Raw genomic sequence first — 57,484 nt, 5'->3', positions numbered from 1 at the left:
TACCTCAAGTCCAAAGACCCGGTTCGCTGAACAGGCGCCCCTGTACGCCTTCGATTCCCAAGTCGCGTAACACCAGCCACTCGCCGTCGGTTTCGACCCGCTCGGCAATCAGGGGCAGATCGATGCTGTTGGCTGCGCGCTGCATGGCCTCAATGAACAGTCGTTTGTCATTCTCAGTGTCGATGGCGCGGATATAGCTGCCATCCACCTTGAGGTAGCTGAGGCCAAGCTTGGCCAGGTTGCCGATCATGCTGAAACGCCCGCCGAAGTGCTGCAGCCCCAGGCTGAACCCGAGGCTGCGCAGGCGCACGGTTAGCGCCTCCAGGGTCACGGCATCGGGCAACTGATCTTCGTCCAGCTCCAGGGTCAGGCGCGCACCCAGATGCGCATGCTGCCGCAGCCGCTCATAGAGTTGCTGCAACGCCTGCGGATCACGAATGGTGCTGCCGGAGAGGCTCAGCGCAACACAACTGCTGTTGCTCCGCAGCTGCGCCAAGACCCAGTCGAGCATGGCCAGATCGAGACGAGTGGCCCAGCCGAAACGCTCCAGCCAGGGCAGAAAACGCCCCGCCGGTACCGGGTTGTTCTGCTCATCGAGCAAGCGCGCCAGCACCTTGAGGTGCAGCACCCGCGCCGGATCAACCGCACTGACCACCGGCTGCACGTACAGCTGGAAACGCCCTTGCTTAAGCGCTCGATCCAACAGGCCATGCCAGCTCTGCCGTTCATCGGCGGCAGGCCGCTGTGCGTCGTGTTCGCTACAGGCCCAGCTCTGCAGGTTCTGACTGCTGGCCTGAGCCAACGCCGCATCCAGCGCCGCGTAAAGCGCAGCGGGCCGATCGCCCGGGGCGAAGGCCGTCATGCCGATATGCGCGACCGGCAAGCAGTCGCTGGCAGCGGTCTGCTGCAAGCTGGCCAGGGCGCCGTCCAGACTCTCGGCCAATTGCTCCGCTTCACCACGCTCGAGGCCGGCGGCCAACACGGCAAACTCGCCGCCGCGGTTGCGCGCCAGCAGGTAGCGACCCTGGCTGATTTGTTGCAACTGCACGGCGATGGCCTTGAGCAACTGGTCGGTGCGCTGACCGCCCAGGCGCTGGTTGAGCCCGGCCAGGTCATTGACCCGCAGCAGCAGCATGAAGCCGCTACAGGCTTGCTCATCGACACCCAGGCGCGCCTGCAACTGCAGGTCGAAGTAGCGCCGGTTATCCAGGCCGGTGAGGCTGTCCTGATAGGCCTCGGCGCGCAGTTTCTCGCTGCGCGCCGCTTCCTCGGCGAACAGCGCCTTGAGCTTCTCCACCATCTGGTTCATGGCATTGACCACCCGACGAAACTCGGGAGTCTTGGGCAGCTCGGGCAGGCTGAGAAACTCTCGGCGGGCGATGGCATTCGACTGTTCGACCAGATAGTCCAGCGGACGCAACTGACGCTTGAGCAGCAATACCCCCAAGGCAATGCACAACAACCCGCTCAAGGCCAACCACAACAGGATACCGAGGGCGCTTTGCCAGAGTTTGCCGACGGCGAACAGCGGGTGACTCACCACCTGTACCCGCGCCGCTTGACGCCAGCCGTCGCTGACGATGGCATCGCCGCTGGCCGGCGCCAGATCAACCAGACGGGCGAACCATTGCGGTGCTTCCCCGCTGACCGGCACACCAGTGCGCTCAACCATCACCTGCCCACTCTCTGAGTCGAGCACCCTGATGCTCTCGAAGTAACCGCTGTCGAAAATCGAACTGACCATCAGCTCGACCATCGCCACATCCTGGATATGCGGGCTCAGCGACAGGCCCAGGGCGGTCGCCGCATCCTGGGCATGGGCCCGCAACTGGTTGACCTGCTGTTCGCGGGAACTCTCCACGCTGACCAGAAAACTGCCGGTGAAACTCACCAGCATCAGCGCGCAGATGGCGATAAACAACTGCTTGAACAGTGACATGAACGACTCCTTCCGGCCCGTGTCAGGGAAACCCCTCGGCCCGCATCTTTTTCAACAGATCCTGCCAGCGCGACAACCGCTTGCTGTCCCCGACTTGCTTGCCGCCTCCCTTGCCGGGCAGCCACAGCCCCTCGGCGTTGAAGGCATAGACCGGCACCAGGTCGGCGCGGCGATTGGCCGGCTCGATGGCGTCGATCAGGTTGTCCAGCACCAGCGGCATGGCCAGAGGATGTTGGTAATAGGTGAGCACCATGTGCGCCTGATTCAAACGCACCGCCTTGACGTAGGTGATGCGCAGCTTCTCACTCGGCACACCCAGCTGGCGCAGGCTGAAGTACTTGGCGAGGGCATAATCCTCGCAGTCGGCGGCCCCCTGAAACAGCGCCTCGACGGGAGTGGCCCAGTAATCTTTGACCTTCCATATCTGGATATCGTCGCGAAAGCGCAGACGCAGATTGAAGAAGCGGTTGACCGCTTGCAGCTGTTCCATTTCGCTGACGTCAGCCTGCTCCTGGAGCAATCGTTGCCAATCATCGATGCGGCCACGGCCCTGTCCAAGCGGCCCGTACAATTGCTCGGCACGCTTGCTGATCAGGTTGAAATCCCAGTCGGCCTGCAACCCAGCGGAAATTAGCAACACGGCCGCCAGCCAGGCCGCCAGCCATGGCCAGCGACGACACTCGCGCACAACTTCGATACGACCAGTCTGCAAACTGAGGATTCCACACGTCAGGCCTGCGCCATGTTGCGGGCGACGCAGACAAAACACAATTGCCAACTGCCATCATGCGGGGAAACGTACGAGAGAGCGGTTCTGGAACCGCCGCCGGCGCAACCGATGCACGCAACGTAACGGCCAGTTCAAGGATGTGGCGAGCCGGACAAAGCGCCAGGACTGGCGCAGCCCTGGCGATCGAAAGAAAGCGTGGATGGATAAAGTCAGCGCTGCGGGCGCAGCTGATGCACGCTCAACCAGCGTGCCGTGCCCAGAACATGATCGGGCACACGCCACGGACTGACCGTTGGCGTGCGCCGCTGCGGCCTGCTAGTTGCGGCGACTCTCCCAGCCGCGCCGATCATCGCTGCGCGGGCCTTGGCCACGCGGTTGCCGGTTCGACGAGCGCTGCTGCCGATCATGCTGATCAAGCCGCTTGCCGTTCCACCCCTGGCGCGGTTGCGCCGCGCGGTAGTCTTGGCCGCGCTGATCGCGACGGCCCGTATAGCGCTGATCGCGGCGCCCGTCATGGCGCTGTTCTGCGCGCCGGTCGTGGTTGTAATAACGCGTCTGCGGTGCCGGAAGGTAGCGGCGCTGGTCATGCCGAGGGGCGTCATAACGACGCTGGACGTGACGACGGTCGTCGTACCCGTAATGCCGCGGCGCGACATATACCGGGTAACGCTGCACCCGATAATCGCCACCCGAATAATAGTGGCGGTCATAACCCGAATAGCGATGGCCATAACCGTCGCCATAGACCGCGCAACCGGTTAAAAACAGCCCCAACAGCGCAATAAGCATAAATTTATAGGGCATGGAGACCTCCGCGAGCACAAGAAGAGGAAGGCCAGCGACTGCTGGCCTTCAGGGTACTCTCAAAAAGTTGGACAACGCCCCTGCGGGGAAAGTGCCGGATGGCCAGCGGCCGCCGGGAAAGCGCCGCGGAGCTCAGCCACCTGGGTGGCTGGCGCGCCTAGTCGAACAAGCAACCGCCAGAACACACCGTCGCCATGGCCAAGCAGAACCGACCGGTGACGCCATGGCAATTGCACGCTAGCATGGCGCCATCACTCATAAAGCAGAACCTTGCATGTCATCAGCTTCCTCGACGGCCAGCCAACGTCCTCTGGTTCTACTGCTGCTGGTGCTGCTCGGCTGCGGCTTTCTCGCCACCTCGCTGGCCAGCTACTACGCCGCACTCGAGTCGATCCGCGACAATATCGTCAACACCGAGTTGCCGCTGACCTCCGACAACGTCTACTCGGAAATCCAGAAAGACCTGGTTCGCCCCGTGCTGATCTCCTCGATGATGGCCCGCGACACCTTCGTCCGCGACTGGGTCATGGCCGGCGAACAGGACGTCGAACAGATGACCCGCTATCTGCGCGAGGTGCAAGAGCATTACGGCACCGTCACCAGCTTCTTCGTCTCCGACCAGAGCCATACCTACTACCAGGTCAAGGGCGTGCTCAAGCAGGTCGAGCCACAGGCGCCGCGTGACAGTTGGTACTTCCGGGTGCGCGACATGCAGGAGCCCTACGAAATCAATGTCGATGTCGACATGGCCAACCAGGATCGCCTGACGGTTTTCATCAATTACAAGGTGTTCGACTACGACCAGCGCTTTATCGGCGCCACCGGCGTCGGCCTGACCGTGGATGCGGTGGTTCAGCTGATCGATGACTACCAGGCGCGCTACGAGCGCAGCGTGTACTTCGTCGACCGCGACGGCCGCATCGTCCTCACCGGCGCCACGGGCGGGCCAATGGGCGCCCAGGTCGGCCAGTCGCTGCGCGACCTTGCCGGGTTGGAAGAACTCCAGGCGAAACTGCCACAGCCAAAAACGGGCAACTTCGAGTATCAGGAACATGGCAGCGGCCACTTTCTCAACGTGCGCTTCATTCCCGAACTGGACTGGTACCTGTTCGTCGACAAGCGCGAAACCGGTGCCCTGGCCGGCATTCGCCAGTCGCTATACCTGAACCTGCTGATCTGCCTGGTGGTTACCGCCATCGTGCTCACCCTGGTCAATATCGCCCTGCGCCGCTACCAGGCACGCATCGCCACCCTGGCCACCACCGACCAACTCACCGAACTGCCCAATCGCCGTGGCTTCGACCTGCTGGCCAACCAGGCGATCCAGGAAGCGCGGCGTAACCCCAGCCCTCTCTGCGCCCTGCTGCTCGACCTCGACAATTTCAAGGCTCTCAACGACAACCACGGCCATCTGGCCGGCGACGAAGTGCTGCGCGGTTTCGCCAACAAGCTGCGCGACAACCTGCGCCAGTCCGACATCATCTGCCGCTGGGGCGGTGAAGAATTTATCCTCCTGCTCAAGGACACCTCGCCCGAGCAAGCACGCCTGCTCGCCGAGAAAATCCGCCAGCAGACCGAGCACGGCAGTTTCAGCTACCAAGGCGCCAGCCTGCCCATCACCACCAGCATTGGCCTGGCCGAGCTACATGCGGACGACTCGCTCAGCGAGTTGCTCGCCCGCGCCGACCGCGCCCTCTACCGCGCCAAACAGGCCGGGCGTAACCGCACCTGCGAAGCCGGCGCATGAATACCAGCCAGTGTCCGCGCTGTGGTCAGCGCAACCAGTGCGTCCAAGCCGAGTCCGCGACACCGGTGAGCGACTGCTGGTGTTTCAGCGCAGGTATCGACCCCGCAGTGCTCGACAACTTGCCGCCCGAGCAGCGCAACCGCGCCTGCCTGTGCCCCCGCTGCGCCCAGGGGTTGGTGCCGAGTACAACGCCGCCAGCCGCCGACTAGCCATGCGCCTCGACCGTTTCCTCAGCAACCTGCCGCGCTTCAACCGCCAGGACGTGCGCCAACTGCTCGCCAGTGGCCGCGTGCGCGTGGATGGCCAGGTCAACCGCGACAGTCACGCCGAAGTCCGCGTCTTCAGCCGGGTCGAACTGGATGATCAGGTGCTGCAGGCCGGCAAGGCCGCACGCTACTTCATGCTGCACAAGCCGCTCGGCGTGGTCAGCGCCACCGAGCACCCCGAACACCGCACCGTACTCGACCTGCTCGACGAGACGGACAAGCACGAACTGCATCTGGCCGGACGCCTCGACCTCAACACCAGTGGCCTACTGCTGATCACCAACGACGGCCAGTGGTCGCGCCGGGTGACCGCCCCGCAAGGCAAACAGCCCAAGGTCTATCGGGTCGAGACCGAACAGCCGATCGACCCGGCCTGCATCGAGGTGTTCGCCCAGGGTCTGTACTTCCGCTTCGAGGATCTGCTTACCCAGCCCGCCGAGCTGCAGATCCTCGCCCCGCGCCAGGCCCGCCTGACCCTCTACGAAGGCCGCTACCATCAGGTCAAGCGCATGTTCGGCCACTTCCAGAACAAGGTCGTCGGCCTGCACCGCCTGAGCATGGGCGCAATCACCCTGGATGAACGCCTCTGCCCCGGCCAGTACCGCGCCCTGACGGCTGCCGAGATCGCCTGTTTCTGAGGCGACCGACGGCTATTTCGCTGCGAGTCACAATACTTAGCGCTAGCCGACAAACGGTAATGGACTAGCCAATTAAAGGCTTGCCACGACTAGGGGCCACTGCTTAAATCGAGCCGCAAGGTCTTCAAGTGACCGACGAGTCACCGAGGCTATCCAAGCGTTCTTTCGGTTGTCTGCGCACTGCGCGAAATGGGTTCCTGCCTGGTTACAAGACGCCCTCCAACACCTCGACAAAGGTTGGAGCGGATGCTCTATTTCAGCCCTAACTGATTGAAAATAAATAACTTATAAAAACACCCAGCCTGACATTCGCTTGTCATGTCCAGGCGCTTTCCTACTGTCCTACGTTGCTTGCCCAGTAGACGGCTACGCCGCCTGCCACGCCTAACTTGCGCCAGGAGGAAACAACATGAAGCCAGCTATCGCTGTCGTCGATGTTCACGGGGGCCACAAGGTACACACGGAGTTTTACCCAAGCCGCACCGCACGCAAGACCATCATCCTGGTCAACGGCTCGCTGGCCACCACCGCGGCCTTCGCCCAGACGCTCAAGTACCTGCACCCGCAGTTCAACGTGGTGCTCTACGATCAGCCCTACGCCGGCCAATCCAAACCGTACAACAGCCACACCCGGCCGATCGGCAAGGAAGACGAGGCGCACATCCTCCTCGACCTGATCGAGCACTTCCGTGCCGACTACCTGCAATCCTTCTCCTGGGGAGGCGTCGCCGCCATGCTGGCCCTGGCGCAACGCCCGGCCCGCATCGAAAAAGCGGTGATCGCCTCGTTCTCACCGCTGCTCAACGCGCCGATGCTCGACTACCTGGAAAAGGGCCTCAACTACCTGCACGCCGTGGACGGCAGCAACCTCGGCCACCTGGTCAACAACAGCATCGGCAAACACCTGCCGTCGCTGTTCAAGCGCTTCAACCATCGCCACATCGCCAGCCTGGACGAGCACGAGTACCGGCAGATGTTCGCCCACGTCAACCAGGTGGTGCACATGGAAAGCCACTGCCAGATGGAATGTCTGGCGGCGATCGAGATCCCGCTGCTGTTCGTCAATGGCGAGCGCGATGAATACACCTCGCCGGCAGACGTGCGCGTGTTCGCCGAGCACCTCAGCGACTGCACGTTTGCCATCATCGACAATGCCGGACACTTCCTCGACATGGAACACAAAGCCGCGTGGCAGCAAAGCCGGGAGGTGTTGCTGGGCTTCCTGCACCGCCAGCCGCAACGCCAAACCGGCTACCGGCCGCTGCTCGACATGCCGCACGCACTGGCCATCTGAGCCACACTCAAGTCCGTCCGCACCGAGCCGCAACAAAAAGCACTCGGCGCGGGCTTCATTTCAGCCGCGACTTCCGGTATAAAGGCACCCCCAAGCGGGCGTCGTATAATGGCATTACTCCAGCTTCCCAAGCTGATAACGAGGGTTCGATTCCCTTCGCCCGCTCCAGAACCCCATGATTAAAGCCCTGTTCTTACAGGGCTTTTTCGTTCTCAGCTGCCGCTTTTGTAGTGCGGCGCGCCCCTCTGCTCGAGGTCAGCTCTTCAATCGGTAACCGCTCTTGAAGATCCAGCCGACGGTGAGTACGCACAGCAGCAGGAAGCCGAGGATCATCCCCAGGCTGAGCACTACGTTGACGTCCGACACGCCGTAGAAGCTCCAGCGAAAGGCGCTGATCAGATACACCACCGGGTTGAACAGGGTGATGGTCTGCCACAGCGGCGGCAGCATGCTGATCGAGTAGAAGCTGCCGCCAAGGAAGGTCAGCGGCGTGACGATCAGCGCCGGCACCACTTGCAGCTTCTCCCAGCCGTCGGCCCAGACGCCGATGATGAAGCCGAACAGGCTGAAGGTCAGCGCGGTGAGCACCAGCAAGGCCAGCATCCACACCGGGTGGAGAATCTCGAAATCGACGAACAGCCGCGCGGTGACCAGGATCACCAGGCCGAGGATGATCGACTTGGTCGCCGCCGCGCCGACATAACCGATCAGGATCTCCAGGTAGGATACCGGTGCCGACAGCACCTCGTAGATGGTGCCGGAGTACTTGGGCATGTAGATGCCGAACGAGGCGTTGGAGATGCTCTCGGTGAGCAGCGCCAGCATGATCAGCCCCGGCACGATAAAGGCGCCGTAACTGACCCCGTGCACCTGGGTCATGCTCGAACCGATGGCCGAGCCGAACACCACGAAATACAGCGAGGTGCTGATCACCGGGGTGGCGATGCTCTGCAACAGGGTGCGCCAGGTGCGCGCCAGCTCGAACAGGTAGATGGCGCGGATTGCGTAGAAGTTCATGGGCGCGGCTCCCGATGCACCAGCGTGACGAAAATATCTTCCAGGGAACTCTGGCTCGACTGCAGATCCTTGAAGTCGATGCCGTGCTGAGCCAGATCCTTGAGCAGCTCGGCGATGCCGGTGTGCTCGCGCTGGGCATCGAAGGTGAACACCAGGGCGTGGCCCTCGTCCGCCAGTTCCAGGCGGTGGCCGTTGAGCTCCGCCGGCAGGCTGGCGAGCGGCTGCTGCAGCTGCAGGGTCAGTTGCTTCTTGCCGAGCTTGTGCATCAGCACCTGCTTGTCCTCGACCAGGATGATCCGGCCCTGGTTGATCACGCCGATGCGATCGGCCATTTCCTCGGCCTCCTCGATGTAGTGGGTGGTGAGGATGATGGTCACCCCGCGCGCGCGCAGGCCGCGCACCATGTTCCACATGTCGCGACGCAGTTCGACGTCGACCCCGGCGGTGGGTTCGTCGAGAAACAGAATCTGCGGTTCGTGGGACAGCGCCTTGGCAATCATCACCCGGCGCTTCATGCCGCCGGACAGCTCGAACAGCCGGGCGTTCTTCTTGTCCCACAGCGACAGGTCGCGCAGCAGGCGCTCCAGGTAAGCCGGATCGGGTTTCTTGCCGAACAGCCCACGGCTGAACTTGACCGTCGACCAGACGCTCTCGAAGGCGTCGTTGAACAGCTCCTGGGGCACCAGGCCGATCTGCGCACGCGCCGCACGGTAGTCATCGATGATGTCGTGGCCGCCGACCAGCACCTTGCCGCTGCCCGGGTTGACGATGCCGCAGATGATGCTGATCAGGGTGGTCTTGCCGGCGCCGTTGGGGCCGAGCAAGGCGAAGATCTCGCCCTGGCGGATGTCCAGGTCGATGCTTTGCAGCGCCGGGTGGCCGGAGGCGTAGGTCTTGCTCAGTTGCTGGATCGAGATCACCGGTTGCACGGGATGGCCTTGCCTGGAAAAGAGAAAGGCTGAGTGTATGTAGATTGGGGTGGGGGGAAGCAAGTGCCAAAGTCGCAATCCACAGCCCCCGGCACGAGCGCAGGGAAGACTGCCCCCGTTCCGGGACGCCTCAGGACAAGGCTATGTCCCGTTATGCGTTGAAGCCTGTGGGCGGCTAGGCGATGCCTTGGGCGCGGTAATTCGTAGGACGGGTTAGGCGCATGACCGCGGGCTATCTGCTGCGGCATGGTCAGTTGCGCCGCAACCCAAAAGCTGCGTGAAACACGTAATAGGGCCGGCCTAGGACAAGGGCATCTGCTCGGCGAGAAAATCGATCAGGCTGCGCACCGAAGGCAGCAGGCCGCGCCGCGAGGGGAACAACGCATGCACCACGCCGCTGCGCGGCGCCCACTGCGGCATGATGTCGAGCAGGCGGCCCGCCTGCAGATCGCGCTCGACCACCATGCACGGCAGCTGCACCAGGCCGACACCGAGCAGGGCCGCGCGGCGCAGGGTGGTCATGTCGTCGCTGATCAAGCGCGGTTGGTGGCGCACCTCGGCCGTGGCGCCATCCGGCCCCTCCAGGCACCAGCGGTGCTCGCGCGACGGCCCCCAGTCCAGGCTCGGCAGGCCGCTCAGATCGGCGGGCCGCAGCGGCAGTTCGCGGCCGCGGATAAAGTCCGGGCTGGCCACCAGGCGCTGCGGGCTGTCGGCCAGCACGCGCATCACCAGGTCGCTGCTTTCCAGCGGCGGGAAGCGCACCCGTAGCGCCAGGTCGAGGCCTTCGCCGAGCACATCCACATGCCTGTTGGTCGCCTCCAGCTGCACCTGCACCTTGGGGTATTCGACCATAAAACGGCTGACCAGCTCGCCGACCCGGTACTGCAACAGGGTGGTGGGGCAGCTCATGCGCACCAGCCCCTGGGGCTCTGAACGGCTGCGCTCGATCGCCTCGCGCGCGGCCTGCGCTTCGACCAGCATGGCCTGGCAATGGCGCTGGTACTCCTGGCCGATCTCGGTAACCGAGAAATGCCGTGGCGAACGCTGCAGCAGGCGCACCCCCAGGCGCTCCTCGAGCAGGGCGATGCGCCGGCTGAGCTTGGACTTGGGCATATTCAGCGCCCGCCCCGCCGGGGCAAACCCGCCGTATTCGACCACCTGGGCGAAGTAGTAGAGGTCGTTGAGATCGTCCATCAGCGTTCTCCAAATAGAACGCTGAGACTAAATTATCCGGCCTGGCGCGCCAAGCGTTGCACTCCTACAGTGGTTCCCATGCACTCAGGAGGCACCCCATGAAGAAGATTCTCGGTCTCTACAGCAACAATCGGCAACACTGGGTCGGCGACGGTTTTCCGGTGCGCTCGCTGTTTTCCTACGACAACCTGGGCCAGCACATCAGTCCTTTCCTGCTGCTCGACTATGCCGGCCCCCATGAGTTCGCCCCGACCGAGCAGCGTCGCGGCGTCGGCCAGCACCCGCATCGCGGCTTCGAGACGGTGACCATCGTCTACCAGGGCGAACTGGAGCACCGCGACTCCACCGGCAGCGGCGGCCTGATCGGCCCCGGCGACGTGCAGTGGATGACCGCCGCCGCGGGCATCCTGCACGAGGAGTTCCACTCGGCGGCCTTTAGCGCAACAGGCGGCACCCTGGAAATGGTGCAGCTCTGGGTCAACCTGCCGGCCCGCGACAAGTTGGCCGCGCCGGGTTACCAGACCCTGCTCAGCCAGGACATTCCGCTGCTGCCGCTGGCCGGCGACGCCGGCACCCTGCGCCTGATCGCCGGGCAGTTCGCCGGCCAGCAAGGGCCGGCACAGACCTTCACGCCAATAGACGTCTGGGATATCCGCCTGAATCCTGGCAAGCCGCTGCGCCTGCCAGTCGCCGAGGGCCGCAGCACGGCGCTGATCGTGCTGCGCGGCACAGTGCAGGTCAATGCCAGCCAGCAGGTGCGCGAGGCGCAGATGCTGCTGCTCGACCGCGCCGGCGACGAACTGCTGCTGGAGGCCGACAGCCAAGCGCTGGTGCTGCTGCTCAGCGGCGCGCCCATCGACGAGCCGATAGTCGGCTACGGCCCCTTCGTGATGAACAGCCAGGCGGAAATCGACCAGGCACTCGCGGATCTGCGCAGCGGCTCGTTCGGCCAGTTGCCGAGCTAAAGCGCCTGCCCCCGCACTCCCCCGCCGCGCGCCACCGGGCGCACGGCCTTTACCCAAGCAAGAGGACATCGCCATGAGCACTCCCTACAAGCGTCTCGACAAGGACCAAGCCGCGGTACTGCTGGTCGATCACCAGACCGGCCTGCTGTCGCTGGTGCGCGACATAGACCCGGACAAGTTCAAGAACAACGTGTTGGCCCTGGCCGACCTGGCCAAGTACTTCGAGCTGCCGACCATCCTCACCACCAGCTTCGAGAACGGCCCCAACGGCCCGCTGGTGCCCGAACTCAAGCAGCAGTTCCCGGACGCGCCCTATATCGCCCGCCCCGGCCAGATCAATGCCTGGGACAACGAGGACTTCGTCAAGGCGGTGAAAGCCACCGGGCGCAAGCAGCTGATCATCGCCGGGGTGGTCACCGAGGTCTGCGTGGCCTTCCCCGCGCTGTCGGCGCTGGAGGCCGGCTTCGAGGTGTTCGTGGTCACCGATGCCTCCGGCACCTTTAACGAGATCACCCGCCACTCGGCCTGGGATCGCATGTCGTCCTCCGGTGCCCAACTGATGACCTGGTTCGGCCTGGCCTGCGAGCTGCACCGCGACTGGCGCAACGATGTCGAGGGGCTCGGCGCGCTGTTCTCCAACCATATCCCCGACTACCGCAACCTGATCAACAGCTACAGCAGCCTCGGCACCGGCAAATAAGCCGCCCTCCGTCTCACCCCCTGACCCGCTGCCGGCCGAACGGCGCTTGAGGCCGGCGCGCGGCGCTAGCATGATGGCCAAGATGAAGCCGACTCCCGATTGCGCACAGGCCGACCCCGTGCTGGCGGCCTTCCACCCGGCGGTCGCGGCCTGGTTCCGCGGCCAGTTCGCCGCGCCCACCGCGGCCCAGCTCGGCGCCTGGCCGGCGATCCGCGCCGGGCGCTCGACCCTGGTCGCCGCGCCCACCGGCTCGGGCAAGACCCTCACCGCCTTTCTCGCCGCCATCGACGAACTGGTGCGCGAAGGCCTGGCCGCCGGCGGCCAGTTGGCCGAACGCTGCACTGTGGTCTACGTCTCGCCGCTCAAGGCGTTGTCCAACGACATCCGTATCAACCTGGAACAGCCGCTGGCCGGCATCCGCGCCGAACTGCAGCGCCAGGGCCTGGCCGATGTCGACATCCGCACGGCGGTGCGCACTGGCGACAGCAGCCCCGGCGAGCGCGCGGCGATGCGCAAGCGCCCGCCGCATATCCTGGTGACCACCCCGGAATCGCTCTACGTGCTGCTCGGCTCGGCCTCCGGGCGAGCCATGCTCAGCGGCTGTCGCAGCCTGATCGTCGACGAGATCCACGCCATCGCCGGCAGCAAGCGCGGCAGCCACCTGATGCTCAGCGTCGAACGTCTGGAAGCGCTGTGCCGCCGCCCGTTGCTGCGCATCGGCCTGTCCGCCACGCAGAAGCCGCTGGAGGCGGTGGCGCGCCTGCTGCTCGGCAGCCAGACGCCACTGCCGGCGCTCGATCCCGAGGTCGAGGTCGAGCAAGCCGAGCTGGCGCTATGCCCTGCAACCGAAGCCGATAGGCCCAGGCCGCTGCCCGCCGACTGCGCCATCGTCGATATCGGCTACCAGCGCACCCGCGACCTGGCCCTGGAGTTGCCGCCGCTGCCGCTCGAGGCGGTGATGAGCAACGAGGTGTGGGACAAGGTCTACGAGCGCCTGGCCGAGCTGGCCCGGCAACACCGCACCACCCTGGTATTCGTCAACACCCGGCGCCTGGCCGAACGCGCCTGCCGCCATCTGGGCGAACGCCTGGGCAATGGCGCGGTGGCCGCGCACCACGGCAGCCTGGCCAAGGAGCTGCGCCTGGACGCCGAGCAGCGTCTCAAGCGCGGCGAACTCAAGGTGCTGGTGGCCACCGCCTCGCTGGAGCTGGGCATCGACATCGGCGAGGTCGAGCTGGTCTGCCAGCTCGGCTCGCCGCGCAGCATCGCCGCCCTGCTGCAGCGGGTCGGCCGCTCCGGCCACAGCGTCGGCGGCACGCCCAAGGGCCGGCTGTTCCCGCAGTCGCGCGACGAGCTGATCGAATGCGCGGCGCTGCTCGACTGCGTGCGCCGTGGCGAGCTGGACGCCCTGCACATCCCCCAGGCGCCGCTGGACGTGCTGGCCCAGCAGATAGTCGCCGAGGTGGCCTGCCGCGAGTGGCGCGAGGACGAGCTGTTCCAGCTGCTGACCCGCGCCGCGCCCTACAGCGAACTGCCGCGTGCCGCCTTCGACGCCCTGCTGAAGATGCTCGCCGAGGGCTACAGCGGCCGCCGCGGCGTGCGCGCCGCCTATATCCATCGCGACGCGGTCAACCGTCGCCTGCGCGGCCGCCGCGCCGCGCGCCTGACCGCCATCACCAGCGGCGGCACCATCCCCGATACAGGCGATTACGCGGTGCTGCTGGAGCCGCAAAGCCTGAACGTCGGCAGCCTCAACGAGGACTTCGCCATCGAGAGCATGGCCGGCGACGTGTTCCAGCTGGGCAACCAGTCCTACCGCATCCTGCGCATCGAACCGGGCAAGGTGCGGGTCGAGGATGCCCAGGGCCAGGCGCCGACCATCCCCTTCTGGCTGGGCGAGGCGCCGGGGCGCAGCGACGAGCTGTCGGCCGGGGTGGCGCGGCTGCGCGAGCAGATCGAGCAGCAACTGGCGCATGGGGTGGAGGCGGCCACCGCCTGGTTGATGCAGGCCCTGGAGCTGAGCGAAGCGGCCGCCAGCCAGATAGTCGAGTACCTGGCCCGCGCCCGCGCCGCCCTCGGCGGCCTGCCGAACCAGCGGCGGCTGGTGATGGAACGCTTCTTCGACGAATCCGGCGGCATGCAGCTGATCATCCACTCGCCGTTCGGCAGCCGCCTCAACCGCGCCTGGGGCCTGGCCCTGCGCAAACGCTTCTGCCGCAGTTTCAACTTCGAGCTGCAGGCCGCCGCCACCGAGGACGCGCTGATCCTCTCGCTGGCCACCAGCCACAGCTTCCCGCTGGACGAGGTGTGGCGTTACCTGCACAGCAACAGCGCCGAGCACATCCTGATCCAGGCCGTGCTCGATGCGCCGCTGTTCGCCGTGCGCTGGCGCTGGAACGCCGGGGTGGCCCTGGCCCTGCCGCGCTTCGCCGGCGGACGCAAGGTGGCGCCGCAGCTGCAACGCATGCGCAGCGAAGACCTGCTGGCCACGGTGTTCCCCGACCAGGTCGCCTGCCTGGAGAACATCGTCGGCGAGCGGCAGATCCCCGACCACCCGCTGGTGGCCCAGACCCTCGACGACTGCCTGCACCAGGCCATGGACTGCGACGCCTGGCTGGCCCTGCTCAAACGCATGGAGGGCGGCGAGATCGAGCTGCTGGCCCGCGACCTGCCGGCGCCCTCGCCGCTGGCGGCGGAAATTCTCAGCGCCCGCCCCTATGCCTTCCTCGACGACGCGCCGCTGGAGGAGCGGCGTACCCAGGCGGTGCAGAACCGGCGCTGGCGCGAGCCGGCATCCAGAGACGAACTCGGCGCCCTCGACCCCGAGGCCATCGCCGCGGTGCGCCAGCAGGCCTGGCCCGAGGTGCGCGATGCCGACGAGATGCACGAGGCGCTGCTGAGCCTGGGCGCCATCCGCCAGGCCGAAGCCCAGGCCAATAGCGGCTGGCCGGCCTGGCTGGCGCAACTGGCCAAGGGCAAGCGCGCCAGTTGCCTGCAGCTAGATGGCGCGCCGACGCTGTGGCTGGCGGCCGAACGCCTCAGCCAGTGGCAGGCGCTGCAACCGAACGACAAATACCAACCGGCCATTCAGGCGCCGCAAGGCTACGAACAGATATGGACGGCGGAAGCCGCCCTGGTCGAGCTGCTGCGCGCGCGCCTGAGCGGCTTCGGCCCGCTGCCGCTGCCGCGCATCGCCGCCGATCTACAGCAGAGCGAGGCCGCCGTGCAGCTGGCCCTGCTCGCCCTGGAAAGCGAGGGCTATGTGCTGCGCGGCCGTTTCAGCCCAGGCGGAGAAGTGGAGGAATGGTGCGAACGCCACCTGCTGGCGCGCATCCACCGCTACACGGTGGGACGCCTGCGCCGCGAGATAGAACCGGTGGCGCGCGCCGACTTTATGCGTTTTCTGTTCGACTGGCAGCGCATCGCCCCGGCCAGCCGGGTACGCGGCGCCGAGGCCCTGGCCGGGGTGCTCGGCCAGCTGGAAGGCTTCCAGGCCGCGGCCGGCGCCTGGGAGAGCGAGATACTGCCGAGCCGGGTGGCCGATTACGGGATCAACTGGCTGGACGATCTGTGCCGCTGCGGGCGCCTGCTCTGGTGCCGCCTGGCCGGGCGCAGCCGCAGCGCCGGCGGGCCGTTGCGCAGCACGCCCATCGTGCTGCTGCCGCGCAAGAACCTGGGCCTGTGGCGCGCCTGCCTGGGCGAGGTGCCTGCGGCCGAACCTTCGCCGCGCGCCGCGCGTCTGCGCCAGGTGCTGGCCGACCAGGGCGCGCTGTTCTTCGACGAGTTGCAGGACGAGGCGCACCTGCTGCGCAGCGAACTGGAAGACTGCCTCGGCGAACTGGTCAGCCTCGGTCTGGCCCATGCCGACAGCTTCGCCGGCCTGCGCTCCTTGCTGCTGCCGGCGGCCAAGCGCAGCCAGCAACAACGCCGCGCCCACCGTGCCCTGGCCAATATGCAGGACGCCGGACGCTGGGCCTTGCTGCGCGGTCGTGGCGAAGAGCCCGCCGACAATCAGCTCAGCGCCGAGGCCCTGGAGCATGTGGCGCGCAGTCTGCTGCGCCGCTACGGCGTGGTCTGCTGGCGCCTGCTGGAACGCGAGGCCGACTGGCTGCCGTCCTGGCGCGAGCTGCTGCGGGTCTACCAGCGCCTGGAGGCGCGCGGCGAGATCCGCGGCGGGCGTTTTATCGCCGGGGTTTCCGGCGAACAGTTCGCCCTGGCGGAAGCCGTCGCGCTGCTGCGCGAGGTGCGCAAGCGCCCGCTCGACGGCAGCCTGGTCGGCCTGTCCGCCTGCGATCCGCTCAACCTGCTCGGCACCCTGCTGCCCGGCAACAAGGTGCCGGCGCTGGCCGGCAACCGCCTGCTGTATCGCAACGGCGTACCGGTGGCGACCTTGATCGCGGGTAAAACCACGCTGCTACAAGAGGTCGATGCCTTCACCGCGGGCGAATGGCACGCCGTGCTGATCCGCCAGACGGGCCTGCCCGCTCCCCTCAGCCACGGCCCGCAACACACTGGCTCGCCGCCCTAAGCCCACCGCCACGGCTCAGCTCTCCACTGCCTCGCGCCGCCCAATTAGCGCGGCCATCAGCCGCCTTCTTTCAGCGCCGGAATCCGCTATTCCACACACGGGTTCGGCGAATAAGTGCCCTCGCGCCAATCGCTTACTGGTTAGTTAATTAGACCAGTGGCCATATTTATATCAATTTACGGGTTGTCTCTGAGCGCGCAGGATTTACTCAGGCCCAAGTAAACAACAATGCAACAGGGTTTATATCGGCCGGTTGAATATGACCTTACCTGGACATTACTAATGAGTATTTCAGTCAGCTGCGTTACACACGGCAAGATTTTAGAAATAACCCTGAACCGGCCGCCGGTTAATGCCATTGATTTAAACACCAGTACCCAACTGTATAACGCGCTTAAAGACTTCCAGGACAACCCGCAACTAACAGTCGCTGTTTTAACCGCTGCCGGCGAACGCCTGTTTTGTGCCGGTTGGGATCTCAAGGAATACGCCGAAAGCGGCAGCGAGCTGGTCGACAGCGGCAACTACGACCTGGGCCCCGGGGGCCTCGGCGGCCTCAGCGAGTTCTGGGGTTTGCGCAAGCCGGTGATCGCCGCGGTCAATGGCAAGGCCATCGGCGGTGGCTTCGAAATGCTCCTGGCCGCCGACCTGATCATCGCTGCCGAACATGCACAATTCATTCTCCCGGAAATCCGCCTGGGTTTCCTCCCCGACGCCGGCGGTCTGCAGCGCCTGGCCAAGCGCCTGCCCTACAACCTGGCCGTCGAACTGATGCTCACCGGCCGCGCCATGGACGCCCGGGAAGCCCAGCGTTGGGGCCTGGTGTGCCAGGTGGTGCCTGCCGCCGAATTGCGCCAGTGCAGCCTGGAGCTGGCTCAGCGCATAGCCGAAGGCGCGCCGCTGGCTCAGCAGGCGATGAAAGAAGTCCTGGCCAGAACCCACTCGCTGAGTGTCGAGGATGCCTTCGCCTGCACACGCGGCGCCTGGCAGGGCAACGGCAGCCTGCCGGCCTACGAAAAGATGTTGCACTCCAACGATTACTTGGAAGGTTCGCGAGCATTCACGGAAAAACGTCAACCTGTATATAAAGGGTGTTAGTAGATGAGCAGTAACAACAATAACCAAGCCCACTTTCTCGATCGTCTGCTAAAACCCCAGACCATTGCCCTGGTGGGTGTTTCCGCCCGCCCCGGTGCGGTGGGCAATGAAATGCTGCGGGTATTGCGCCAGGGTGGCTTCAGCGGCCAGATATTCCTGGTAAACCCCAACTATCAGGAAATAGACGGCATTGCCTGTTTCCCCAGTCTGAGCGCTATTCCCGCCAGCATCGACATGGCGGTATTGAGTGTCGCCGGGCATCGCATGGAAGAGTTGTTGGATGAAGCCATTGACCTGCGGGTCGGCGGGGTCACCATCTTCGACTACTGCATGATCGAGGGCGAGAAGTCGGATCTGTTGCTCGACCGCCTGAAGAGCAAGGCCAAGCAGGCCGGCATGCCGATCTGCGGCGGCAACTGCATGGGCTACTACAACTTCGACAGCAACACCCATGTCAGCTTCCAGTCGCCCAGCGCACGCCAGCCGGGGCATATCGCGTTGATCGCCCACTCCGGCTCGATCTTCGTGCTGCCCACCGGCAACGACCCGCGCTTTCGTTTCAACCTGGTGGTGTCCGCCGGTCAGGAAATTTCCACCAGCCTCGACCAGTACATGGACTTCGCCCTGGAGCAGCCAACGACCCGCGTGCTGGCGGTGTTTATGGAGGCCATCCGCAACCCGCAGGGCTTCGTCGCCGTGCTGGAAAAAGCCAAGGCCAAGGGCATACCGGTGATAGTCACCAAGGTCGGTCGCACCGAAGTCAGCGCCCAACTGGCGGCCACCCATTCCGGCGCCATCGCCGGCAACAATACCGCCTATGAGGCGCTGTTCAAGAAATACGGGGTGATCTGCACCGAGACTTTGGACGACCTGATGACCACCGCCTTGGTGTTGTCCCAGGGGCATGCTCTGGGTGGGGGCGAGCTGGGCTATGTGTCCGACTCCGGCGGGCTGCGCGAACTGTTCGTGGATACCGCAGAAAACCATGGCGTGCCCTTTGCCCGGATCAATCAGGCGACCGTCGACCAGCTGCGCGAGCGCCTGCCCCATGGCCTGGAGCCGGTGAACCCGCTGGATGCCGCCGGTTCCTTCACTGCCGACTACGCGCAGGTGTTCCGCGACTGCCTGCGCTACATCATGAGCGACCCGGCGGTGGCCGTCGGCGTGTTCGAGTTCGAGGCCCGCGACAACTACATCTATATGCCGGCATTCATCGAGATCGCCAAGGAAGTGGCGAGCTACTGCGACAAGCCGTTCTTCGTCATCAACACCTTCTCCAGCGCGATGAACGCCGGCATCGCCAACGACCTGATGGACGCCAACGTGCCGCTGGTCAATGGCGTGGAAAACGCCGTGAAGGTGGTGCGCAACCTGCTCAAACAGCGCGATATGGCCCAATACCGCACGGTGCTCGAAGACAGTCCGGCGAACGACGCCCGCCTGCTGGGCAAATGGAAATCGCGCATCGCCAACGGCGTCCAGCTCAGCGAAACCGAGAGCCTCAACCTGCTCGCCGACTTCGGCATTCCGGTGGCCAGCCCCAGGGAAGTCGACAACCTGGCCGCCGCCCTGGCCGCCGCCGAAGCCATGGGCTACCCGGTGGTGCTAAAGACCGCCGAGCCGGGCATCCACCATAAATCCGATGTCGGCGGGGTCAAACTCAACCTGGCCGGCGCCAGCGATGTGCAGCAGGCCTACAACCAGCTGCGCGAGCAACTGGGCCCGCGGGTCACCATCGAACCCATGGTGGCGGCGGGCATCGAACTGGCCTTCGGCATGGTCAACGACCCGCAATTTGGCCCCATGGTGATGGTCGGCAGCGGCGGCATCTATATCGAGATTCTCAAGGATCGCTGTTTCTCGCTTGCGCCCTTCGACCAGCCGGAAGCGCTGCGCATGCTCGACAGCCTGAAAACCCGTCCGCTGCTCGATGGCGTGCGCGGCCAGCCGGCGGCCGACCTCGAGCAACTGTCCAGAACCCTGGCACAGTTCTCCCGCCTGGCCGCGGCCCTGGCCGATGTAATCGCCGAAATCGATATCAACCCGTTGATCGTCGGAGCCAATGGTTGCATCGCCGTGGACGCCCTGATCATCGCCCGCGAGACGGCTCAGCAGCCGCAGCTCACGCACAGCCAGCAGGCCTGCGAGGCGGCGCTATAAAGCGTCGAATCAAGCGCACCAGACGCTCGACAGCGCTGCCACCCAGCACCTGTCGAGCAGCACAGAAACAGGCTACACGGCAGCCATTAAGCAGGCCGCCGGGCCAGTTCAAATCGCGGTGCAACGGCCTACGCCGGCGCACCAACCAGGCAGGACGCATAACCCGCACTGAGCAGTACGCACAATAAAAACAATCGCATGCGAATGCAGAGAGGTTAGCTACATGAACACGCAAGTCTTACCAGAAAGATTGGCTATTGCCACGGCAGAGAATGGTTTCTTCAAAGGCTATAACCTCACCGTCACCCTTGGCTCGATGCTACTGATTACCGCCTTCGTACTCTGGGCCGCGCTGCTGCCCGAACAAGCCGGCACCGTGGTGGCCAGCATCCAGGGGCAGGTACTGGATACCTTTGGCAGCTATTACATCTACCTGATGGCGCTGTTCGCCGTGGTCTGCTTCCTGCTGGCCATTCCACCACGCATTGGCGGCATCCGCCTGGGCGGCGCTGACACCAAACCCGAGTTCTCCAGATTTTCCTGGATCTCGATGATGTACTGTGCCGTCATCGGGGTCGGGATGCTGACCTATGCCACCGGCGAGCCGATTTACCACTTCGCCGACAACCCAGAGATCATCAAGGGCATCGTGCAGGCCAAGATGCCGGAAACCCTCGATTCGGTGTATCGCTATTCCTTCCTGCACTGGGGTTTCTCGGCCTGGACTCTGTACGCCCTGATTGGCCTGGCCCTGGCCTACTTTAGCTACAACATGGGCTTGCCGCTGACCGTCCGTTCGGCCCTGTACCCGCTATTTGGCAAGACCCTGAATGGCCACCTCGGCCACCTGGTCGACATCGCAGCAGTGGTCTCCGCCCTCCTCGGCATCGCCGTAACCATCGGCTTCGGCATCAGCCAGCTCGCGTCTGGCGTGTACAACATCAGCGGCGCCGAATGGATCATGAACGCAGGCAAACCCACTGGCCTGGCGCTGGCGTTCTCGCTGGCGGTGGTGATGCTGTTGTCCACCGCTTCGGCCATCAGCGGCGTCGGTCGCGGGGTCAAGTGGCTGAGCAACCTCAACATGAGCCTAGGGTTCGTCCTGTTGGTGTTCTTCCTGGTGTTCGGCTCTACCCTGTTCGCTCTCAAGCTACTCGGCAGCAGCCTGGTCGACTACCTGATCACCTTTATTCCGCAGGCCTTCAATGTCGAAGAGAAAGGCACCGCCCTCGGCGACTGGCAAGCCGGCTGGACGATTTTCTACTGGGCCTGGTGGATCGCCTCCGCGCCGTTCGTGGGCATGTTCTTCGCGAGAATCTCCAAGGGCCGGACCATCCGCGAGTTCATCCTCGGCGCGGTTCTGCTTCCTTCCCTGGTCTGCTTTATCTGGCTCACCTTCGTCGGTGGGGCCGCCCTCGACCTGGAACTGAGCGGCGCCGCAAACGGGCAGATCCTGAACGCGGACATTTCCGCGCAGATATACCAGGTGCTGAATGTGATGCTCTCGGCGAGTGCCGCGAAAGCCATGTCGGCGCTGGTGGTGGCACTGCTGCTGATCTTCCTGGTGACCTCGGCGGATTCGGCGATCCTGGTGATCAACAACATCAACACCGGTGGTTCCACGGAAAAATCCAACAACAACCACACCATGATCTGGGGCGCTTTCCTCACCGCCATCATCGCCGTGCTGTTGGTGGCCGGTGGCATGGGGGCGCTCAAGGCGGCCATGATCATCGGCACCTTGCCCTTCTCGTTCATCCTGCTGCTGATGACGATCGCCCTGGTGAAATCCCTGATTGCCCCGCAAAAGCCGATCCTGGCATAACACCGTCAGAGTGGTGGGAACTGCGAGCAACGCTTGAGCGTTTGCGCGGCGTCCATTGAGGACGTCGCGTTTTTTTATTCGAACCACTGGGTGCCCCGGCACCACGAGGAAGAATATGCAAGAAGCCGTCATAGTCGCCGCCACCCGCACCACGCGCGCCCGATATCATCCCAAGGTGTAATGGTCGACGTCGGCTGCGCCCGCGGCCCTGGCAACAACTCCGGCACAGCAAGTGAGAGATGCCCATGCGATTCCTGACCGGCAACAGCCAAAAGCTCGAGGAAAGCGCCATATTCGGCAACGCGACCAAAGCCCTATGACAACGTTGAATGACACCTGATGAACTCAACCGCATCGACCGCGGTTGCCGCCTCAGCGGATCTTTACATGGGGATCCAGGCTGACCTGCTCCAGCAACCACTCCTTGAACTGGATGATTTCCTTTTTGATGCTGCGCTCCTTCGGGTAGACCATAAACCAGCTGCCCGGCTCGTCGATACTCAGGGCAAACGGCCGAACCAGGCGCCCATCCTCTAGATCCTGATGGGCAAATGCCTCTCTCGCCATCGCCAGGCCATCGCCCTTATAGACCCGGCCGAGCGCCTGCAGATAATTATCGACCACCGCCCCCTGGCTGCAGAGTTCCGGATCCAGTCCGGCCGCCGCTAACCACAAACGCCAATCTTCGGCGGCCAACTCGACATTGATCAAGTTATGCTGTTTTAAATCGGCGGGTGTTTGCAACTGATGCTTCTCCAGCAACTTTGGCGAGCACACCGGAAATATATCCATGTCGAATAAATATTCATAAGACCAGTGCGACCAAACTTGCTCGCCCATGATAATACCGATATCGGCATCATCCTTATCGAAGTCGACATCCACAAAGGAGATGGAAATTCTCACCCGGATATCCGGGTACTTGCTCTGAAACTCATTAAGGCGGGGCATCAACCAGGTGGTGCCGAAGGTCACATAGGTTTGAATCGTCAGGGTCTTCGATTCATGGCTGGCCTTGATATGGCTCACTGCCTCGCCAACGTTGTCGAAGCTGTCGCGCACCACCGGGTAGAGATAAAAACCGTCCTTGGTCAGGACAATGCTTCTGCCGGCCCGATGGAATAGCAACACCCCCAGATCATCCTCCAGCAATTTGACCTGATGGCTGATAGCCGAATGGGTCACACATAATTCATCCGCCGCGCGCCTGAAACTCTGGTTACGCGCCACCGATTCAAAAGCCCGCAGCGAATTCAATGACGGTAGTTTTCTTGACATGACCAGATCACTTAACTTCCGCGACTCGTAAAGTTGCAAAATTATATAACAACCACTCAATACTAGCTCATCCATCACATTGGCCGGCGCTGTACCCGGACGACGAATACCAACCAGCTATCCAGGCGCCTGACGTCCGGAGCGCCGAGAGGGCGCCGGCCGATCCCTCGCGCGCGTCTGCACCAGGTGCTGGCCAGCCAGGGCGAACTGGTCGGCCTCGGCTTGGTGCGTTCCCTACTGCTAACGGCGGCCAAGCGCAGCCAGCAACAAAGTCGTGCGCGCCAGGCCCTGGCAGGCCAGCGCAGCAAGCAGATAAGACATCGGCCAGAGGCGCATCGGCGCGGGCGCTCAGAACAGGCCGAGCTGGCCGCCGACCAGCGTGGCGAAATCGTCGCCGACGAACGGCAGGATGGCGTCCGCCACCGGCTGCAACTGACGGGTCAGGTAATGCTCGTAGTCGATGGCCGTACTCCGGGTTTCCAATGGCTCGGGGCCGGCGAGGGTGATCAGGTAGCTGATCCAGCCGCCGTTCTGGTACTGGCGCGGGCGGCCCTGCTGGTCGTTGTATTCGTCGGCCAGGCGCGCGGCGCGCACATGCGGCGGCACATTGCGCTGGTAATCGTCCAGCCGGCGGCGCAGGCGCTTGCGGTAGATCAGCAGCTCATCGAGCTGGCCGGCCAGGGTGCGGCGCACGTAGTCGCGCACATAGTCCTGGTAGGGTTGGCGGTTGAAGATCAGCAGGTACAGCTCGCGCTGGAACTGCCGGGCCAGCGGCGACCAGTCGCTGCGCACCGTTTCCAGGCCCTTGAAGACCATCTCGCGGCTGCCGTCCGCCGCCACGACCAGGCCGGCGTAGCGCTTCTTGCTGCCCTCCTCGGCGCCGCGGATGGTCGGCATCAGGAAGCGGCGGTAATGGGTCTCGAACTGCAGCTCCAGGGCGCTTTCCAGGTCGTATTCGCGGCGCAGCTGCTCGCGCCACCACTGGTTGACCTTCTGCACCAGGGCGCGGCCGATCTGCGCCGCCTCCTCCTCGCCATGGGCGCGCCTGAGCCAGACGAAGGTCGAGTCGGTGTCGCCGTAGATCACCGCATGGCCTTCGGCCTCGATCAGCTCGCGGGTCCGGCGCATGATCTGGTGGCCGCGCAGGGTGATCGAAGAGGCCAGGCGCGGGTCGAAGAAGCGGCAGCCGCTGGAGCCGAGCACCCCGTAGAAGGCGTTCATGATGATCTTCAGCGCCTGGGACAGCGGCGCGTTGCCCTCGCGCTTGGCCGCCTCGCGACCCTGCCAGACGCTCTCGACGATGGCCGGCAGGCAATGCCGGCTGCGCGAGAAGCGGGCGCCGCGAAAGCCCGGCACCGATGCGCTGTCCTCGGGGTGGCGCATGCCCTCGATCAACCCCAGCGGATCGATGAGGAAGGTGCGGATGATCGACGGGTACAGGCTCTTGTAGTCGAGCACCAGCACCGATTCGTACAGGCCGGGCTGCGAGTCCATGACGAAGCCGCCGGGGCTGGCCTCCGGCGGCCGCTCGCCGAGGTTCGGCGCGACGAAGCCCTGGCGGTGCATCAGCGGCATGTACAGGTGGGTAAAGGCCGCCACCGAGCCGCCGCTGCGGTCGGCGGGCAGGCCGGTGACGGTAGCGCGTTCGAGCAGGAAGGTGAGGATCTCGGTCTTGGCGAAGATCCGCGTGACCAGTTCGCAGTCCTTGAGGTTGTAGCGCGCCAGGGCGGGCTTGTCCTCGGCGAACATGCGGTCGATGGCGTCCATGCGCTGGTACGGCGTGGCGATGTCCTTGCCTTCGCCGAGCAGGGTCTGGGCGACGTTCTCCAGGCTGAACGAGGCGAAGCTCCAGGTCGCCGAGCGTAGCGCCTCGATGCCGTCGATGAGCAGGCGGCCGGCGGCCTCGGCGAAAAAGTGATTGTTGCGGCTGGCATGCTCGCGCCAGCCCAGCGCATCGCCGTCGCGGCCGAGCCGCAAGGGCACCTGCAGGCGCTGGGCATGCTCGTGCAGCACGCGCAGGTCGAACTGCACCAGGTTCCAGCCGATGATCGCATCGGGATCATGGGCGGCCAGCCACTGGTTGAGTTTCTCCAGCAGCTGCTGGCGGCTGGCGCAGTACTCCAGGGCGAAATCCAGCGGCCTGTCCGCACCGTTGGCCGGCCCGAGCATATACACCTGGCGTTGGCCGCAGCCTTCGAGGGCGATGGAGTACAGCTCGCCCTGGGCATTGGTTTCGATGTCCAGGGACGCCAGCTTCAGGCGCGGGCGATAGTCCGGCGCGGGCTTCAGCTGCGCCTCGAGCAGCAGGCCGCTGGCGGCCGGGGTGCCGGCGAAGCGCACCGGAGCGGTGATGAAGCGCTCCATCAGGTAGCGCTCCGGCGGGCGGATATCGGCCTCGTACACCTCGACCCCGGCCTTGCGCAGCAGCTTGTCGAGCTTCAGCAACTGACGATGCTGGCGGCAATACAGACCGAGCACCGGCCGATGGTGGAAATCGCACAGCGCCAGCGGGCGCAACTCGACGTCGCGTTCGCCGCGCAGCAGCGCCTCGGCCAGCGCGCGCTGCTCGGCAGGAATAAAGGCCACCGAAGGCTGGCACGGCAGGCGAATATGCCGCGGCCCGGCGTCGGTCGCCAGCCAGAACTCGACCTGGGTGCCGGCCGGCGTATCGCGCCAATGTCGGGTCAGGACGAAGCCCTGCTGTAAATCCACCGCGGCAACCTCAAGCCCTTGTTTCAATCTGCGATTCTACGTGGCATGGGCCGCGATTGCGCGAACCGAGCATAGGGCTGGGGTTCTCGACGAATGTGGCGGTGCGGCTGGGGGCGGGAGTTACCCTCATGATCGGCGGCAGTCGGCTCAGAACGGCCCGTCGCCCTGAAGGGCGCGCAACAGGAGCCCAGCGTCAGTCTCGCCACGGCTGCGTTGCCGCCAACACCAGCGACACCGTCGATACCGTTTATCACAGGGGCAAGGCCCTACGACTGCGCGAGCGCTATGCTCTTTGAACAGGCTGTCCCGTCACTGATATGCGCTCGCCAGCGCTTCAACCAACCGGCTACGGACGATAGCCTTAATTAGGCTGATGCTTCTGAACACCCGCTTCATCCTGCCCGAGGCAGTGCCGATGCCGTATTGCCGTCGCAAGGGAGCCAGAGGAGTCCTCATGGCACAGAGACGATCATGGCTGACACTGGGTTCGCTCTTGCTCGCGTGCCTGTTTGCGGCCCCAGTGGCCAACGTCTTGGCGTGGGATCTACAAGGTGTAAAAACCATCACCGCGATCACCCGCGACCAACAACGGATCACACTTGGCAGCGTGCGCTTTGAGCCGCGGGCTGATGGCTCCATTGCTTTCGCGGTCACGATGGAGCCTGCGCGCTTCACCGACCACTTCCTGTCCATGAAGGAATTCAAATGCCTCGATAGCCAGGACGAGGTCGTCTGCCATGTGCCATACCCGCACGCGCAACCGGGGATCGTTACCAGCAAAGACATGGCTTGGTTGGAGCACAACCTGCTGTTCTTATACCAACTGCCGACGGACTTTGGCGCCAAACTATGGAATGGCTTGTACTTCCAGTTGGAGCGCAGCGAACAAGGTCTGCGCGGAACAGCGCAAGCAATCGACCTCGACTATATCAGTGCGCCGCCAGACGACCCCGAGCAGCCCCCGTATCAACCGACACTGCGCGACGACATTGCGCCAGGAGTGCGCTGGATCGAATCCCTGACCATTGAGTAGGGCAAACAAGCGGAAGAAGGATCGGTTAACCGACTGCTGAACAACCACTGCGCTCGGCTAACAGGCCCATGAAGCCGTAGGGACGTATTTCATCAGATTCCGGCAGGCCTGTTTCATCATGCCCTAAGCTTTACACAAGGGTACTTGGACGTTGACCGATGAGGTTTGAACATGCATCCCTTGTTAACTGAACTTCACGCCTATCACCATGCTATTTCCGCCACTATCGTTCAGATCAACAACCTGCTCGACAAGTGCAAAAGTGCAACCGGCGACGCGGCTGACCGGCAAGAACTGTTCAAGCTACTGGCGTCGCTGCATGGCGCAGCCGAAGCGCGCCACCATCAAAATGAAGAACTTATTCGCCGCCAGCTATTGAACACCCGCGCCCCGGTGCATCACCGCGTGCTCGAGATAGAACGCGACCATCAGGGTTTCGCTCGCATTGCCGGCCAACTCAAGGCGCTTGAGGGTTCCAGTCATACGCCAATAGAAATAGCCCCGTTCGTCGAGGATTACCTGCACAAATACCACGACCATATGGACAGTGAAGAACATATCTTCTTCCCGATGGCGGATGAATGGCTAACCGATCGGCACTGGCAGGAAATCAAGCAGCAGTGGCAGAAGGAGGCGCCTTAACCGGCCGGTTAACGCAAGGCTCTGTACCCGTTAAGTGTTGTATCACCAGGCGCGAACTGCCTGCGATCCGTAGGAGGCCCGACCTCGGGGCGAGCTTTGGCTGTACCGCGAAACGATGGGGCAGGCAGCCCTGCGGGCTGCATTCGCCGCGGGGCGCGTGACCCACATGGATGTGGGAAATGCCGCTAGCCTGTCAGGAACAGGCGCGGCCCTCCGACAAGAGATCGCGCAGGCAACACATAATTGGGACATAGCCTAACGCAAGCCGCCCACCATCGCCGCCGCCACGCTGAGGACATCCTTGCCCAGTTGCATCGAGCGCTTGCCGTCCCAACCGGTGATCGGGTTGGCACTGTCGTCATGATCCTTGAAGGGCATTTCGATGGTGAAGGACAGGCAGTCGAACTCCATGCCGACCGCGTTGCAGGCCAGGGTGGTGTTGGCTTGACCGGGTTCGTCGCGCGGGTAGCCGAACGCGGTCTGGAACTCGGCACCGAGCGCCAGCAGACGGCTGCGGAATTCCTCCTCCAGTTTTTCCTGGCGCGCGCTGTAACCGGGGTTGCCTTCGCAGCCGGCGGTAAACACGTGGGGGATCTCCTCGTCGCCATGGATGTCGAGGAACAGGTCGACGCCGACGGCACGCATCTGCTGCTGAACGAACAACACCTCGGGGCTTTGCGCCTGGCTGGCCGATTGCCAGGCGCGGTTGAGATCCTGGCCGGCGGCGTTGGTGCGCAGGTGACCACGGAAGGCACCATCCGGATTCATGTTCGGCACCAGGTACAGATCGGCCTGTTGCAGCAGGGCATCCAGCTCGGCGTCGTCAGTTTTTTGCAGGCGTTCGATCACGCCTTCCATGAACCATTCGGCCATGTGTTCGCCGGGATGCTGCTGGGCGATGAGCCAGATCTTGCGCCGGGCCTGCGGGTTACGGCTGACGCGCAGTAACTGGATAGCCCGGCCCTCGAGGCTTTTACCCGTGGCGAACAATTCGGCGCCGGCCTTGTTCAGCGCCTGCTCGATCAACCAGTCATGGCGTGCGCGGCTGTAGGGTTGGAAATAGGCGAACCAGACCTGGGCTGCGCTCGGTTCGATGGCGAAGTTGAGCGCGCCCTCCTCAAAACGACTGGGCACGCGAAACCAGTTGCTATGGTCGTAGGAGGCAACGGCGTTGTAGCCGGCCCAGGCGTGGCGGTAGGCGGACTGGCCGGCATTGGTCAGGCTGAAGCCGTAGCGCTGGCCTGGGGTCAAGCCCTCGACCTTGAAGTGGAACCACTGGAAGTGATGGCTATTAAGATCCGGGCGCATGGCCAGCAGCACCTGCTGCGGATTGCTGGCGTCGAGCACCTCGATATTGCCGCTGTCGAAATTGGAGCTGATCTTCATGGATACCTCGAAGGCCTGATGGTGCGCCGCACCTGTGCCCGTAAGAATCGCAGGTCTGCCCCGCGCGGGAAACGCCAGAGGCGACAAACTGACAGGTATTCGCCGCTCGGCGAGCGTGGCGGATGGCGCGAGACTGTAGCGCGGCAAGGTCAGCGGCGCAGCCCGGCGGTGCAACTTGCGCGCGGCCATAAGGTCTTCTGTTACTCGGTGGCGCAGATGGGCACCCCACACAACGCCGACAGCCATCAAAAACCCGCACCCCGCTCACGCACAAAAGGAATGAGCATGACGCTTCAGCAATGGCTCAGCAGCAAGCGACTCGTTCTGGCATGTACCCTACTCCTGCTGGGCGGTTGCGCCGGCCAACAACCGAGCACGGGCCGCACACCGCAGGCGCAACCGCCGGCGGCCGGCGAGCACCCGATTGAGGAGACGGCGGCCACCCTGGCGAAGCTGCGCAGCCAAGCCAACCGCGGCGATCTCGACAGCCAGTTTCAACTGGGCAGTTTCTACTTCGTCGGCAAGCCGGAGAAAGATCTCAAGCAAGCCGAATACTGGTGGAAGCAGGCCGCCGACAAGGGCCACGCCATGGCCGCAGTCAGCCTGGCCTACCTGTATAGCGGCCGCGACAATCCGGCGTTCGCCAAGCACAAGGAGATGCTCAAGTACCTCAACCAGTCGGCCGCCGGCGGCAACCCGATGGCCCAGCACATCCTCGGCAATCTCTACCTCAGGGGCGCGCAAGGCGTGCCGCGCGATCCCGACCAGGCCCGCGCGCTGTTCCAAAGCGCCTGCAAACAGGACTATGCGGTCAGTTGCACGGCGTTGACGACATTGCCCTGAGCTCGTTTATCCCCCAACAACCTGCGCTCGGGCGCACACCCGCTTGGGCCGGAACGCAACCCTGCCGGTTCATGCCGGCTACGCAGCAAAGCGGCCTACCACCGCCTCACAGCGATCAGGGTTTGAGATCGAACAGCGCCTTGCCGCTTTCCATATCGAAGGGCGCGGAGAAGTGTTCGTGGATGATCAACCAGCGACCGTTGCGCTTCTGATAGCCCTGGCTCACGCGCATCCAGGAGGACTGCTCCTGGCCCTTGTCGTCGCTGCCGCCGCAGTGGCACAGGTAATAGCCCAGGGCCAGGTCGCCGCCAACCCGCAACGTCGGCTCATGGATTTCGAAGACGCCCGGCCCCGCGCACATCTCCATGCAGGCTTGCCAGTGGGCGCCATAAGCCTCGCGGCCCTTGAACTGCAGTTGGAGGATGGCGTCGTAGGCGACCACATCCGCCGCATAATGGCCGACGATGCGCGCGACATCCTTGGCCTGTACGGCCTGCACCCAGTCGTCGAGCAGGGCTTGAACGCTGCGTTGTTCATCTTGCAAATGGCTCGCGGTATGCATTTTTCAGTTCTCCTGTCTGCTCGTGTAACCGATGGGGCGTTCGCTGACCGGCCGGTTCAGGCGTATCTGTCAGCGTAGGCCGCCCGCTCGGCCAGGGCAACGGCCGAGCGGAAGCGCTCGATCAACCGGCCGACGTAAGCGATCAATTCTGGTTGCCCATACGAATCAAGGCTTGCGCGACAACTCAGCGAGCCCCTGGCGCCTGCCGGCAGAAAGGCCCCGTTTCAGATGGCAGAAAAACGCCTGGCCAGTTGCGGCGGCTCGAAGCTAACGCCGAGAACGTCGACAAAGGCGCGCATTTTCACCGAGGCCTCATCGCCCCTTGCCGCCCAGCAACGCGCCCAGTAAACCACGCACCAGTTGCCGGCCGATCTGGTTGGCGGCTTGGCGCACGGCGCTCTTCATCACCTGCCCGGCCAGACCGCCGAGCATCTCGCCGACGCCGCCGGCGGCACTCGTCTGGGCTTGCGCCTGCGCCGCCTCGACACTGGCTTGCGCGGCACGGGCGGTGAGCCGTTCGTAGGCCGACTCGCGGTCGATCGGTTTGTCGTAGCGCCCGGCCAACGGCGATTGACCAATCAACGCGGCCCGCTCGCTCTCGCTCAACGGGCCGATGCGCGACTGTGGCGGCGCGATGGCCACGCGCCGCACCATGGCCGGCGTGCCCTTCTCCTCCAGGGTGCCGACCAGGGCCTCGCCGATGCCCAGTTCGGTTAGGGTGGGCAGGGCATTGATCGCGGGGTTGGGGCGGAAACCATCCGCCACCGCGCGCAAGGATTTCTGCTCCTTGGCGGTGAAGGCGCGCAAGCCATGCTGAATGCGCAGACCAAGCTGGGCCAGTACCTCATCGGGCAAATCGCTGGGCGATTGGGTGACGAAGTACACCCCGACGCCTTTCGAGCGGATCAAGCGCACCACCTGCTCCAGGCGCTCCTGCAGGCCCTTCGGTGTGTCGGCGAACAGCAGGTGCGCCTCATCGAAGAACAGCGCCAGCAGCGGCTTGTCGGCATCGCCGCGCTCCGGCAACTGCTCGAACAACTCGGCCAGCAGCCACAGCAGGAAGGTCGCGTAGACCTTGGGCGCTTCATGCACCAGCCGGCTGGCGTCGAGCAGGTGAATCCGCCCGCGGCCGTCGCGATCCGGCTGCAGGATATCCTCCAGTTGCAGCGCCGGCTCGCCGAACAAGGCTTCGACGCCCTGCTGCTCGAGGCTCGCCAGGCGGCGCAAGAGGGCCTGGGCAGAGGCATTGGTGAACAGCGCACTGTCCTCGCCGAGCACATCCGGGTTGCTCTTCAGGTGCGCCAGCAGTGCTTTCAGGTCTTTCAGATCGAGCAATAGCAAGCCTTCGCGATCCGCCACCTTGAACGCCGCATAGAGGGCGGCCTGCTGGCTGTCGCTCAACTCCAGCAGCGCGCCGAGCAACAGCGGCCCCAGCTCGCTCAAGGTGGTGCGCAGCGGGTGACCGCTCTGCCCATGGATGTCCCACAGGGTCACCGGGTAGGCCGTCGGTCGGTGCTCGAGCCAGGGCATGCTGGCGATCCGCTCGGCCACCTTGCCCTGCGGCGCTCCGGCGGCGCCGAGGCCGCACAGGTCGCCCTTCACATCCGCGGCGAACACCGCCACCCCGGCGTCGCTGAACTCCTCCACCAGGCGCTGCAGGGTCACCGTCTTGCCCGTGCCGGTCGCCCCGGCCACCAGACCGTGGCGATTAGCCAGACGCATAAGCTGAGCGACAGGTTGACCGTCGCGATCGGCGCCGAGAACCAACGGGTTTACTACAGGCATTTATATGTCTCCTGAACTAAAGCTTTACTGCCGCTATGCCGACATAATTACTGACGCCGATCCGTTGGCGCTGCCTGTGCAATGCGCCAGCCAAGACTGGTTCCAGACAATACCGGACGCAAGAAGTCATGAATAATAATTTGAAATTCAGTCACAAGATCCTCCTGGCCGCCTCGCTGGTGGTAATTGCCGCGTTCTCATTGTTCACCCTGTACAACGACTACCTGCAACGCAATGCGATCCGCGCCGATCTGGAAAACTACCTGCAGGAAATGGGCAACGTCACCGCCAGCAACATCCAGAACTGGCTGTCGGGGCGCATCCTGCTAGTGGAAAGCGCCGCCCAGTCGCTCGCCCGAAACAGCGGCCCCGAGCAGGTCAGCAGCCTGCTGGAGCAGAAAGCCCTGACCTCGACCTTCGCCTTCAGTTACCTGGGCAGCGCGGACGGCGCCTTTACCATGCGCCCGAACGAGAAAATGCCGGACGACTACGACCCGCGCAGCCGCCCCTGGTACAAGGACGCCATGGCTGCCGGCGCCACCACCCTCACCGAACCCTACGTGGATGCCGCCACCGGCGCGCTGATCATCACCATCGCCACCCCGGCCAAACCTGCCGGCGTAGTCGGCGGCGATCTGAGCTTGAAGACCCTGGTCGACATCATCAACTCGCTGGACTTCGACGGCCTGGGCTACGCCTTTCTGGTCAGTGCCGACGGCAAGATCCTGGTGCACCCGGACAAGAGCCTGGTGATGAAAAGCCTTCGCGACGTCTTCCCCGAGCACACCCCGCGCATTGGCGCTGAGCTCAGCGAGGCCAACGCAAACGGCCAAACCCGTATCCTCACCTTCGCTCCGGTCAAGGGCCTGCCCTCGGTCAACTGGTACGTCGGCCTGTCCATCGACAAGGACAAGGCTTACGCGGTGCTCAGCGACTTCCGCGCCTCGGCCATAGTCGCCACGCTGATCGCGGTGGTGCTGATCATCCTCCTGCTGAGCATGCTGATCCGCCTGCTGATGCAACCCCTGACGATAATGGGCAAAGCCATGCAGGACATTGCCCAGGGCGATGGCGACCTGACCAAACGCCTGGAGATCCGCTCCAACGACGAGTTCGGCGCCCTGGCCAAAGCCTTCAACCAATTCGTCGAGCGGATTCACGGCTCGATCCGCGAAGTGTCCTCGGCGACCAGCCAAGTCAACGAAGTGGCCAAGCTGGTGGTCAACGCGTCCAACGCCTCGATGCTCAACTCCGACGAACAGGCCAGCCGCACCAATAGCGTGGCCGCCGCCATTAACCAGCTGGGCGCCGCCGCCCAGGAAATCGCGCGCAACGCCGCAGATGCCTCGACCCAGGCCTCGGACGCCCGTCAGCAGGCCGAAGATGGCCGCCTGGTGGTGGAGAAAACCATCCAGTCGATGAACGCACTGTCCAGCAAGATCAGCACCTCCTGCGCCAATATCGAAACGCTGAACGGCAATACGGTGAACATCGGCCAGATCCTCGAAGTGATCAAGAGCATCTCCCAGCAGACCAACCTGCTGGCGCTCAACGCGGCCATCGAGGCCGCCCGTGCCGGCGAGGCCGGGCGCGGATTCGCCGTGGTCGCGGACGAGGTGCGCAACCTGGCCCACCGCACCCAGGAATCGGCGCAGGAAATCGACAAAATGATCGAGGAGCTGCAGGTCGGCTCGCGCGAGTCGGTCACCACCATGACCGAAAGCCAGCGCTACAGCGAAGAAAGCGTGCAGATCGCCAACCAGGCCGGCGAACGCCTGGGCAGCGTGACCCTGCGCATCGGCGAGATCGACGGCATGAACCAATCGGTGGCTACCGCCACCGAAGAGCAGACCTCGGTAATCGAGTCGCTGAACATGGACATCATCGAGATCAACACCCTCAATCAGGAAGGTGTGGAAAACCTCCAGGCGACCCTGCGCGCCTGCGGCGACTTGGGGCAGCAGGCCTCGCGCCTCAAGCTGTTGGTCGACAGCTTCCGCATCTGACCCCGCAACCACCAAGGGGCGCTTGTTCAGCGCCCCTTATCTGTTTTTTGCTCTATTCCTTTTGCGCTGTTTCCGACTGTTCGCCGGCCTCCTCCTGCAGCTTTCGCCACAGCTCGGCGGCCTCGGCAAAGTCGCAACCACTGTGCGGGCTCAAGGCATCCGGATCGTAACGCCTGACACAACCCTCGCCCAGGGTCGGCAGCGGCTTCGAGGTGGCGCGCTCCTGGGGATCTCGCATAGTGGCAACCTCCATTGACGCCCGACACAGTGCTGGAATCGATCGCTATCGGCGCAAATTCGCCCCACGGCCGAACGCGGCCACTTGCTGCTCACGCCAGCGCCGACGGCAGCCTGCAGACCGTCCAGACCCTGCAAAGTCAAAGCGAGGCTCTGCCGCCCGACTCAGCCACGGCCCGAACCTCGCAGCCTCATTGCGAAAGAATCTTGCCCTGATCGTGCTGGGCGAATTCCTTGACCGCACGCAGCACATCGCTGCGGCTGATCTGGCCAATCAAACGGCCATCTTCGACCACCGGCATGCGCCGGCGGCGCCCGCGCAGAAAACGCTCGGAGACCTCGATGATGTCAGCCTCGGGCGAGATGGTTTCGACTTCAGTGGTCATATAGGCACAGACGTCGCCCCCCGCCGACTCGTAATACGCGCCGGAGAGAATCCCGCGCAGACAATCTCCCTCCGACAGCAAGCCGATCAGATGGCCTTGCGAGTCGATAACCGGAGCACCGGAAATCCGATGCTCCAACAGCCGATTGATGGCGGTGAACAGATCGGTTTCAGACCGAAAAGTTACCAGGTGGCGAGTCATGTAATCGCGCACCTTGATTGACTTGAGCATAAGCGAACTCCTTTATCGGGCCGTTTGAAAACTACTGCGCTCGTTCAAATCAGACTCGGACGACTCCTGTACAGCTCCGTGTCCCCGCCTGATTGTTACCTAACCGGGCCTCCCAACTGGGCGTCCCGGCTAACCTTTGCCCGACCCGGCAATCAGTCGAACACTACCGTCTTGTTATCGTGAACCAATACGCGATCCTCCAAGTGATAGCGTAGCCCACGCGACAGCACCATTTTCTCCACATCTTTACCCAGACGCACCATTTCCTCGATGCTGTCGCGGTGGCTGACGCGCACCACGTCCTGTTCAATGATCGGGCCGGCATCCAACTCCTCGGTAACATAATGCGAAGTGGCCCCGATTAACTTGACCCCGCGCAATGAAGCCTGGTGATACGGCTTGGCCCCCACGAACGACGGCAGGAAACTGTGGTGGATGTTGATCACCCGCTGGGCGAAGTCGCGACACAGTTGCGCCGGAAGAATTTGCATATAACGCGCCAGCACTATGACGTCGGCGGCATGCGCGTTGACCAGGCGCTCCACTTCATCGAAGGCCGACTGTTTATTCTGCGGCTCGACAGGCACATGAAAATAGGGAATGGCGTGCCACTCGACCATGCTGCGCAAATCGTCATGATTGGAAATCACGCACGCAATTTCACAGTCCAATTCATCGCTGTGCCAACGGTGCAGCAAATCAGCCAGGCAATGCGACTCGCGACTGGCCATCAACACCACGCGTTTTTTCTGTGCCGAATCAGTCACCCGCCACTCCATGGAAAACTCACGAGCGATGGGAGCAAAGGCTTGATGAAATCCCGGCAAATCAAACGGCAACGAATCGGCACGAATCTCATGGCGCATGAAGAACCAACCGCTGTGATTATCCGAGTGATGGCTCGCCTCGGTGATCCAACCGTTATAAGTGGCCAAAAAGTTACTGACCTTGGCCACGATACCAACGCGATCCGGGCAGGCAATGAGCAACCGAAAAGTACGCATGGAAAACTCCAGAGAAGTCGCAAAGTCGGTCATTCTAGCCACAGCGCGAGAAAACTGCAGTATTCCTGAATACCAGCCCGACCGAGCCATGCCACAGTACCGAAGCAATCCGACTCGACAGCCAGGGCGATAGGATTTGGTTGACGATAGTGGCCTTGCAAGAGCCGCATAGGGCGACGGACAAACACTGACTGGCTGGTTCATGGCGTTATCGCACCAGCAAATTTAAAACTTTATGTGATAAACCGTGGCAAATTCTTGCAAAGCGGTTTACTTGTCAAAAGTGCCTGACTATTATTGCTAACACTTAGCCATCACCTAATCAGATCAAGGTAAGCCACATGTCGCTGATCAACGAATACCGCGCCACCGAAGAAGCCATCAAAGAACTGCAAGAACGCCTGAAAAACCTGTCGCAAGACGACAAACTGAAAAAAGAACTGGAATTCGAAGGCAAACTGCGCACGCTGATGGGCGAATACCAGAAATCCCTGCGCGACATCATTGCCATGCTCGATCCGGACGCCAAAGCCGGCAAGGCGCCGCGCGCTGGCGTCAAGACCACCGGAGCCAAGCGTGCACGCAAAGTTAAGCAGTACAAGAACCCGAACACCGGCGAAGTGATCGAAACCAAAGGCGGCAACCACAAGACTCTGAAAGAGTGGAAAGCCAAGTGGGGCGGTGATGTTGTTGAAGGCTGGGCAACCCTGCTGGGCTAAGCGCTACTTTCAAGCCGCCACTTTCAGCGCATAAAAAACGCCAGCTTCGCTGGCGTTTTTTTATGGCGATGTCCCAATTATGTGTTGCAGGCGCGATCTCTTGTCGGAGCCGCGCCCCCGCGGCGAATGCAGCCCGCCGGGCTGCCTGCCCGTCGTTTCGCGGTGTTTCGCGGTATATAGCCAAAGCTCGCCCCGAGGTCGGGCCTCCTACGGATCGCAGGCAGTTCGCGCCTGGCGATACAACACCTAACGGGTACAGAGTCTTTTTTATGGCCATGCCTCAGTTACATGCGGCAAGGGGTAGGGCTTTTGCAGGCGCGGCGACCAGGCTCAATGCATAACCGGGACATAACCCTGTTCATGGCCCGGCAGCCTGGCGAGCATTAAAGGGCATAACGCAGGCGCAACTGCTGCGCATAGTCGCGCCATTCAGCCAGCACCGCCTGCTGCCCAGGCGTGGCTTGAGCGAATATTTCGTCGAGCGCCAGCGCAAAATCCGCCAAAGTATTAGGCGCGCCGCACTCGGGGCGGGTTAACCGCTGCTGACAGAACTTCAACCAGCGCTGCTGTTCTGCTGCATCCAGGCTGGCAGAAAAGTTGCGCGCACGATAACGAAATAATAATTCCGGTAAGCGTGCGTCAGCGAACGGCCAGACACCTTGAGCCAACTGCGCTGGTTCGGCGTTACGCACTTGCTCGCATAAACGCCGATCGCGGTCACCAATAAAACCGTCATATAGCTGTTGCTCTGGATCCTCGCTGGCGGCAAAACCTTCTTCGCCATATATCAGGGCGAGTTTGTCCCGCCATTGCGCTTGAGCGGCAACCAGTTGGTCGGCGTGCAGCAGAGGCTCGCTCATGTCCAACTGCAAACGCTGAATATCTTCGCCGCGCAGTACATTCAATGGCGCCACCACCGGGCAACGGTTGATATGCAGCAGCTTCAAGGGTACCGGCAACTCGCCCTCGCCCAATTGTTCGCGCCGGGTATATAAACGTCGGCGCAAGCACTCGCCATCTTCCTCGAGCAATGGCGCCGGGTCGGCGTGCAAGTCGCAGACGATAAGCGCATTGCGATTACGCGGATGCCAGGCCAGCGGCAGCACCAGCGCCAGATAATGTCGCGTACCGGCGAAGCGCCCGGAAATATGCACCAGGGGCTGTAACAAACGCACCTGATCGAGTACCCGTTGCTTGCTGCGCAATTGATAGAGGTAGTTGTACAGCTTGGGTTGTTTGCTGCGGATCAGGCGCGCCAGGGCGATGGTCGCGCGTACATCGGCCAGCGCGTCATGGGCCTGGCCATGCTCGATGCCATTGGCGGCGGTCAGACGCTCCAGCTTGAGGCTGACACGCCCCTCGTCCTGCGGCCAGACGATGCCGTCCGGGCGCAAGGCATAGGCCGCGCGCACCAGGTCGATCAGATCCCAACGGCTATTGCCGCCCTGCCATTCGCGGGCATAGGGGTCAAAAAAATTGCGATACAAGCTGTAGCGGGTGACCTCATCGTCAAAACGCAGACTGTTATAGCCCACGCTGCACGTACCCGGCTGCAGCATTTCGGCATGCACGCGAGCCATGAATTCGGCCTCGCCCAAGCCTTTGCCCGCCAACTGGCTGGGCGTGATGCCGGTGACCAGGCAGGCGGCCGGATGCGGCAAGATGTCGTCGCTGGGCTGACAGTAGATGTTCAGCGGCTCGCCGATTTCGTTGAGGTCTTCGTCGGTGCGAATCCCGGCGACTTGCAGCGGACGGTCGCGGCGCGGGTCGATGCCGGTGGTTTCATAGTCGTACCAGAACAGACTGGAGGTCACGGTGGCTTCCTATAGCAGTGGGCGACGCCAGTCTAGCATTGCCCGGACGGGCATCAGGCAGGTACGGAATGCGGCCTCAAGCGCAGTTTGTATGCGGATCGGTTGCTTCGCCGCCTGCCGCTGGCTAGGGTCTGTTACCGTTTCATCGCGACCGCGCCGGAGCCTGTTTTAGCGCGAGGCAAGGCACGAGGCGCGAAGTTTGGTTGTTCCAAATGAGCGTCGAGAAACGCAGCATCGCGCTAAAACAGGCCCGGCCCTGCGGGTTGCGCGGAAAATCTCGCCATGCGTTGTTGTAGGACTTGGCAAGGGAACAACCATTACCGGCGTCCTACGCCTAGCCTGGCGATATTTTTCGCGGCAACGCGGCTTGCGCTGAAACGGCAACAGACCCTAGCATCGGGGTTTATCCAGCGCAGACCGCCGATGCCGCCTTCCGCCACCCGACCTTCTCCGCGCGAGCCACGCTCACCCGGCCAGCCGCCAACCGCACTGCTGGACACCCGTTATCAGGTGGAAACCCCGGAAGGCATCGATCTGCTTCTGCGCCCTGCCGGCCTGGTGCCGCGCGCCCTGGCTTTCACCATCGACCTGCTGATTCGCGGCCTGCTGTTGCTGGTGATGTTCATCGCCCTCGGCCTGCTCGGCAAACTCGGCATGGGCCTGGCGACCATCCTGCTGTTTCTGCTGACCTGGTGGTACATGGTGCTGTTCGAGGTGTTCAACCAGGGCCGCTCCCCCGGCAAGCAGCTACTCGGCCTGCGCGTGGTGCACGATGACGGCACCCCGGTCGGCTGGGCCGCCTCGCTGACCCGCAACCTGCTGCGCTTCGTCGATATCCTGCCGTTCGCCTACACCCTGGGCATTCTCAGCTGCCTCAATCACCCGGCGTTCAAACGCCTCGGCGATATCGCCGCCGGCACCCTGGTGGTCTACCGCGATACCCTGCCCGCGCGACCGGATCTGCCGCAAGCCGAACCGCTGCCTGCGCCTTTCGCCCTCAACCTGGTCGAACAACGCGCCCTGCTGGGATTTGCCGAGCGCGGGCAAAGCCTGTCCAGCGAACGCCGCGTCGAGCTGGCGGCGATTCTGGCCGAGCCCCTGCAAGTACCGCACGAGCAGGCGCAACAGCGAATCCACGGCATCGCCCGCGGTCTGCTGGGGCCGACATGAAACAGAGCCTGTTCGAAAGCCGCCACCAAGCCGACTGGCAAGCCTTCACCGCGCTACTCGACGCGCTCGAACGCGGCAAGGCCGACAGCCAGCAGAGCAAGGGCTTTGCTGGCGCTTACCGACGCCTCTGCCAACAACTGGCCCTGGCCCAGGCGCGCGGTTACAGCAACCACCTGATCGAGCAGTTGCAGCACCTGGCATTACGCGGCCACCAGCAGTTCTATCGCCATCGCAGCCCGTTGGGCGCGCAACTGATCGGCTTCGTGCTCGGCGGCTTTCCCCGTCTGGTGCGGGCCGAATGGCGCTGCGTGCTGGCCGCCGGCCTGCTGTTTTTCGGCAGCCTGCTGAGCATGGGAGTGCTGGTCTATCTGTTCCCCGAGCTGATCTACAGCCTGGTCGATCCCGAGCAGGTCGCGAGCATGGAGCAGATGTACGACCCCGATGCCCGGCGCCTCGGGCGCTTCGGCGAGCGCCACTCAGGTGACGACTGGCTGATGTTCGGCTTCTACATCATGAACAACATCGGCATCGCCTTTCAGACCTTCGCCAGCGGCCTGCTGTTCGGTCTGGGCAGCCTGTTCTTCCTGCTGTTCAACGGCCTGATGATCGGCGCGGTGGCCGGCCACCTGACCCAGATCGGCTACGGCGCGACCTTCTGGTCGTTCGTCATCGGCCACGGCGCCTTCGAATTGACCGCCATCGCCCTGGCGGGCGGTGCCGGCCTCAAGCTCGGCTGGGCACTGCTCGCGCCCGGCCGCCTGCCACGCAGCGAAGCCTTGCGCCTGGCCGCCGGACGCAGCGTGCGCTTGGTCGGCGGGGTCATCCTGTTTCTGCTTGTGGCCGCCTTTATCGAGGCCTACTGGTCGTCGATGACCTTCGCCGAGCCGGCCGTCAAATATGCCGTAGGCGCAGGCCTCTGGCTGCTGGTGCTGAGCTATCTGCTGCTGGCCGGCCGAGGTGCCCATGCGCCTGACTGATGCCAGCGTGGCGATCCGCCCGCGCAGCCCCTGGGAAGCCCTGGATCTCGGCGTGCTCCTGGCGCGCCGGCATGCCGGTCTGCTGATGGCCAGCTGGGCCTTGGTCAGCCTGCCGCTGTTCGCCCTGCTCTGCCTGTTGCTGTGGGACTACCCCGGCTGGGCGATCTTCGCCTTCTGGTGGTTGAAACCGGCCTACGAGCGCCTGCCGCTGCATATCCTCGCGCGCGCCCTGTTCGGCGACACGCCCAGCCTCAAGCACGCGCTCAAAGCCCTGCCGGGCCTGCTCAAGCCGCAATTGCTGGCCAGCCTGACCTGGCGCCGCTTCAGCCCCACACGCAGCTTCGATCTGCCGGTCATGCAGCTGGAGGGTTTGTCCGGCCAGGCGCGCAGCCAGCGTCTGGTGGTGCTGGGCCAGCGCGATGCGGGCGCCGCGACCTGGCTGACCATGGTCGGCATGCACCTGGAAATGGCCCTGTGGCTGGGCCTGGCCAGCCTGTTCTACCTGCTGCTGCCGGCCCAGGTCGAACTGGACTGGAGCTGGCAGAGCCTGATCGATGCCGCGGCCGGCGACTGGCTGTGGCTGGAGCATCTGTCCAACCTGCTCTACGTCCTGGTGCTGATCGTCTGGGAACCGATCTACGTCGCCTGCGGCTTCACCCTCTACCTGAATCGGCGCACGGCCCTGGAAGGCTGGGATATCGAACTGGTATTCCGCCAACTGCGCCAGCGCCTGACCGGCGTGGCCTACGCCCTGCTGCTCGGCTGCGGCTTGTTGCTGCTGCAGGCACCCATACCGGCCATGGCCGCCGAGATCGGCAGTTGCCCGCTGCCGGTGGAGGATCCCATCGGCCCCCAAGCCGAACGCCTGCTCAAGCAGCCGCTGAACAGTCAGGCGGCGCAACACAGCATCGGCCAACTGCTCGACCAGCCACCCTTCGAACACCGCGAAACCGTCACCCGCTGGCGCTTCGGCGAACAAGAGCAAACCGCGGAGCTGGACGAAGACCAGATCAAGAGCCTGCTGGCACTGCTCGAGAAGTTCTTCAAGCTGGCCGAGTTCTGGAACAGCATCGACGCGCTCGCGCTGTTTTTCGAGGCCCTGCTCTGGGCAAGCCTGCTCGGCCTGGCGGCACTGCTGATCTGGCGCTATCGGCAATGGCTCGGCACCTTCGCCGGACGCCTGGGGCTGACGCAACGCAGTGCCACAGCACCGGCCAGCCAGCTGTTCGGCCTCGAGGTCGCCCCGCAAAGCTTGCCGGCGGATGTCGCCGGCACAGTCGAGCGGCTCTGGGCCGAGCAACCGCGCGCGGCTCTCGGCCTGCTCTATCGCGCCTTGCTCAGCCGCCTGCTGCACGACTACCGCCTGCCCCTGAACGGCGCCCACACCGAGAGCGAAGTGCTGCGCCTGGTGCTGCGCCTGGAGCAGAGCGAACTGAGCGACTTCAGCCAGACCCTGACCCTGCACTGGCAGAACCTCGCCTACGGCCACCGCCTGCCGCCGGATCATCTGCGCCAGGCGCTGTGCCAAGGCTGGCGGCAGCTGTTCGATGACGGAGTACGCCCATGAGCCGGCACCGCCAACTGCTCCTCGGCAGCGTGCTGGTGCTGGGCCTGGCTCTGCTCGGCCTCTACCTGTTGAGTCGCGCCCAACCCTATACGGAAACCGTCGAGCACGGCCCGGCACCCGAGGCGCAAGCCAATCCGTACCTGGCCGCCGAATACTTTCTGCGCCGGCAAGGCCTGCAGGTGCAGCGCACCGACAACCTGCAGATGCTGCCGACTTTGCCCAGTGCCGGGCAGACCCTGGTGCTGCTTGGCGATCGCCAGCGCATGAGCCCGCGCCAAGCCGAGCGCCTGCTGGCCTGGGCCGCCAAGGGGGGACACCTGGTGTTCGTCGCCGAACGCCTGTGGGATGAGGATGAGGGCAAAAGCGGCGACCTGCTGCTCGATAACCTGGGCCTGCAGCAATACCAGAGCGACGACCTCGACGAGCCCGAGGGCGAAAGCCAGGAGCCCGCAGCGGAGGCAGGCGACGCCACTGCCCAACCCTACCCCGAGCTGACCCAGCTCTACCTGGAAAACGAGCAAGCCCCGGCCTACTTCAGTTTCGACACCGGCTTCCATCTCTACGACGCGAAAAATCGCGCGCATGCCTGGGCCAACAGCGCAGCGGCGACCCACCTGATGCAGCTCTATCATGGCGACGGCCTGGTCAGCGTGCTGAGCGACAGCTGGATCTGGCAGAACGACAAGATCGCCGATTACGACAATGCCTGGCTGCTCTGGTACCTCAGTCAGGACAGCGCCGTGACCCTGCTCTACCGCGCCGATCGCGACAACCTGTTCAGCCTGCTGCTGCGCTATTTCCCCCAAGCCCTGCTGGCCTTGGCCCTGCTGCTCGGCCTCGGCCTGTGGCGCGTCGGCATGCGTCAGGGGCCGCTGCAAGCGCCGGCCAGCCCCAATCGCCGGCAATTGCACGAGCACCTGCGCGGCAGCGCCGATTTTCTCCTCCGTCGCGGCGGTCAGCACAGCCTGCTGCAAGGCTTGCAACAGGATATCCAGCGCCGCGCACGGCGCCGCCACCCCGGTTTCGAACGCCTCGGCGTGGCCGAACAATGGCAGGTGCTGGGGCGCCTGACCCGCTTGCCCAGCCGCGCCATCAGCCACGCCATGCGGCCGCTGCCCAAGCAGCGCCTGTCCGCCGTCGACTTCACCCGCCAGGTCGCCCACCTGCAAACACTCAGGAATGCCCTATGAGCGAACACCCGTCCGAACAGCTGAGCCCGCCCGCCGCAGCCACGGCCCAGGCGCCGAGCAACCCGGCGCAGCAACGCCAACGCGCCAGCCAACTGGCCCAGGCCCTGCGCCTGGAACTGCACAAGGCACTGATCGGCCAGAACGCGGTGGTCGACGATGTGCTCACCGCCTTGATCGCCGGCGGCCATGTGCTGATCGAGGGCGTCCCCGGCCTGGGCAAGACCCTGCTGGTGCGCGCCCTGGCGCGCTGCTTCGGCGGCGAGTTCGCGCGCATCCAGTTCACCCCGGACCTGATGCCCAGCGACGTCACCGGCCATGCGGTGTACGACCTGCAAAGCGAGCAATTCAAGCTGCGCAAGGGCCCGGTGTTCACCAACCTGCTGCTGGCCGACGAAATCAACCGGGCGCCGGCCAAGACCCAGGCGGCGCTGCTGGAGGTCATGCAGGAGCGCCAGGTCACCCTCGAAGGGCGCGCCCTGGCGGTGCCGCTGCCGTTCATGGTGCTGGCCACGCAGAACCCGATCGAGCAGGAAGGCACCTACCCGCTGCCCGAAGCCGAGCTGGATCGTTTCATGCTCAAGCTGCGCATGGACTACCCCGAGCAGGCCGAGGAACTGAGCATGGTGCGCCAGGTCACCCGCTCGACCCGCGCCGACATGCTCGACGTCAGCCCCTTGCGCGCCCTGCTGCAAGCCAAGGATCTGCTGGCCATGCAGAAGATCGCCAGCGACCTGCCGCTCGACGAGCAGGTGCTCGAGTATGCCGTGCGCCTGGCGCGCGCCACCCGCTCCTGGCCGGGGCTGATTCTCGGTGCCGGGCCACGCGCCTCGATCGCCCTGGTGCGTGGCGGCCGTGCCCGCGCCCTGCTGCGCGGCGGCGACTTCGTCCTGCCGGACGACATCAAGGGCTGCGCCCTGGCCGTGCTGCGCCACCGCGTGCGCCTGGCGCCGGAGCTGGATATCGAAGGGCTGGCGGTCGACCAGGTGCTGCAGCAGTTGCTCGATCAGGTGCCGGCGCCGCGCCTATGAGCCTAACCACCCAAGGAACTGGCGCATGAAGCCCGCGCGCACGCTGCTGGCGCTGCTCGGCGTCCTGCTCGGTCTGGCCATTGTGCTGGGCGCCTTGCAGGCTCTGGCGGTCGAGGTGCCGCAGAGCCTGCAGGCGCTCTGGTGGGGGCTGCTGTTGGCGCTACTTGGCGCGGCCGTCATCGACGCTATGCTGTTGCGTCGCCAGCCCTCGCCGCGCATCGAACGGCAACTGCCGGGCAACCTGCCGCTGGGCCGCTGGAGCGAGGTGCGCCTGACCCTGCACCACGACTATCAACGCCCGCTGCAGCTGGAAGTGTTCGACCACGTGGCCGACGGCATAGCCTTCGAGCACCTGCCACAACGCATCGAACTGCACCCGGGCGAGCAGACCCAATTCGCCTACCGCGTGCGGCCATTGGTACGCGGGCACTTCCACTTCGCCCAATGTGAAGTGGAAGTGCCCAGCCCGCTGCGCCTATGGTGCGCGCGCCGCTACCTGGCCTTACCCGGAGCAACCCGGGTCTATCCGGATTTCGCCCGCCTGTATGGTGCACAACTGCTGGCAGTCGACGATTGGCTCAGCCAGCTTGGCGTGCGCCAGCGCCCACGCCGCGGCCTGGGCCTGGAGTTTCACCAACTGCGCGAGTTTCGCGATGGCGACAGCCTGCGCCAGATCGACTGGAAAGCCACCGCGCGCAAACGCACGCCGATTGCCCGCGAGTACCAGGACGAGCGCGACCAGCAGATCGTCTTCCTGCTCGACTGCGGCCGCCGCATGCGCAGCCAGGACGGCGAACTGGCGCACTTCGACCACGCCCTCAATGCCTGCCTGCTGCTCAGCTACGTGGCCCTGCGCCAAGGCGATGCGGTGGGCCTGGCGACCTTCGCCGACGAACAGCAGCGTTTCCTCGCGCCGGTCAAAGGGGCGGCACAACTCAATGTGCTGCTCAACGCCGTTTACGACCTGCGCAGCACCCTGCAGCCGACCGACTTCGCCGCCGCGGCCGATGCCCTGCTCGCCCGCCAGCACCGCCGCGCCCTGGTGGTGCTGGTGAGCAACCTGCGCGACGAAGACGATGAGGAATTATTGAACGCGGCCAAACGCATCGGCCGCCAGCACCGCGTGCTGATCGCCAGCCTGCGCGAAGAAGTACTCGACAGCCTGCGCCATACCCCGGTGGAGGATCTGGCAACGGCCCTGAGCTACTGCGGCACGGTCGATTACCTCAACGCCCGCGCCAGCCTGCACGAGCGTCTGGCCGCGCACAACGTGCCGGTGCTCGACGCCCGGCCCAGCGAACTGGGCCCGCAACTGGTCAGCCGCTATCTGGCCTGGAAGAAGGCCGGGGTGTTGTAGCTGTGGTGCATGGCCGTAGCCCGTAGCCCGGATGAAATCCGGGGAAGCCGGAATGAACCCGCCATTAATCCCGGATTTCATCCGGGCTACCGAGCTTGGCGAAACCCCTAGACTGGATAAATCCAGTAAACACCTCGCATAAAAATGCCCGCTGGCTAAGCGGGCATTTTTATTTGATTAGACCTCAGCCGCGGGCGGCCTTGATCACTTCGATATAGGGCGCGGCAAAGCGTTGATCCTGGATCAGGGCGATGAAGTCGCGGCCCTGGGCATCCTGGGCATCGAGGTCGTAACCGGCGGCGACGAAGAAGCCGACGAAACGCTCGAAGTCGTCGACCCGCAGGCCACGGTAGGCCTTGATCAGTTTATGCAACGGCGGCGGCGTGGCATCGGCCGGTTCCACGGCGAGGAACAGTTTGATCGGCTCGTCACCAATCTCTTCGCCAATCACCTGTTTCTTGTCTTTACGCATCGTTCACTCCAGCTAACCAGGCCACACGGGGGCCGCAGTGTACCCCTGGCGAGTCCAGTGGCTCAACGCATCCGCCGATTAAGCAGAGGAGCAATGGCTGGGCAGGCCCGCTGATTCATGCCGCGGCGAACGGCCTGCTAAGCGCAAGCAGGCGCGAACCGCCCGCCTCCTCGTATACAATATCCGCCACCACTGACTAACCGGGGGCCACTCCCTTGCCATTGCCCACCTTCACCGCCCCCAACCTCGGCGTCACCCCGACCGCCTCGGAAGTCATCACCAAGCACCTGCGCGACGCAATCATCGGCGGCCATTTCGCCGAGGACGAGCCGATCCGCCAGGACGACATCGCGCGCATCTTCAATGTCAGCAAGATCCCGGTGCGCGAGGCGCTCAAACGCCTGGAGGCCGAAGGGCTGGTGCAGTTCCAGCGCAACAAGGGCGCGGTGGTCACGCGCATTTCCGAACCCGAGCTGGCACAGATCTTCGAGGTGCGGGTGCTGCTGGAGGTGCAGGCGATCCGCCTGGCCGTGCCCAATATGACCGCGGCCACCTTCGCCCGCGCCGAACAGATCTGCCAGGAGTTCATCGGCGAGACCGACATCGGCCGCTGGGCCGAGCTGAACTGGGCGCTGCACGCCTGCCTCTACGAACCGGCGCAGCGGCCCTTCCTGCTCAACCTGATCCGCTCCATCCACGACAAGGTCGAGCGCTACCTGCGCATGCAGATGAGCCTGTCCGCGGGCAAGAACCGCGCCGACCACGAGCACCGCGAGATCCTCGCCGCCTGCCGGGCCGGCGACGCCGACAAGGCCGCCGAGCTGATCGAACAACACATCGTCGGCGTCTGCCGCACCCTCTACGAGCACCTGCCCAATCGCCTGACGCCGAGCTGAGCAACGCCGTAGCCGCCGCGCCCTAAGCCGCCATCACTGGGCGACGGCGGCGATCACCGAGATTTCCACCAGCAGCTCGGGGCTCGCCATCCGCGCTTAGACGCAGGCCCGCGCCGGGGCGCAGCCCGCCGGCCCCCAGCTGTGCCACACGCTGTTCATCTCGGCGAACAGGCTCATGTCCTTCAGGTAGAGGGTGGCCGGAGGATCTGTTCGCGGTTGCTGCCGACCGACGCCAGCAGGCTGTCGACCTTGGCCAGCATGGTTCGGGTCTGCTCCTGGATGCCGGCGCTGCGATCCTCCGCCACCTGGCCGCACAGGTCGGCGGTCTGGTTATGCACCACCACCCGGCTCATGCGTGCGCAGGTTTCGTATCGGCTGATGCTCATGGTGATTTCCTGGCTATGTCCCAATGATGTGTTGCAGGCGCGATCTCTTGTAGGAGGGCCGCGCCTGTTCCTGACAGGCTAGCGGCATTTCCCACATCCATGTGGCTCACGCGACCCCGCGGCGAATGCAGCCCGCCGGGCTGCCTGCCCATCGTTTCGCGCTATACCCCGAGGTCGGGCCGCCTGCGGATCGCAGGCCGTTCGCGCCTGGCGATACAACACCTAACGGGTACAAAACCTATTCCTTGGCCTGGTTCGGGCCGCTGCAGCCGAGCCCGACCAAGCGACGGATAGCCCCGGCGCAGCGCTTATCCTCGAATACCGCCGAGCGGCTGGGCCGGCCCAGGCTCGGCGACCGGCGGCGGCAGATCGGGCAGGCGCTTGCGTGCGGACACCAGCAACACCCCGGCCAGCACCAGGCCGGCGCCCGCCAGTTGGGCCAGCGACACCGGCTCGGCGAGCAGCCCCCAGGCGAAGAAGATCGTCAGCATCGGGCCCAGGGTGCCGATCAGCACGGTACGCGCCGCGCCTATATGGCGCAGGGCGGCCGACTGCCAGAACACCGGCAACAGGGTCGAGAACACGGCCATCGCGGCGCCATACAGGTACACCTCCAGGGGCTGGAGCAGCGCGGAGAACGGCTGGGTGGCGACGAAGTGCAGCTGGCTGGCGAGGCTGGAGACGATGATCGCCAGGGCGGCGAAGCGGATGCTGCCCAGGCGCCGGATGGCGACCTCCGCCCCGGCGCTGTAGAAGGCGTAGGACAGCGCCGAAGCGAACACCAGGGCCGCGCCGATCAGCACCTGGTCGATGTCGTCCGCCACTTGCAGATCGTGGGCAAAGGCCAGTGCGATGCCGGCATAGGACAGCAGCAACGCGCCGACCTGGCGCCGCTCCAGGCGCTGGCCGAGAACCAGCACGCCGATCAGCACGGTGAGGGTCGGGTAGATGAACAGGATCAGCCGCTCGAGCGCCGCCGAGATGTATTGCAGGCCGAGGAAATCGAGGATGCTCGCGCCGTAGTAGCCCAGCAGGCCAAGGGCGATCAGCAGGCCCCAGTCCCTGCGCGTCAACGGCGGCGCCGAGCGGCACAGCCAGAGGCTGGCCCAGAGCGCTATCGGCAGGGCGAAGGTCATGCGCAGGGTCAGCAGGGTGATCGCATCCACCGGCGCGGCGGCGTAGGCCAGCTTGACGAAGATCGCCTTGAACGAAAAACCGAAGGCGGCCAGCAGCGCGAACGCGATACCCAGGCGCTCGCTCGACCAGGATTTCCATGGCATGACAGATTCAAACCTCAAGAGTTGTCTTGAGCCGAATGATCATCGGGGTAAGATCCCAGTGGAATTGGCTTTTTCCCAAACCAGCGTTCGGATTTGACCAAGCCTATGCAATACGACCTCACCGACCTGCGGCTGTTTATCGCGATAGCCGAGGCCAAGAACCTGACCCGCGGGGCCGAACGCGTGCACCTGGCGCCCTCCTCGGCCAGCCACCGCATGCGCCTGCTGGAAGCGTCGATCGGCACGCCGCTGCTGATTCGCCAGCCGCGCGGCGTGCACCCGACCCGTGCCGGCGAGGCGCTGTTGCGCCATGCGCGCCAGGTGTTCGCCCAACTCGAGCAGCTGCATGCCGACCTCGCGCCCTATGCCAAGGGCGTACGCGGCCACGTCAGCCTGTGGGCCAACACCCACGCCACCCATGCGTTCCTGCCGGACAGCCTGGCGACCTTCCTGCAGCGCCACCCGCAAGTCAGCATCTCCCTGGAGGAACACACCAGTCCGGAGGTGGTCATGGCCGTGGCCCGCGGCGAGGTGGAAGTCGGCGTGGTGGCCGACGCGGTCGACGGCGCCGAGGTCGAGCTGATCCCCTACCGCGCGGACCGGCTGGTGCTGATCGCCCCCGCCGACCACCCGCTCGCCCGACAGCCCAGCACGGCCTTCGCCGCGGTACTGGATGACCCCTTCGTGATGCTGCACTCCGGCTCGGCCATCCACACCTTCACCATGAACGCGGCGGCCGCCCTCGGCCGCCACCTGGAAGTGCGCATCCAGGTACGCAGCTTCGAGGCGGTGTGCCGCATGGTCAGCGCCGGCGTCGGCATCGGCCTGGTGCCGCGCAGCGCGGTGGCAGAGGCAAGCGCGCGCCAGCCGCTGGCGGTGATCGAACTGGAAGAGCCCTGGGCCCGCCGCGACCTGCAGGTGTGCGTGCGCAAGCGCGAACTGCTGTCCCGCTTCGCCGCCGATCTGGTCGCCTGCCTGACCGACAGCGAAGTGGAGCGCGCATAGGCCGGCTGTTCGTTGCACGCCCATGGCGGCGCGAGGAGAGGCCACCCATCAGCCATCGAACTGGCCGCTGTCCTGTCGCAGAAGCTGGTGGGCAAGTAAACGTTGCCCACCCTACAGGGCCTTCAAGTCCGCGTAGGGTGGAAAACCGCGGAGCGTTTTCCACCAGTGGTCACCCAGGCTACCTCGCTGAAGTAATGCCGCCATGGGAATGGCGAAAAGCAGGTAAAACAACAGGCCACCTTCGGGTGGCCTTTTTGCATTAACGGGTAATACTTCTCTGTATAGGTGGGCGTGTTGCTGGTGGCGCGCGCGCCGGGGAGGTATGAGGTGAACAAGCTATCAATTGTGGGTGCCGGCATGGTGGGTGAGGCGGCGGCACAGATCATCGCCCGGGAAGAGTTCTGTCGTGAGTTGATGTTGATTGATGTGCAGGGTGCGTTGGCCCAGGGCAAGGCGCTGGACGTCTGGCAGGCGGCCGTTGAGTCAGGTTCTGATACCAGGGTTTACGGCGGATCCAATGCCGAATTGCTGCAGGATTCTGACCTGGTGGTGATTACGGCGGGTGTGCCCCGCAAGCCTGGTCAGTCGCGTCAGGATGTATTGAGTATCAATCTGCCAATTCTCGATGGCATCATGCAGGATATTAATCGTCATGCTCCGGCGGCGACGGTGTTGGTGGTGTCGAACCCGGTCGACGTACTGACCTATCGGGCGTGGAGTCTCAGTGAGCTGGGACGCGACAGGGTGTTCGGGCAGGCGGGGGTGCTGGATACCGCGCGCATGAAGTGTTTCATTGCCGAGGAGACAGGGTTTTCTGCCCGGGATATCACGGCGCTGGTGCTGGGAGGGCATGGCGATAGCATGGTGCCGCTGATGCGATACTGTGCGGTCGGTTCGGTGCCGCTGTCTCACTTCCTGTCCAGTCAGCAGATAGAGCGGATTGTGGAGCGCACACGTCAGGGTGGCGGCGAGATTCTGGGTTTGAAGAAGCTGGGGAGCGCCTGCGATGCGCCAGGCGTGGCAATTGCACAGATGGTGGACGCTATCGCCAATGGGCGAAACCGTATTTTGCCGACGGTCGCGATTCTCGAGGGCGAGTACGGGCGAACAGGTATTGCCATGGGTGTCCCCTGTGTGCTGGCAGAGGAGGGGATTGCGCGGGTGATCGAGTTGTCTTTGGATGCGCAGGAGCAGGCGATGTTCGACCGCTCTGCAGATCAGGTGGTGCGTGATATTGCTGAAATGAAGGCGTTGTGAGCGGGGGTGAGAGATTGATCAGATTTGGCGCAACTACGTACCTCACCACTCAGGGCTACTTTCGCAGTCGGCACGAGCAACCTTACTGCCAACTCAATCTGGTTCGGGCTGAGCAGTGCCGCGCCATCAACAGCAAGCACATCAGACCACTCTGGCAATCCGAAGACTGAAACCCCCTCTGAGTTGTGGGCGCTTGGCCGGGTCAAATTTGATTTCGCCACATGTCAAAAAACAATCGGGGACACCCATTAGCCGATCCTGCGTCAAGATCCAAAGCCTACCCGCCCTGCTTCTTAACGGCAGGGGGGAGAGATTTATTTTTCTGAACGTCCGCTTCGAGCACGCCCAGCTTCTGCACGCCTGACCCAACAACCACCTGCATCGCGCCCCGCCACTGAACTCACCGCGTGCAGCTGGGCTAGTGGGGGAGCTCAGGCCGCGGCGATGGCCCGGCAACCGGCTCCTGCTGCTGCAACCGCCACATCTGCGCGTAGCTGCCGCCGGCCGCCAGCAACTCGCGGTGGCTGCCGCTTTCGATGATGCGCCCGGCATCCAGCACCAGGATCCGGTCGGCATTCATCACCGTGGACAGGCGATGGGCGATCACCAGGGTGGTGCGGCCGACCTGGATGCGCTCGAGCGCGGCCTGGATGGCCTTCTCCGACTGGGAGTCCAGCGCCGAGGTGGCCTCGTCGAAGATCAGGATGGCCGGGTTCTTCAGCAAGGCGCGGGCGATTGCCACCCGCTGTTTCTCGCCGCCGGACAGCTTGAGGCCGCGTTCGCCGACCTGGGTCTGGTAACCGTCCGGCAGGCGTTCGATGAACTCGTGGATATGCGCGGCGCGGGCGGCCGCCTCGACCTCCGCGCGGCTGGCCTCGGGGCGGCCGTAGCCGATGTTGTAATAGATGCTGTCGTTGAACAGCACAGTATCCTGCGGAACTATGCCGATGGCGGCGCGCAGCGAGGCCTGAGTCAGCTCGCGCAGATCCTGGCCGTCGATGCGGATATGCCCGCCATCGACGTCGTAGAAACGGTACAGCAGGCGCGCCAGGGTCGACTTGCCCGAGCCCGAATGGCCGACCACCGCCACCGTGCCGCCGGGCGGCACCTCGAAACTCACGCCATGCAGGATCTCCCGGCGCGGGTCATAGCCGAAGTGCACCTGCTCGAAACTCAGGCGCGGTCGGCTGGCTAGCAGCGGCTGGGCGCTGGGGGCGTCCTGCACGTCCTGGCGCTGGTCGAGCAGGCCGAACAGCCGCTCCATATTGGTCAGCGCCTGCTTGACCTGGCGGTACATCATGCCCAGCACGAACAGCGGGGCCGACAGTTGCAGCAGATAGGCGTTGACCAGCACCAGGTCGCCGATGCTCAGCTCGCCGGCCACCACCCCCGCGGCGGCCCGCCACATCATGGCGCTGACGCCGATGGCGATCACCGCGGATTGCCCGAGATTGAGCAGCGCCAGCGACTGGATTGACTTGACCTTGGCGTTTTCCAAGTGGCGCAGGTTCTGGTCGTAGCGCCCGGCCTCGTGCGCTTCGTTGTTGAAGTACTTGACCGTCTCGTAGTTGAGCAGCGAGTCCACCGCGCGCTCGTTGGCGTGGGTATCGGCCTCCACCGCGGCGCGGTAGAAACGCGTGCGCCACTCGGTCACCGCCAGGGTCCACAGGCTGTAGGCCAACAGCGTGCCCAAGGTGATGAAGGCGAAGCCCCAGTCGTAGGCCCAGACCAGCACGGCCGTCACCAACAGCACCTCGAGCAGGGTCGGCACTATGCTGTAGAGCGTCCAGTCGAGCAGTTCGGCAATCGCACTGCCGCCGCGCTCCACGTCACGGGCCACGCCGCCGGTGCGGCGATCCAGGTGGAACTTCAGGCTGAGGCCGAGCAGATGGCCGAAGACTTTCAGGGTGACCTGGCGCGAGGTTCGCGCCATCACCCGGGCGAACACCACCTGACGCAGTTCGTTGAACAGGGTCACGCCGATGCGCGCCGCGCCATAGGCCAGGAGCAGGCCGACCGGCAGCAGCAACAGGCTGGGTTCGACATTCAAGCCATCGACTATCTGTTTGAGGGCGACCGGCACATACAGGTTGACCAGCTTGGCGGCGACGATCAGCAGCAGCGCCAGGGCGATGCGTCCGACGTAGGGCCGCAGGTAGGGCAGCAGCTCGACGATCACTCCGAGGTCGCCACGGGCACTGGCCGCGCGTTCGACCGCGGCGGCGCCGCTGGCGGTGTCCTCGGCGGCGCTGTTGGCGCCAGGCTCAGGAGTACGGGCGGGCTGCACGTCCTGCTGCTCAACGGGGTTTGTCATAGGGCCTCCTGCTCAGCCAAGCGGGGACAGCTAAGCCTCCGCAGCGCCGCTCTCCTGGGTTTAAAGGAGCCGTCGCAACGACCTTACCCCACTTGGGCGCGATGCTGGAATCTCGGCAGCAGAGGATCGCCTGCAGGCTCTGGCAATCGCTCGGCTTTCTCGCCTGACGCTGTGCCGATTTCGTCATCCCCCTCCGATAAAACCCTCAAGCCGCCAAGCCCTCGAGCGGCCACCCTTGTACCGACCTTTTCAGTGCAGGTGACAGCCATGAAACGCATCCGCGTCATCGATTCCCACACCGGCGGCGAGCCGACCCGCCTGGTGCTCGAGGGTTTTCCGGACTTGGGCCACGGCAGCATGAGCGAGCGCCGCCAGCTGTTGGCCGAACGCTTCGACCACTGGCGCGCCGCCAGCATGCTCGAACCGCGCGGCAGCGATGTGCTGGTCGGCGCGCTGCTGTGCCAGCCAGTGGATCCCAGCGCCAGCGCCGGAGTGATCTTCTTCAACAACAGCGGTTATCTGGGCATGTGCGGCCACGGCACCATCGGCCTGATAATTTCCCTCGCTCACCTCGGCCGTATCCAGCCTGGCCTGCACCGCATCGAAACCCCGGTCGGCACTGTCCTGGCCACCCTGCATGAGGATCGCTCGGTGAGCGTGCGCAACGTGCCGGCCTACCGCTACCGTCAGGCGGTCAGCCTGCAGGTGCCGGGCCTCGGCGAGGTCACGGGCGACATCGCCTGGGGCGGCAACTGGTTCTTCCTGATCGCCGAGCACGGCCAGCGCATCGCCGGCGACAACCTCGAGGCGCTGACCGCCTATTGCTGGGCGGTGCGCCAAGCGCTGGAACAACAGGCCATCCGTGGCGAGGACGGCGGCGAGATCGACCATATCGAGCTGTTTGCCGACGACGCCGAAGCCGACAGTCGCAACTTTGTATTGTGTCCCGGCAAGGCCTACGACCGCTCGCCCTGCGGCACCGGCACCAGCGCCAAGCTGGCCTGCCTGGCCGCCGACGGCAAACTGCAGCCCGGTCAGTTGTGGCGCCAGGCCAGCGTGATCGGCAGCCAGTTCGAGGCCAGCTACGAGTGGCAGGCCGACGGCCGTATCGTCCCGACCATTCGCGGGCGCGCCCACCTCAGCGCCGAGGCCACCCTGTTGCTGGAGGACGACGATCCTTTCGCCTGGGGCATTCGCCCATGAATGCCGAGATCATCGTCGTCGGTGCCGGCATAGTCGGCAGCGCCTGCGCCCACGAATTCGCCCGCCGCGGCCTCGACGTGCTGGTGCTGGACAGCCAGCGCGGCGGCGCCACGGCGGTGGGCATGGGCCATCTGGTGGCGATGGACGACAACCCGGCGGAACTGGCGCTGAGCCGCTACTCCATCGCGCTGTGGCGGCAATGGGCGCCACAGCTCGACGCGGACTGCGCCTACCGCAACTGCGGCACCCTGTGGCTGGCCGCCGACCGCGAGGAGCTGCAGGCCGCCGAACACAAGCGGGAAACCCTCAGCGCCCAGGGCATCGCCTGCCAGATGCTCGACGGCGCAGCCCTGCGCCAGGCCGAACCGATGCTGCGCCAGGATCTGGCCGGGGCGCTGAAGGTCGGCGGCGACGCCATCCTCTACGCGCCGAATGCCGCGCGCTGGCTGCTTGAGCAAGGCGGCGGGCGCATCCGCCAGCAATGCGCCCAGGTCAGCGAGATCGACGGCAACCGCGTGCGCCTGGCCGATGGCCGCTGGCTGACGGCCGAGGCCGTGGTGCTGGCGGGCGGCATCCACGCCAGCGAGCTGTGCCCCGAGTTGCCGATCCGGCCGAAGAAGGGCCACCTGCTGATCACCGACCGCTACCCCGGGCGCATCCAGCATCAGCTGGTCGAGCTCGGCTACGCCAGCAGCGCCCATGCCAGCAGCGGCACCTCGGTGGCCTTCAACGCGCAGCCACGACCGACCGGGCAGATCCTGCTCGGTTCCTCGCGGCAGTTCGACAGCCTCGACCCGCAGGTCGAAGGCCCGGTGCTGGCGCGCCTGCTGCGCCGCGCCCTGGATTACCTGCCGGAGCTGGGCAAACTCAACGCCATCCGCAGCTGGAGCGGCTTCCGGGCCGCCACCCCGGACGGCCTGCCACTGCTCGGCGAGCATCCGCAGCAGCCCGGCCTGTGGCTGGCGGTCGGCCACGAAGGGCTCGGCGTCACCACCGCGCCGGGCAGCGCCCAGTTGCTCGCCGCGCAACTGTTCAAGGAACCCGCGGCCATCGACCCCACCCCTTATCTGCCGGGGCGCTTTCTGCCGGCGCCGCGGCCCCTGGAGCACAGTGCATGATCGAACTCAGCCTCGATGGCCTTGCACTGCGTGTCGCGGAGGGCAGCACGGTAGCCGCCGCGCTCTATCTGGGCGGCGACGGCAGCAGCCGCACCTCAATTGGCGGTCAACGCCGCGCCCCTGTGTGCGGCATGGGCATCTGCCAGGAGTGCCGGGTCAGCATCGACGGCCAGCGCCGCCTGGCCTGCCAGACCCTGTGTCAGCCCGGCATGCGCGTGGAGACCCAGGCATGAACGAAGATTTCGACCTGCTGATCATCGGCGCCGGGCCCGCCGGCATGGCCGCCGCCCTGGCGGCCGCCCCCAGCGGCCTGCGCATTGGCGTCATCGACGACAACCCGCTCCCCGGCGGGCAGATCTGGCGCGACGGCGTGCAGGCCCAAGTGCCTGCCAATGCTCGGCGCCATCGCGCGGAACTGGCGGCGGCGCGCAATATCCAGCTGTTCAGTTCGACCCGGGTGGTCGCCATCGCCGGGCCGCAGCAGTTGCTCCTGGAAGATGGCGAACGCGCCTGGCGCGCAGGCTACGCCAAGCTGATCCTCTGCACCGGCGCGCGCGAACTGCTGCTGCCCTTCCCCGGCTGGACCCTGCCCGGGGTCACCGGCGCCGGCGGCCTGCAGGCGCTGATCAAAGGTGGCGTGCCGGTGGCCGGCGAACGCCTGGTGATCGCCGGCAGCGGCCCGCTGCTGCTGGCCAGCGCCGCCAGCGCCAAGCAGGCCGGCGCGCAAGTGCTGCGCATCGCCGAACAGGCGCCGCCCGGCGCCCTGGCGGCCTTCGCCCTGCAGCTGCCGCGCTGGCCGAGCAAGCTGCTGCAGGCCTTGCAGCTGTTCGATGCCCGCTACCGCAGCAACAGCCATGTACTGGCCGCGCTCGGCGAGGAACGTCTGGAGGCGGTGCGTCTGCAGCAAAACGGTAAAGTGCTGGAGATCCCCTGCGAGCGCCTGGCCTGTGGTTTCGGTCTGCTGCCCAACACCCAATTGGGCCAGGCCCTGGGCTGCCGCATCGCCGGCCAGGCCATCGCCGTCGATCAATGGCAAGCCTGCAGCCTGAGCGATCACTACGCGGCGGGTGAATGCAGCGGCTTCGGCGGCAGCGAACTGGCCCTGATCGAAGGCGCCATCGCCGGCCACAGCGCCATCGGCGCGCAGGCCAAGGCCCGTGCGCTGTGGCCGCAGCGCCAGCATTGGCAAGCCTTCGCCGACCGGCTCGGGCGCAGCTTCGCCCTCGATCCGCGACTCAAACAGCTGGCCGCGGCCGACACCCTGGTCTGCCGCTGCGAGGATGTGCCCTATGCCGCCCTCGCCGGGCGCGACGGCTGGGTCGATGCCAAGTTGCACAGCCGCTGCGGTATGGGCGCCTGCCAGGGGCGCATCTGCGGCGGCGCGACGCAATTCCTGTTCGACTGGCCGACCCCGGCGCCGCGCCCGCCGTTCTCCCCGGCGCGCTGTGCGACCCTGCTGCACCTGGCCGACCCACCCGAACCGGCGCCGGCCGCCACTCCAGGCAAGGTCGCGACGCTTCCCAGCGCCGTGCAGCCCGACTTAGAGTAGAGGGCTTCCCGTCTCGCCTGGATCCCTCGCATGCTGCCCCTGCCGCTGCCCACCCCGCGCGATCTGCCCGAGCTGCTGGGCAGCCTGCAACAGATCACCCCCCTGCTGGATGCCATGCCCGGCGTGGTGTTCTTCATCAAGGACAGCGCCGCCCGCTATGTCCTGGTCAACCAGACCCTGTGCCAGCGCTGCGCGGTAAACAGCCATCACGAGTTGCTGGGCCAGACCGCCGAACAGGTGTTT

Annotated in this window: 46 protein-coding genes, 1 tRNA gene and 2 pseudogenes (1 of these 49 cut by a window edge); 30 read left to right on the top strand and 19 right to left on the bottom strand. The window is 64.6% G+C overall.

Annotation, left to right across the window (positions count from 1 at the left end; all coding sequences use genetic code 11):
* Nucleotides 1-4 precede the first annotated feature (4 nt).
* From lapD to P8H27_RS16140, 3 genes are all read right to left on the bottom strand, one after another.
* Nucleotides 5-1,939 carry a cyclic di-GMP receptor LapD gene (gene lapD, locus P8H27_RS16150; protein ID WP_289638633.1) on the bottom strand — a complete coding sequence of 645 codons (1,935 nt, stop codon included), beginning with the start codon at nt 1,937-1,939 and terminating at the stop codon, nt 5-7.
* Nucleotides 1,940-1,961: 22 nt separating this feature from the next.
* A complete protein-coding gene (gene lapG / locus P8H27_RS16145) occupies nt 1,962-2,600 on the bottom strand; it encodes a cysteine protease LapG (RefSeq protein ID WP_289638641.1) in 639 nt (212 codons plus the stop codon).
* 384 nt (nt 2,601-2,984) lie between these two features.
* Entirely contained in the window at nt 2,985-3,473 is a 489-nt protein-coding gene (locus P8H27_RS16140; protein WP_289638632.1) for a hypothetical protein, read from the bottom strand.
* Between the two features lie 274 nt (nt 3,474-3,747).
* Here P8H27_RS16140 and P8H27_RS16135 point away from each other — a divergent pair, with 274 nt between their 5' ends.
* The 5 genes from P8H27_RS16135 (at nt 3,748) to P8H27_RS16115 (ending at nt 7,586) form a co-directional block, all read left to right on the top strand.
* Nucleotides 3,748-5,220, top strand: a complete 1,473-nt coding sequence (locus P8H27_RS16135) for a sensor domain-containing diguanylate cyclase (protein WP_289638631.1) — start codon at nt 3,748-3,750, stop codon at nt 5,218-5,220.
* Nucleotides 5,217-5,429 carry a cysteine-rich CWC family protein gene (locus P8H27_RS16130; protein WP_289638630.1) on the top strand — a complete coding sequence of 71 codons (213 nt, stop codon included), beginning with the start codon at nt 5,217-5,219 and terminating at the stop codon, nt 5,427-5,429. Before P8H27_RS16135 ends, P8H27_RS16130 begins: the two co-directional genes overlap by 4 nt.
* A 2-nt stretch (nt 5,430-5,431) precedes the next feature.
* Nucleotides 5,432-6,124 carry a pseudouridine synthase gene (locus tag P8H27_RS16125; RefSeq protein WP_289638629.1) on the top strand — a complete coding sequence of 231 codons (693 nt, stop codon included), beginning with the start codon at nt 5,432-5,434 and terminating at the stop codon, nt 6,122-6,124.
* A 409-nt stretch (nt 6,125-6,533) separates the two neighbouring features.
* Nucleotides 6,534-7,418: an alpha/beta fold hydrolase gene (locus P8H27_RS16120; protein WP_289638628.1), complete on the top strand. Its 885-nt coding sequence runs from the start codon at nt 6,534-6,536 to the stop codon at nt 7,416-7,418.
* Between the two features lie 94 nt (nt 7,419-7,512).
* Nucleotides 7,513-7,586: transfer RNA gene (locus tag P8H27_RS16115), tRNA-Gly, on the top strand.
* Nucleotides 7,587-7,673: 87 nt separating this feature from the next.
* Here P8H27_RS16115 and P8H27_RS16110 read toward each other — a convergent pair.
* The 3 genes from P8H27_RS16110 to P8H27_RS16100 form a co-directional block, all read right to left on the bottom strand.
* On the bottom strand, nt 7,674-8,435 hold the full coding sequence (locus P8H27_RS16110) for an ABC transporter permease (protein ID WP_289638627.1): 762 nt from the start codon (nt 8,433-8,435) through the stop codon (nt 7,674-7,676).
* Entirely contained in the window at nt 8,432-9,364 is a 933-nt protein-coding gene (locus P8H27_RS16105; RefSeq protein WP_289638626.1) for an ABC transporter ATP-binding protein, read from the bottom strand. The genes P8H27_RS16110 and P8H27_RS16105 overlap by 4 nt, the downstream gene beginning before the upstream one ends.
* A 300-nt stretch (nt 9,365-9,664) precedes the next feature.
* Nucleotides 9,665-10,561 (bottom strand): LysR family transcriptional regulator, encoded by an 897-nt coding sequence (locus tag P8H27_RS16100; protein WP_289638640.1) that lies wholly within the window; start codon nt 10,559-10,561, stop codon nt 9,665-9,667.
* A 95-nt stretch (nt 10,562-10,656) separates the two neighbouring features.
* On the opposite strand from P8H27_RS16100, the gene P8H27_RS16095 reads away from it, so the two are divergent.
* From P8H27_RS16095 to P8H27_RS16070, 6 genes are all read left to right on the top strand, one after another.
* Nucleotides 10,657-11,523 (top strand): pirin family protein, encoded by an 867-nt coding sequence (locus P8H27_RS16095; protein ID WP_289638625.1) that lies wholly within the window; start codon nt 10,657-10,659, stop codon nt 11,521-11,523.
* Between the two features lie 73 nt (nt 11,524-11,596).
* Nucleotides 11,597-12,223: an isochorismate family cysteine hydrolase YcaC gene (gene ycaC / locus P8H27_RS16090; protein WP_289638623.1), complete on the top strand. Its 627-nt coding sequence runs from the start codon at nt 11,597-11,599 to the stop codon at nt 12,221-12,223.
* 82 nt (nt 12,224-12,305) lie between these two features.
* Nucleotides 12,306-16,751 carry a DEAD/DEAH box helicase gene (locus P8H27_RS16085; RefSeq protein ID WP_289638622.1) on the top strand — a complete coding sequence of 1,482 codons (4,446 nt, stop codon included), beginning with the start codon at nt 12,306-12,308 and terminating at the stop codon, nt 16,749-16,751.
* A gap of 282 nt (nt 16,752-17,033) precedes the next feature.
* Nucleotides 17,034-17,849 (top strand): enoyl-CoA hydratase-related protein, encoded by an 816-nt coding sequence (locus tag P8H27_RS16080; protein WP_289638621.1) that lies wholly within the window; start codon nt 17,034-17,036, stop codon nt 17,847-17,849.
* A gap of 3 nt (nt 17,850-17,852) precedes the next feature.
* Entirely contained in the window at nt 17,853-20,009 is a 2,157-nt protein-coding gene (locus P8H27_RS16075; protein ID WP_289638619.1) for an acetate--CoA ligase family protein, read from the top strand.
* A gap of 223 nt (nt 20,010-20,232) precedes the next feature.
* Nucleotides 20,233-21,834 (top strand): BCCT family transporter, encoded by a 1,602-nt coding sequence (locus P8H27_RS16070; RefSeq protein ID WP_289638618.1) that lies wholly within the window; start codon nt 20,233-20,235, stop codon nt 21,832-21,834.
* A 372-nt stretch (nt 21,835-22,206) separates the two neighbouring features.
* Here P8H27_RS16070 and gcvA read toward each other — a convergent pair whose 3' ends face one another.
* Nucleotides 22,207-23,187: a transcriptional regulator GcvA gene (gcvA, locus tag P8H27_RS16065; RefSeq protein ID WP_289638616.1), complete on the bottom strand. Its 981-nt coding sequence runs from the start codon at nt 23,185-23,187 to the stop codon at nt 22,207-22,209.
* 273 nt (nt 23,188-23,460) lie between these two features.
* Nucleotides 23,461-25,824: a DNA polymerase II gene (locus P8H27_RS16060; protein ID WP_289638615.1), complete on the bottom strand. Its 2,364-nt coding sequence runs from the start codon at nt 25,822-25,824 to the stop codon at nt 23,461-23,463.
* A 373-nt stretch (nt 25,825-26,197) separates the two neighbouring features.
* Between P8H27_RS16060 and P8H27_RS16055 the strand changes: the two genes are divergently transcribed.
* A complete protein-coding gene (locus tag P8H27_RS16055; RefSeq protein ID WP_289638614.1) occupies nt 26,198-26,857 on the top strand; it encodes a hypothetical protein in 660 nt (219 codons plus the stop codon).
* Nucleotides 26,858-27,028: 171 nt separating this feature from the next.
* Nucleotides 27,029-27,499, top strand: a complete 471-nt coding sequence (locus P8H27_RS16050; protein ID WP_289638613.1) for a hemerythrin domain-containing protein — start codon at nt 27,029-27,031, stop codon at nt 27,497-27,499.
* Nucleotides 27,500-27,754: 255 nt separating this feature from the next.
* Here the strand turns inward: P8H27_RS16050 and P8H27_RS16045 are convergent, their stop codons facing one another.
* Entirely contained in the window at nt 27,755-28,885 is a 1,131-nt protein-coding gene (locus P8H27_RS16045; protein WP_289638612.1) for a M14-type cytosolic carboxypeptidase, read from the bottom strand.
* A 285-nt stretch (nt 28,886-29,170) separates the two neighbouring features.
* On the opposite strand from P8H27_RS16045, the gene P8H27_RS16040 reads away from it, so the two are divergent.
* On the top strand, nt 29,171-29,728 hold the full coding sequence (locus P8H27_RS16040; RefSeq protein WP_374761360.1) for a tetratricopeptide repeat protein: 558 nt from the start codon (nt 29,171-29,173) through the stop codon (nt 29,726-29,728).
* Nucleotides 29,729-29,843: 115 nt separating this feature from the next.
* Here P8H27_RS16040 and P8H27_RS16035 read toward each other — a convergent pair whose 3' ends face one another.
* The gene (locus P8H27_RS16035; protein ID WP_289638610.1) at nt 29,844-30,290 is read right to left on the bottom strand and encodes an SgcJ/EcaC family oxidoreductase; all 447 of its coding nucleotides are present in this window, start codon (nt 30,288-30,290) and stop codon (nt 29,844-29,846) included.
* A gap of 312 nt (nt 30,291-30,602) precedes the next feature.
* Nucleotides 30,603-32,075 (bottom strand): helicase HerA-like domain-containing protein, encoded by a 1,473-nt coding sequence (locus P8H27_RS16030; protein ID WP_289638609.1) that lies wholly within the window; start codon nt 32,073-32,075, stop codon nt 30,603-30,605.
* Nucleotides 32,076-32,203: 128 nt separating this feature from the next.
* Between P8H27_RS16030 and P8H27_RS16025 the strand changes: the two genes are divergently transcribed.
* Nucleotides 32,204-34,081, top strand: coding sequence for a methyl-accepting chemotaxis protein (locus P8H27_RS16025; RefSeq protein WP_289638608.1), 1,878 nt, complete (start codon nt 32,204-32,206; stop codon nt 34,079-34,081).
* Nucleotides 34,082-34,133: 52 nt separating this feature from the next.
* On the opposite strand, the gene P8H27_RS16020 is transcribed toward P8H27_RS16025, so the two are convergent.
* The 3 genes from P8H27_RS16020 to purU all read right to left on the bottom strand — a co-directional run bounded on the left by P8H27_RS16020 (nt 34,134) and on the right by purU (nt 35,939).
* Nucleotides 34,134-34,319: a hypothetical protein gene (locus tag P8H27_RS16020; protein ID WP_289638607.1), complete on the bottom strand. Its 186-nt coding sequence runs from the start codon at nt 34,317-34,319 to the stop codon at nt 34,134-34,136.
* Between the two features lie 190 nt (nt 34,320-34,509).
* Complete coding sequence (locus tag P8H27_RS16015; RefSeq protein WP_289638605.1) at nt 34,510-34,935, bottom strand: CBS domain-containing protein; 426 nt, start codon at nt 34,933-34,935, stop codon at nt 34,510-34,512.
* 152 nt (nt 34,936-35,087) lie between these two features.
* On the bottom strand, nt 35,088-35,939 hold the full coding sequence (gene purU, locus P8H27_RS16010; protein ID WP_289638604.1) for a formyltetrahydrofolate deformylase: 852 nt from the start codon (nt 35,937-35,939) through the stop codon (nt 35,088-35,090).
* Between the two features lie 341 nt (nt 35,940-36,280).
* On the opposite strand from purU, the gene mvaT reads away from it, so the two are divergent.
* On the top strand, nt 36,281-36,658 hold the full coding sequence (mvaT, locus tag P8H27_RS16005; RefSeq protein WP_289638603.1) for a histone-like nucleoid-structuring protein MvaT: 378 nt from the start codon (nt 36,281-36,283) through the stop codon (nt 36,656-36,658).
* Nucleotides 36,659-37,041: 383 nt separating this feature from the next.
* Here the strand turns inward: mvaT and sbcB are convergent, their stop codons facing one another.
* On the bottom strand, nt 37,042-38,472 hold the full coding sequence (gene sbcB / locus P8H27_RS16000) for an exodeoxyribonuclease I (RefSeq protein ID WP_289638602.1): 1,431 nt from the start codon (nt 38,470-38,472) through the stop codon (nt 37,042-37,044).
* Between the two features lie 423 nt (nt 38,473-38,895).
* Here sbcB and P8H27_RS15995 point away from each other — a divergent pair, with 423 nt between their 5' ends.
* The 6 genes from P8H27_RS15995 to P8H27_RS15970 are packed head-to-tail and all read left to right on the top strand — an operon-like array spanning nt 38,896 to nt 45,761.
* Nucleotides 38,896-39,642: an RDD family protein gene (locus P8H27_RS15995; RefSeq protein WP_289638601.1), complete on the top strand. Its 747-nt coding sequence runs from the start codon at nt 38,896-38,898 to the stop codon at nt 39,640-39,642.
* Entirely contained in the window at nt 39,639-40,619 is a 981-nt protein-coding gene (locus P8H27_RS15990; RefSeq protein WP_289638600.1) for a stage II sporulation protein M, read from the top strand. The genes P8H27_RS15995 and P8H27_RS15990 overlap by 4 nt, the downstream gene beginning before the upstream one ends.
* Nucleotides 40,606-42,186: a DUF4129 domain-containing protein gene (locus P8H27_RS15985; protein ID WP_289638599.1), complete on the top strand. Its 1,581-nt coding sequence runs from the start codon at nt 40,606-40,608 to the stop codon at nt 42,184-42,186. Before P8H27_RS15990 ends, P8H27_RS15985 begins: the two co-directional genes overlap by 14 nt.
* Nucleotides 42,183-43,376, top strand: a complete 1,194-nt coding sequence (locus tag P8H27_RS15980) for a DUF4350 domain-containing protein (RefSeq protein WP_289638598.1) — start codon at nt 42,183-42,185, stop codon at nt 43,374-43,376. Before P8H27_RS15985 ends, P8H27_RS15980 begins: the two co-directional genes overlap by 4 nt.
* Entirely contained in the window at nt 43,373-44,404 is a 1,032-nt protein-coding gene (locus P8H27_RS15975; RefSeq protein WP_289638597.1) for a MoxR family ATPase, read from the top strand. Before P8H27_RS15980 ends, P8H27_RS15975 begins: the two co-directional genes overlap by 4 nt.
* A gap of 25 nt (nt 44,405-44,429) precedes the next feature.
* Complete coding sequence (locus P8H27_RS15970; protein ID WP_289638596.1) at nt 44,430-45,761, top strand: DUF58 domain-containing protein; 1,332 nt, start codon at nt 44,430-44,432, stop codon at nt 45,759-45,761.
* Between the two features lie 184 nt (nt 45,762-45,945).
* Here P8H27_RS15970 and P8H27_RS15965 read toward each other — a convergent pair whose 3' ends face one another.
* Nucleotides 45,946-46,233 (bottom strand): PA4642 family protein, encoded by a 288-nt coding sequence (locus P8H27_RS15965; RefSeq protein WP_289638595.1) that lies wholly within the window; start codon nt 46,231-46,233, stop codon nt 45,946-45,948.
* 221 nt (nt 46,234-46,454) lie between these two features.
* Here P8H27_RS15965 and P8H27_RS15960 point away from each other — a divergent pair, with 221 nt between their 5' ends.
* A complete protein-coding gene (locus P8H27_RS15960) occupies nt 46,455-47,129 on the top strand; it encodes a GntR family transcriptional regulator (protein WP_289638639.1) in 675 nt (224 codons plus the stop codon).
* A 96-nt stretch (nt 47,130-47,225) separates the two neighbouring features.
* Here the strand turns inward: P8H27_RS15960 and P8H27_RS15955 are convergent.
* Together P8H27_RS15955 and P8H27_RS15950 are read right to left on the bottom strand one after the other, a co-directional pair.
* Nucleotides 47,226-47,515 (bottom strand): annotated as a pseudogene (locus tag P8H27_RS15955) (RidA family protein).
* A gap of 308 nt (nt 47,516-47,823) precedes the next feature.
* Complete coding sequence (locus tag P8H27_RS15950) at nt 47,824-48,795, bottom strand: DMT family transporter (protein ID WP_289638594.1); 972 nt, start codon at nt 48,793-48,795, stop codon at nt 47,824-47,826.
* Between the two features lie 105 nt (nt 48,796-48,900).
* On the opposite strand from P8H27_RS15950, the gene P8H27_RS15945 reads away from it, so the two are divergent.
* Nucleotides 48,901-49,800 carry a LysR family transcriptional regulator gene (locus P8H27_RS15945; protein WP_289638593.1) on the top strand — a complete coding sequence of 300 codons (900 nt, stop codon included), beginning with the start codon at nt 48,901-48,903 and terminating at the stop codon, nt 49,798-49,800.
* Nucleotides 49,801-50,127: 327 nt separating this feature from the next.
* Nucleotides 50,128-51,057: a malate dehydrogenase gene (locus P8H27_RS15940; RefSeq protein ID WP_289638592.1), complete on the top strand. Its 930-nt coding sequence runs from the start codon at nt 50,128-50,130 to the stop codon at nt 51,055-51,057.
* 418 nt (nt 51,058-51,475) lie between these two features.
* On the opposite strand, the gene P8H27_RS15935 is transcribed toward P8H27_RS15940, so the two are convergent.
* Entirely contained in the window at nt 51,476-53,371 is a 1,896-nt protein-coding gene (locus P8H27_RS15935; protein WP_289638591.1) for an ABC transporter ATP-binding protein/permease, read from the bottom strand.
* A gap of 267 nt (nt 53,372-53,638) precedes the next feature.
* Between P8H27_RS15935 and P8H27_RS15930 the strand changes: the two genes are divergently transcribed.
* The 5 genes and pseudogenes from P8H27_RS15930 to P8H27_RS15910 all read left to right on the top strand — a co-directional run.
* The gene (locus tag P8H27_RS15930; RefSeq protein ID WP_289638590.1) at nt 53,639-54,574 is read left to right on the top strand and encodes a 4-hydroxyproline epimerase; all 936 of its coding nucleotides are present in this window, start codon (nt 53,639-53,641) and stop codon (nt 54,572-54,574) included.
* Nucleotides 54,571-55,692 carry an FAD-binding oxidoreductase gene (locus tag P8H27_RS15925; RefSeq protein WP_289638588.1) on the top strand — a complete coding sequence of 374 codons (1,122 nt, stop codon included), beginning with the start codon at nt 54,571-54,573 and terminating at the stop codon, nt 55,690-55,692. The genes P8H27_RS15930 and P8H27_RS15925 overlap by 4 nt, the downstream gene beginning before the upstream one ends.
* Nucleotides 55,689-55,925 (top strand): (2Fe-2S)-binding protein, encoded by a 237-nt coding sequence (locus tag P8H27_RS15920; RefSeq protein ID WP_289638587.1) that lies wholly within the window; start codon nt 55,689-55,691, stop codon nt 55,923-55,925. The genes P8H27_RS15925 and P8H27_RS15920 overlap by 4 nt, the downstream gene beginning before the upstream one ends.
* Nucleotides 55,922-57,148: pseudogene (locus P8H27_RS15915) on the top strand (FAD-dependent oxidoreductase); the annotation flags it as partial. The gene P8H27_RS15920 and the pseudogene P8H27_RS15915, both read left to right, overlap by 4 nt.
* A 123-nt stretch (nt 57,149-57,271) precedes the next feature.
* Nucleotides 57,272-57,484, top strand: partial view of an AraC family transcriptional regulator gene (locus tag P8H27_RS15910; RefSeq protein ID WP_289638584.1) — the 5' end (the start) only. Its footprint extends 537 nt past the window's final position; only the first 213 of its 750 coding nucleotides appear in the window; it begins with the start codon at nt 57,272-57,274; the stop codon falls past the right edge of the window.

This window comes from Pseudomonas sp. sp1636 (assembly GCF_030376615.1).
In the GTDB taxonomy this organism is placed as follows: Bacteria; Pseudomonadota; Gammaproteobacteria; order Pseudomonadales; family Pseudomonadaceae; genus Aquipseudomonas.
Note: the sequence above shows the minus strand (reverse complement) of the source record. Positions and strands in the feature narration are given on the sequence as shown.

Coding starts and splice junctions, on each gene's coding strand:
- P8H27_RS15945 (WP_289638593.1), top strand. CDS start 48,901: ATGCAATACGACCTCACCGACCTGCGGCTGTTTATCGCGATAGCCGAG.
- P8H27_RS16015 (WP_289638605.1), bottom strand. CDS start 34,935: ATGCTCAAGTCAATCAAGGTGCGCGATTACATGACTCGCCACCTGGTA.
- P8H27_RS15935 (WP_289638591.1), bottom strand. CDS start 53,371: ATGACAAACCCCGTTGAGCAGCAGGACGTGCAGCCCGCCCGTACTCCT.
- P8H27_RS16035 (WP_289638610.1), bottom strand. CDS start 30,290: ATGCATACCGCGAGCCATTTGCAAGATGAACAACGCAGCGTTCAAGCC.
- P8H27_RS16045 (WP_289638612.1), bottom strand. CDS start 28,885: ATGAAGATCAGCTCCAATTTCGACAGCGGCAATATCGAGGTGCTCGAC.
- P8H27_RS16040 (WP_374761360.1), top strand. CDS start 29,171: ATGACGCTTCAGCAATGGCTCAGCAGCAAGCGACTCGTTCTGGCATGT.
- P8H27_RS16140 (WP_289638632.1), bottom strand. CDS start 3,473: ATGCCCTATAAATTTATGCTTATTGCGCTGTTGGGGCTGTTTTTAACC.
- ycaC (WP_289638623.1), top strand. CDS start 11,597: ATGAGCACTCCCTACAAGCGTCTCGACAAGGACCAAGCCGCGGTACTG.
- P8H27_RS16030 (WP_289638609.1), bottom strand. CDS start 32,075: ATGCCTGTAGTAAACCCGTTGGTTCTCGGCGCCGATCGCGACGGTCAA.
- P8H27_RS15950 (WP_289638594.1), bottom strand. CDS start 48,795: ATGCCATGGAAATCCTGGTCGAGCGAGCGCCTGGGTATCGCGTTCGCG.
- P8H27_RS16110 (WP_289638627.1), bottom strand. CDS start 8,435: ATGAACTTCTACGCAATCCGCGCCATCTACCTGTTCGAGCTGGCGCGC.
- gcvA (WP_289638616.1), bottom strand. CDS start 23,187: ATGGATGAGCTAGTATTGAGTGGTTGTTATATAATTTTGCAACTTTAC.
- P8H27_RS16075 (WP_289638619.1), top strand. CDS start 17,853: ATGAGCAGTAACAACAATAACCAAGCCCACTTTCTCGATCGTCTGCTA.
- P8H27_RS16085 (WP_289638622.1), top strand. CDS start 12,306: ATGAAGCCGACTCCCGATTGCGCACAGGCCGACCCCGTGCTGGCGGCC.
- P8H27_RS16055 (WP_289638614.1), top strand. CDS start 26,198: ATGCTTCTGAACACCCGCTTCATCCTGCCCGAGGCAGTGCCGATGCCG.
- P8H27_RS15920 (WP_289638587.1), top strand. CDS start 55,689: ATGATCGAACTCAGCCTCGATGGCCTTGCACTGCGTGTCGCGGAGGGC.
- P8H27_RS15925 (WP_289638588.1), top strand. CDS start 54,571: ATGAATGCCGAGATCATCGTCGTCGGTGCCGGCATAGTCGGCAGCGCC.
- P8H27_RS15975 (WP_289638597.1), top strand. CDS start 43,373: ATGAGCGAACACCCGTCCGAACAGCTGAGCCCGCCCGCCGCAGCCACG.
- P8H27_RS15995 (WP_289638601.1), top strand. CDS start 38,896: ATGCCGCCTTCCGCCACCCGACCTTCTCCGCGCGAGCCACGCTCACCC.
- P8H27_RS16125 (WP_289638629.1), top strand. CDS start 5,432: ATGCGCCTCGACCGTTTCCTCAGCAACCTGCCGCGCTTCAACCGCCAG.
- lapD (WP_289638633.1), bottom strand. CDS start 1,939: ATGTCACTGTTCAAGCAGTTGTTTATCGCCATCTGCGCGCTGATGCTG.
- P8H27_RS16120 (WP_289638628.1), top strand. CDS start 6,534: ATGAAGCCAGCTATCGCTGTCGTCGATGTTCACGGGGGCCACAAGGTA.
- P8H27_RS15990 (WP_289638600.1), top strand. CDS start 39,639: ATGAAACAGAGCCTGTTCGAAAGCCGCCACCAAGCCGACTGGCAAGCC.
- P8H27_RS16050 (WP_289638613.1), top strand. CDS start 27,029: ATGCATCCCTTGTTAACTGAACTTCACGCCTATCACCATGCTATTTCC.
- purU (WP_289638604.1), bottom strand. CDS start 35,939: ATGCGTACTTTTCGGTTGCTCATTGCCTGCCCGGATCGCGTTGGTATC.
- P8H27_RS15985 (WP_289638599.1), top strand. CDS start 40,606: ATGCGCCTGACTGATGCCAGCGTGGCGATCCGCCCGCGCAGCCCCTGG.
- P8H27_RS15965 (WP_289638595.1), bottom strand. CDS start 46,233: ATGCGTAAAGACAAGAAACAGGTGATTGGCGAAGAGATTGGTGACGAG.
- P8H27_RS16095 (WP_289638625.1), top strand. CDS start 10,657: ATGAAGAAGATTCTCGGTCTCTACAGCAACAATCGGCAACACTGGGTC.
- P8H27_RS16020 (WP_289638607.1), bottom strand. CDS start 34,319: ATGCGAGATCCCCAGGAGCGCGCCACCTCGAAGCCGCTGCCGACCCTG.
- P8H27_RS16130 (WP_289638630.1), top strand. CDS start 5,217: ATGAATACCAGCCAGTGTCCGCGCTGTGGTCAGCGCAACCAGTGCGTC.
- P8H27_RS15970 (WP_289638596.1), top strand. CDS start 44,430: ATGAAGCCCGCGCGCACGCTGCTGGCGCTGCTCGGCGTCCTGCTCGGT.
- P8H27_RS16135 (WP_289638631.1), top strand. CDS start 3,748: ATGTCATCAGCTTCCTCGACGGCCAGCCAACGTCCTCTGGTTCTACTG.
- P8H27_RS15980 (WP_289638598.1), top strand. CDS start 42,183: ATGAGCCGGCACCGCCAACTGCTCCTCGGCAGCGTGCTGGTGCTGGGC.
- P8H27_RS16080 (WP_289638621.1), top strand. CDS start 17,034: ATGAGTATTTCAGTCAGCTGCGTTACACACGGCAAGATTTTAGAAATA.
- P8H27_RS15930 (WP_289638590.1), top strand. CDS start 53,639: ATGAAACGCATCCGCGTCATCGATTCCCACACCGGCGGCGAGCCGACC.
- mvaT (WP_289638603.1), top strand. CDS start 36,281: ATGTCGCTGATCAACGAATACCGCGCCACCGAAGAAGCCATCAAAGAA.
- P8H27_RS16025 (WP_289638608.1), top strand. CDS start 32,204: ATGAATAATAATTTGAAATTCAGTCACAAGATCCTCCTGGCCGCCTCG.
- P8H27_RS16070 (WP_289638618.1), top strand. CDS start 20,233: ATGAACACGCAAGTCTTACCAGAAAGATTGGCTATTGCCACGGCAGAG.